The following is a 57,671-nucleotide window of genomic DNA, read 5'->3' as shown; positions in this document are numbered from 1 at the left end:
AAAAAAGGCATCGGAGTTAATCCGATGCCTTAATGTTTAAATAAGTAGTCGTAGGGAGCTTTAAAATAAGATTTTTACATCTCTGGTTTACGCGAATCTGCGTTTGAAGCTACGGCATTCGGGTTGCTCGGATACTTGGTATTTAAATAGCTTACCAATTGAGTTGTATTAGATATCGTAGCATCCGTTACCGTAAAAGTACAAGGTAGAGTTTCGGCATCGTCTGAGCAATCTGGGTTTGATGAAACTCCGCTTTGCCAATAACTTGCGTTATATATCTGACTTTGATCCGTTCCTGTAAAATGCCATGTACTAGCTTTTACTAATGTAGGAGCGCTGGGAGAATTAGTTTTCTCTTTCGCTTTTACCATAAAGAAAACTCCGAACAATAAAATGAATACTGTTACTCCTGTGAAGATTTTAGATTTTAAGGTTTTCATAATAAGATTTTTTAATGTGTAATATTTCCGCTTCCGGCGGATTTTAAATTTATAATAAGCAATTTTAAAATTGGTCAATCGGTTTCCTAGAAATCAAATAACCAGGAATCGTCGGAAGATGTGAAATTTTCGGTCATACCTTTCTTTTTGATCATCGTGATCGAAAAGAAAACTCGTTGAGAGGGATTTGCGATAAGATATATTCCCATGAATATTTTGTCTCTCAATTTGGTGGGTGAGAGTGCTAAAATCCTTACTGAATTTGGGAATTAAACCGTTGTTACATTTTATTATGCTTTTCATTTCTACTCAATTTTAAAAGCCAATATTTTAGAAATGGAGTGGTTAACCATCTTTAGCCAAAACTTATTTCCAATTATTAATATATTTTCATTCATGTTTCGACATCCGATCTCGACCCAGTTTAGCATACCAGCGGAAACAGACAGCTTTTAACTATCTTGTCGAAACTTAACCATCCAGAAATGGCCCGTACCTTGGTATGCAGACTAATCCTTGACTGTTTTAAAGTCTCTCTTTACACTTTAAAAGTCGGCTTAAATTGGTTTTACTAGATAGGAAAAAACATACAAAATATTGCAGTTTTATATTATATTTTAGTGGTTTTGGGTGTGTTTTGTCTTTTAAGGGAAAAATTGACAAAATTTAATTACATAAATTTCGATGGTGGTAAACCGAAATATTTTTTAAATTGTTTACTAAAACTTTGAAAATCTAAGTATCCTACAAGGTTATACACTTGTGTTGGAGTCATTTGTTCCAATGTGATTAAGTCCTTTGCTCGTTCTAATCTCTTTTTAATTAAATAACTGTGTGGTGTGGTCCCGAATTCCTTTTTGAAAGTTTGAATCAGTGTTTTTTCGGTCGTAAAAAAAAGCTCTGCTAGTATTTTGTTATTTATATTGATGTCAGCGAAGTTAATATCAATATAATCTTTTATAATATAGGCCCGACTTGAATGTTTTTTGTCTAATAAAAGCTGATATTGGCTAATTATTGCTTTTACATTTATCAATAGGAGGGTTTCAAGCTCAATAGGATTATCTTGATTTAAGCTAAATAAGTGAAACAAAAGATCATTTAATTTTTTGTCAATTGAACACAAGGAAAGCTGCCCGAATAACTTTTGATCATTTTTCATCGATTTAAGAAATAGTTCTAAACTTGGATAATTTTCGCTATTCCTATGAAGCCAACCCGTTCTTGGTATAATGCAGAAAAATTGATGTTTACCTTTTAAAAGCTTGAAAAGGTATTTGCCTTTACGTTTGTATGTTGCATAACATGTATTTTCTGAAATTTCTGTAATGGGAATTCCCTCGTTGGTATAAAAAGATATATTTCCCTGCAACATCATGAATAGAAAAAGTCTCTTTTTCTCATTGATATAAGTTGTTAATAAATCCTTATGCAGCTCTATGGTTGTCAGTTCTATTAAATAAAGGTAATGGCTAAAATACTGGCTGTACATAGTACCCTCCTGGAAAACCTTTTTTTCGGCTTTTGCATAGGATATTTTTATATTAAATGAATTGGGTATATTTCCTGTTATATCAGAAATAACATCCTTTGTTTTAAATACATGCCTAATCGTTCTTTGCATTATAATTTATGTGTTTATTTCAACTCTCATTAGTCAATTATTTAAGACTGCAAGCTAAATTATAGAAGTTTTCTTAATAGTGTTTTCTTTGGAAAATACTACTATTTTTTATGGATTTGGTCTAAATGACATAGTATTATTTCTGTTGTTCCCACTTTTCTAAAGTCTCGTTTGCCTCATATAAATTGATTACTTTTTTCTGGGCTGCGATTACAGCTGCTTGATGCGCTATGGTTTGCTGTTGTTGTTCGAACTCTTGGGTTTGCAAGGAGATTTTATTATCTAAGATATCTTTATTTATTAGATTAGCCATAACAGATTGCTTAAGGTTAGCGAGATTTTCGCGTTCCTTACCCAGACGGGATAAAATAGGAAACATGGCCAAGATATTCAAGATTTCCATCGATTTATCTTGCGGGGTTTGTGCTGTTACAAATTGATTTTTAGTTATTCCTTCTTCAATGATGGAAGTAAGCCAATCAGCTAGAAAATCATAAAATTTCCCTACTTCCAATTTGATATTAGGATCTATATCGTTCATATCCGAGGAAATAGAAACAATGGGACACATCTGTCCTTTGTCTGCTAAACCCACATAAAAGTCGATCAGTAGAGAAAGTTTTTCCTGTGGTTTATTTTCTGATATTGTTTCAAATAAAGCAGCTTGTATATTTTGAGAATAATGTATTATTTCGATTATAAGGTCTGATTTGGTCGGGAAATAATAATGTATTGAAGATGTTTTAATTCCGATTTCGTTTGCAATGTCATGGAAACTGAAAGCATTAAAACCATTGTTAGATAACATCTTTGCAGCTGTATTGACTATTTTCTCTTTTGTTGTCATAATCTATCTACTAGTAGGTAGATAAAGATAGGCTTTTTTATCGCAAATAGATTAGCTGAATTTAATTTTGTTTAATACAAAAACAGGACATTATATGATATAAGGTCCTGTTGTTAAGGTTATATAGTATGATATATACTTTATCTCCCAATACAGATTTTAATTATTCAAAGGTCTCAAAAATATGGATCGGTCTTTTAAAAATGCTGTTACCCATATCAAGGCCAAAGGAATTCCTGGATTAAGCATTGAACCATCATGGGATAATTCTGTTGCCATTGCTCCGGCAAAATAGCAGTTCAACAAGATAAAGCCGATACGCATTGTTTTTGGAATTAGAAAAGAATAGTAAATGACATTTCCATTAACCCAAGTACTGTAGCAGAATTTGGAAGGTTGAATTTAACCAGACCAGCGACTGACCAGGGTAAATAAATGGCTTTCATTAGACCATTTGCAATAACCACTATTCCTACGAGTACAGTCAGCGAAGTAGCTATGATTTTATGTGTTTTCATTTTAGATACTTGATTTTAACTATCAATTGTTCAGTGTTCTTGTTTCAATAATCAGAAAATGTCCGATACGTTCTTTTATTAGCCATTTACCGTTTTGGAAGATATATACGTCTTCATACTTTACGCTGTAATCCGTAATAATATCTTTCCCTTCCTTTTCCCTGATCATTTTAAGCAGTGAAAAAGAAATTCCTGTAGCATTATTTCCATCTATTTTTACGGTATGCTGTCCATTTAAGGTGAAATAGGTTTTAACCTCAGCTGCATGTATGCTAAATTCCTTTTTCAGTGTTTCTGTTCCGGTTGTACTAGCAACCTCGCTTCCATTCATATAGACTTTATAGAATGGATGAAATAAAAACAATAAGAGTCTAAAAATTAATTGTTTTTTTCTTCATGACTGTGTTGTCTATGATCAGGTCCCTTTTATACGCTTCAAATGCGGCCCTGTCTCTGTGACCGGTAAGTGTCATTACCTGGTTGTCATCAAATCCTGCCGTGATCAATGAAACAACGCGTGTATGTTTCCATGAGTATAAAGTATAATTGTAGTCCAATTCGAGATTTTCTTTGATCTTTTGGTATCTTCTTCTGAAATAATCTTCATAAACCTGATGCGGAGAAATCGTTTTGCCTTTTCCAAAGATGTAGTGGTTAAGATTGGCTTTGTCAATTCCCATTTCAAGGATCAGTTCATGTAGCTCATCACAGATAGGGACAAGTCGGTCTCCGGTTTTTCCATTGGGCCCGGGAACCTTGATCTGACGCGAGAAGAGATCAATGTCCTGCACCCTAAGATGACGGATTTCCTTGGGGCGCATGCATGAATAGAAGATCCATTTGGAGTAATTATAAATCTCTGGATCATTTTTGAGCTCTGATTTCACTTTTTCGGCCACGACAGGCGAATAATATTTATTTTTTTCTGCCCTGTCTTTCTTGATGATCAGGTCGGACAGGTCGATTTCATATTTTATGGACCGGTTCTGTTTTTTTTCAAGTTTGGAAACTCTGGTGAAGAACTGGCTCATGAATTTCGCGTGATTGTTATAAGTCCTGGGAGTCCATTCCTCTTCGAAAAAATAATAGTCCAGAAAATCCTGGATATGTCCATCGGTAAGTGCCGAGCAGGGGATATGGGGATCATCCATGGATTCCACATATTTTTTCAGGTTGTTCAGGAATGAAACATAAGTCCGGGTGGTGTTTTCGCTCAGACCGCATTTTCTGCCGTATTCCAGGAATTTTTCAGCGGCTAGGGGAACGGACCATGGTTTTTGCTTCTTTTGTTCGTTCTGGAGGCTTAATATGCTTTCCTGTTCGGTGATCTGCTGGCAAAGGATCTCCTGGGGCAGGAAAGGGTTGAATCCGAATGCCAGCGCGTAATCTATGTCTTCCCTGAGCTGCTGCGCGGCCAGTTCCTTTTCCTCGGGGTCATGGATATAGTTGATTCCGTCCCTGACATAGAATTTTCTGAATTTTCCCGTCTGGCCGGGGAGCTGGTATTCATAGACAACTCTCCAGTCCCCGTTCGCCGCCCTGACGATCCGCGCGTTCTTGAACATTCTTGTCCTCATGAACCGCTTTCTTCCGGATTTTAAACTTGGTGCTGTTTTTGGTGCTGCCTTCGCGCCAGAAACAAAAAAAGCGCTTTCTGATTCCTCTGAAAGCGCTTTTGTCTGCGGAAGAGGCGGGATTCGAACCCGCGGTACCGTTTCCAGTACGACAGTTTAGCAAACTGTTCCTTTCGGCCACTCAGGCACCCTTCCGTGTTTTGACATTGCAAACATAAGGCAATTATTTGAATCTGCAAAGCCTAAATATCAAAAAAAATGCAAAAAAAACGTAACGTCACAATAAGCATTTGAATTTCAATTTGTTGTTTGGCAATTAAAATTACAATGTTTTTTTGCTTAAATCGTAATCCACCCGAACATGGTAGATGCTTTTAAGCATCGCCTTGAAAATAACGGCGGATTCGGTGATATCTTTCAATGTAATATTGCTATTGTTGAATTGTCCGCGCATTAGTTTATGTTCGATTATTTTATCCACAAGATTATTGATGGACTCTTCTGACGGTTCTTTTAAAGCTCTGGACGCCGCTTCTACTGAATCGGCCATCATGAGCACAGCCGTTTCCTTGGAGAAGGGAATAGGACCGGGGTAGGTAAATAAAGATTCGTCAACGAGTTTGTCAGGATTGTTTTTAACAAACACATTGTAAAAGTAGTCTACACGAGTGGTACCATGGTGTGTCCGTATAAAATCGAGGATCACTTCGGGAAGCTGATGTTTTTTAGCAATATCTACACCCTTGATGACATGGGAGATAATGATCTGCGCGCTTTGTTCCGGAGAAAGTTCATCGTGTGGATTTTTTTCCGTTTTTTGGTTCTCAATAAAAAATTGTGGATTGGTCAATTTGCCGATGTCATGGTACAGTGCTCCGGCGCGGACCAGCAGCGGGTTGCCACCAATTTTATAAATTGCTGCTTCAGCTAGATTGGCTACCTGTAAGGAGTGCTGAAAAGTACCTGGCGCTTTAAACGAGAGTTCTCGCAATAGCTTGGAGTTACTGTTTGTGAGCTCCATCAGCGTCAGGTCAGATACTATTCCAAAGAGTTTTTCGAAAGCATAGATCATCGGATAGGCCAGCAACGTGATCATGACACTGACCAGGAATGGAAGGAGGTCTGCCCAGTAGATGGTGTCAATAGAGCCATTTCTTGTGACCACTAGTCCGATGTAAGCGATCCAGTATGTCCCTAGGATGATTGCTGAAGAAACAAATAGTTGTTCACGTTTTACCAATGTCTTGATACTGTAGATTGCAACGATGCCTGCCATAAATTGTAAAAAGACAAACTCAAAACTGTTGGGAACAAATAGTCCCGCCAGGAGCACCATCAACAGATGGATGTTTAGAGCAACGCGGGTGTCAAATAGGATGCGGATAATAATGGGGACGGCACAAAACGGAATATAATACAAATTTGGTATTTTGATCTTGATGGCCCAAGAGAGTACAGCAAGCATCCCGATGATGACAATCATGATAATCATCAATAACCTATTGTTGAAATAAATGTCCTTTCGGAAAAGGAAAAGAAATACCATGAGTATCGAAAGAGCGAGGGATATAATCAGAAATTGCCCTAGTGTGACATAGTTTTGATTCCCGCTTATTTTGCCTTCATCTTCATACACTTTACGTAGCGATTCGAGCTTCTGGTAAGTCTCATTGGATATAATTTTTTCTTTTTCCGCAATCAGTTCACCTTTCTGAACAACACCTCGCGTAGCGGATATATTTGTGATCGCATTTTGTTCAAGTGCTTCGGTTTGCTGGTCGTTATAGATGTAATTAATCGTGATATAATTTTTTAATGTCTCCTCGAGCCAACCTTTCTGTTTGATTTTGGTCAGCTTGGGCATTAAATTGTCCATATACTCATACGAGCTTTCGATCGTGTAACAGTCTGCCGTATTTTTTTGCGAAGCAACCTTATCTTGTATTAAGGTAAAATTATAATGTTTCGAAGCCGGGGATTTATCATTGTTGCGGTTTTGAAACCGATTATTCAGCGAGAGGATACCTTTCCCATAGAGGTGGTTTAATATCGCATTCCCGGCACTGCGATAATCGTTGATATTTTCATGTGTGGTATCCAGTTTACTGCTTTGCCATTTTTCGGACAAATCGGTATTGAATTGGTCGATCTGCTCTTTGCTTGTTGTCGAATTGGCATTATAAATCGGCTGGATCGTATTTAAAATACTTTTTTTGTCTGCATTGAGTTCTTCCTGTGTCTTTAGGATCGCAAAATTGTAAGGTGATATCAGATTTTCATGGTTCCAGACTTTTCCTTTTTGGAACTCATATCGGAATCGTGGTTGTTTGGGAAGAAAAATACAAATCAGGACGATGGTGATTAATATTAATCCAATTTTCCGGATGAGATTTTCGGTTGTATTGAGTTCTCTTTTGTATTTTATTTTTAATCTTCCCACTGTGAACGATGTTTTTATATAAAGTTAATATACAAATGTAGTTATAATTTATTTTTTGTGAATTCTATTGGCTACAGTTTGATTCACGTTAAATGTGTACAATGCTGTGTCGAACGAAAAATACTTGTTATCTTTGCGAAAAAAAATACAACATGTCAACAAAATCACATCTTATTGCACCATCCGTTCTTGCTGCAGACTTCGCAAAATTATACGATGATATTATCATGGTAAACAATAGTGAGGCTGATTGGTTTCATATCGATATTATGGACGGTGTTTTTGTGCCGAATATCTCGTTTGGATTTCCAGTAATGCAAGCTATTGCGAAACATGCCACAAAACCGTTGGATGTACATTTGATGATTGTTGATCCTGATCGTTATTTACAAGTGTGTAAGGATTCTGGCGCCGAGATAATTACCGTGCATTATGAGGCATGCACGCACTTGCACCGTACATTGGCAGCTATTAAAGAATTGGGCTGCAAAGCAGGGGTCGCATTAAACCCACATACGCCGGTGGCTCTTTTGAAAGATGTTTTGGCGGACCTGGATCTGGTCTGTCTGATGTCTGTCAACCCTGGATTTGGTGGGCAAAAGTTCATTTCAAATACTTATACGAAAGTACAGGAGCTTCGTGCAATGGCTGCCGGAATAAACGATGGTTTGCTTATTGAAATTGATGGCGGAGTGACGACTGCAAATGCAGCGCAGCTGTTGAAAGCGGGTTCTGATGTACTCGTTGCTGGTTCTTTTGTATTTAATGCATCGGATCCATTGGAGACCATCAAAACATTGAAAGATATAGATATCAATATAGAAAGCATATAGCGGTATTTAGAGGTGATTTAATAAAATAAATCACCTCTTTTTTTAGATTGATAAGGCTGGAAAAATAGATTCTAAAAAAAAATGGCCGGATTGCATAAGTGCTGTTTAGAACAATTCCAAATTGATTTAAATAAATGGAATGCATGCGTTTAAAGTTGGATTTTCACTATTTTTGTATTTAGTCATAAGAGTTGATTTACGGTAAATGAATCCACTTAAAAACATGAGTTGAAGGGGCTGATTGATAATGTAATGTAGTGGTCTACAGGAATTATCATATTTGCTTAATTATATTACAGACACGGTAGTGCAGAAAGGTGAGAATATATCTTCTGAACTACCCTTAAAATAGAAAGATTGATATCTATGAGTATTTACAACGATTACGTACAAGAGGTTGTAGAACGAGAAGGCCAAGGGTTACATCCTAAGCCTATTGACGGAGCAGAATTACTAAGTGAGGTAATTGCTCAAATTAAAGATTTAAACAATGAAAATAGAGCGGAATCTTTAAGATTGTTTATTTATAATACCTTGCCGGGTACAACACCAGCTGCTGGTGTTAAAGCACAGTTCTTAAAGGAGATTATTCTAGAGGAATCAGTTGTTGCTGAAATTACACCCGATTTTGCTTTTGAGCTATTGTCTCACATGAAGGGTGGACCTTCTATTAACGTATTATTGGACCTAGCGCTAGGTACTGATCTCGCGATTGCAAGTCAGGCCGCAGAGGTTCTTAAAACACAGGTTTTCTTATATGATGCTGATACCGCTCGTTTGAAAGAGGCCTTTGAACAAGGGAATGCTGTTGCAAAAGATATTTTGGAGAGCTACGCAAAAGCTGAATTCTTTACGAAACTTCCTGAAGTAGCAGAAGAAATTCAGGTGGTTACTTTTATCGCGGGTGAAGGTGATATTTCTACAGACTTATTGTCTCCCGGTAATCAAGCACACTCCCGTTCTGACCGTGAATTACATGGTAAATGTATGATCACAGCAGAAGCACAACAACAAATTCAGGAGTTACAGGCACAACATCCCGGTAAAAGTGTCATGTTGATCGCTGAAAGAGGTACAATGGGTGTAGGATCCTCACGGATGTCAGGTGTGAACAATGTGGCATTATGGACCGGTAAACAAGCTAGCCCTTATGTTCCTTTTGTAAACATCGCGCCGATTGTTGGTGGTACCAATGGTATTTCTCCAATTTTCTTGACCACAGTAGACGTTACGGGCGGTATTGGTATCGACCTTAAAAACTGGGTGAAGAAAGTTGATGAAAACGGAAACGTAGTTCGCAATGAAAAGGATGAGCCTATTTTAGAGGAGGTTTATTCGGTTGCCACAGGTACTGTGTTAACCATCAATACAAAAACAAAGAAATTATACAATGGTGAACAAGAGCTAATTGATATTTCAAAGGCATTGACACCACAAAAAATGGAATTTATCAAAGCCGGCGGTTCTTATGCCATCGTGTTTGGTAAAAAAATCCAAACTTTTGCTGCACAAACGTTAGGTATTCAAGCACCGACAGTATTTGCTCCTTCGAAAGAAATTACCATTGAAGGTCAAGGCTTAACTGCAGTAGAAAAAATCTTCAACAAAAATGCGGTTGGGGTAACTCCAGGAAAAGTATTGCATGCTGGTTCTGACGTACGTGTGAAAGTGAACATTGTCGGTTCTCAAGATACGACAGGTTTAATGACTGCACAGGAGTTGGAGGCAATGGCTGCTACAGTAATTGCACCTACAGTTGACGGTGCTTATCAATCAGGTTGTCACACTGCATCTGTATGGGATAAGAAAGCGCAAGCGAACATTCCAAAATTGATGAAATTTATGAACGATTTTGGTTTGATCACGGCACGAGATCCAAAAGGCGTTTATCACTCCATGACCGATGTGATCCACAAAGTGTTAAATGATATTACGATTGACGAATGGGCCATCATCATTGGTGGTGACTCGCATACACGGATGTCTAAAGGAGTTGCTTTTGGTGCTGACTCGGGTACTGTTGCATTAGCATTGGCTACAGGTGAGGCTTCTATGCCGATTCCTGAATCTGTTAAAGTGACTTTCAAGGGTAGCATGAAAGAACACATGGATTTCCGTGATGTTGTACATGCAACACAAGCACAGATGTTGCAGCAATTCGCTGGAGAAAACGTTTTTCAAGGTAGAATTATCGAGGTGCATATCGGTACATTGCTTGCTGATCAAGCCTTTACTTTCACGGACTGGACAGCGGAGATGAAAGCAAAAGCATCCATCTGTATTTCTCAGGACGATACGTTAATTGAATCGTTGGAAATCGCTAAAAACCGTATCCAAATCATGATCGATAAGGGTATGGAAAATAAAAACAATGTTTTACAGGGTTTGATCGATAAAGCGAACAGACGTATTGAGGAAATCAGATCTGGCGCTAAACCAGCGTTGACGCCAGATACCAATGCCAAATACTATGCTGAGGTTGTGGTTGATTTGGATCTAATTGAAGAACCAATGATTGCAGATCCAGATGTAAATAACGCCGACGTTTCTAAACGTTATACACACGATACGATTCGTGACCTTTCTTACTATGGCGGAAACAAAAAGGTAGATTTAGGTTTCGTTGGTTCGTGTATGGTGCATAAGGATGATTTAAAGATCGTTTCGAAAATGTTGCGAAATATCGAGCAGCAAAAAGGTGTGGTTACTTTTGAAGCGCCATTAGTTGTTGCAGCGCCTACATATAATATTATCGATGAGTTGAAAGCAGAAGGCGACTGGGAATTCTTGCAGAAATACTCAGGATTTGAATTTAGTGATGCATTACCAAAAAGCACTGCGCGTACAGAATATGAAAATATCATGTACCTAGAGCGTCCCGGTTGTAACCTCTGCATGGGTAATCAAGAGAAAGCTGCAAAAGGTGATACGGTTATGGCGACGTCAACGCGTTTGTTCCAAGGCCGTGTTGTTGAGGATAGAGATGGCAAAAAAGGTGAATCCTTATTGGCGTCTACACCTGTTGTTGTACTTTCAGCGATTTTAGGTCGTATCCCTAATATTGAAGAATACAAAGCTGCTGTCGAAGGCATTAACTTGACTAAATTTGCGCCTATTCCGACAAAATAAAAGCTATCAGGGTTTCAGTAACTTAATTAAATAACATAAATAAGAGAGATATGGCTTTTGATGTAGATATGATTAAAAAGGTATATAGCCGTTATGACGAACGCATTGCTGCGGCTCGTCAGGTGGTAAACAAACCTTTGACTTTATCTGAGAAAATTTTATATGCCCACCTTTGGGACGGCAATGCGACAGAAGATTACAAACGCGGCGTTTCTTACGTTGATTTTGCTCCTGATCGTGTCGCGATGCAAGATGCAACTGCGCAGATGGCTTTATTGCAATTTATGCAGGCCGGACGTCCAAAGGTTGCAGTTCCTTCTACGGTTCATTGTGATCACTTGATCCAGGCCAAAGAAGGGGCAGATAAAGATTTAGCACGTGCTAAAAACGAAAGTTCAGAAGTATTTAACTTCTTGAGCTCTGTTTCAAATAAATATGGTATCGGTTTCTGGAAACCCGGTGCTGGTATTATCCACCAGGTGGTGTTGGAGAATTATGCATTCCCCGGTGGTATGATGATCGGTACGGATTCGCATACAGTAAATGCTGGCGGCTTGGGTATGGTGGCCATCGGTGTCGGTGGCGCTGATGCCTGTGATGTCATGGCAGGCTTACCTTGGGAACTAAAATTTCCGAAACTAATCGGTGTTAAGTTAACTGGTAAACTGAGCGGTTGGGCAGCAGCAAAAGATGTTATCCTAAAGGTTGCTGGTATCCTGACTGTGAAGGGGGGAACCGGCGCTATCGTGGAGTATTTCGGCGAAGGAGCAGAATCCCTATCTTGTACAGGTAAGGGAACAATCTGTAATATGGGTGCTGAAATTGGTGCTACTACCTCAACATTCGGTTACGATGAGTCCATGGAGCGGTATCTTCGTGCGACAGGTCGTGCTGAAGTTGCGGATGCTGCAAATACCATTAAACAACACTTGACAGCTGATGCTGAAGTTTATGCTAATCCTGAGCAATATTTTGATCAATTAATCGAAATCAATCTTTCGGAACTGGAGCCTTCATTGAATGGTCCATTCACACCAGATTTATATACGCCAGTTTCACGTATGCGTGAAGAGGCGGACAAGAATGGCTGGCCTTTGAAAGTGGAGTGGGGATTGATCGGATCTTGTACAAACTCTTCGTACGAGGATTTATCGCGTGCGGCTTCCATTGCGAAACAAGCGGTGGATAAAGGATTGATCACCAAAGCTGAATTCGGTATTAACCCCGGTTCTGAGCAGGTTCGTTTTACTGCAGATCGTGATGGTTTGTTAAAGACATTTGAAGATCTTAACGCAACAATATTCACTAATGCTTGTGGTCCATGTATCGGTATGTGGGATCGTGTGGGTGCGGATAAGCAAGAAAAAAATACAATTGTTCACTCATTCAACCGTAACTTTGCAAAACGTGCGGATGGTAATCCAAATACGTATGCGTTTGTTGCCTCGCCAGAACTGGTTGCTGCAATTGCAATTTCCGGTGATTTGGGATTTAATCCGGTTACAGATACCCTAACAAATAATAAAGGGGAGCAAGTGAAATTGGATCCACCTGTGGGTGATGAATTACCAACAAGGGGATTTGCTGTCGATGATCCAGGCTATCAGGCTCCGGCGGCGGACGGTAGTACGGTAGTCGTTGATGTTGCGCCAACATCAGACCGCCTTCAATTGTTGGAGCCCTTTGCTGCTTGGGAAGGTACAGACTTGAAAGGTTTGAAATTATTGATCAAGGCAAAAGGTAAATGTACGACAGATCATATTTCTATGGCTGGCCCTTGGTTGAAATACCGTGGTCACTTGGATAATATCTCAAATAATATGCTGATTGGTGCGGTAAACTTCTTCAATGAAAAAACCGATAATGTGAAGAACCAGTTGACAGGTGAGTATGGTCCCGTTCCGGCAACACAACGTGACTATAAAGCACACGGGATTGGATCAATTGTGGTAGGAGATGAGAACTATGGTGAAGGGTCTTCCCGTGAACATGCTGCCATGGAACCTCGTCATTTAGGTGTCCGTGCGGTATTGGTTAAATCTTTCGCTCGTATCCATGAGACAAACCTGAAAAAACAAGGTATGTTGGGTTTAACCTTTGCTGATAAGGATGACTATAACAAAATTCAAGAAAATGATACGATTGATATCCTTGGCTTGACTGAATTTGCTCCCGGAAAACCATTAACACTTGTTTTACACCATGCAGATGGAACACAAGAAGAGATTTTGGCAAACCATACCTACAATGCACAGCAGATCGAATGGTTTAAAGCCGGTGGTGCTTTGAATATTATTCGTAAGAATCAAGCGAAATAAATTGATTCCGTATAAATTTAGTTTAAAAGCTGCTTTCGTTAGAAAGCAGCTTTTTTTATGCAAGCGCTAACCTAGAAACATTTCTGTGATCTTCGTCATATTTTCCTAATTTCCATCTAATTTATTTGGTTATAAAATAGAATGGGGGTACTTTTGCCCAACGTTTTTAGCGCCGATATGAGAAAAATATTTTTGACGATTGGAGCACTTGCATTAAGTGTTTCGAGTTTATTTGCACAGGAAAATCCCGAGATAGGAAAAAGCATTTTTAAGCCGAGGAATTTAAGGACAGAAAGTAATAAAGGGAAGTTCTTCTTCTTTTGGGGATATAACTTTTCTTCGTATGCAAAATCTGATATACATTTTACAGGTCCAAACTATGACTTCATTCTCCATGATGTAAAAGCGGGTGATCGCCCAACCAAATTTGGGTCAACTTATTTTGATCCCAGTCGTTTGACCATTCCACAATTTAATCTGCATTTTGGTTATTATATCAAAGATAATTACTCCATTTCCTTAGGCTGGGATCATATGAAATATGTTGTGGATATTCCACAGCAGGTTAAGATCACTGGTTATATTGGCGATGAAATTTCTAATCCAGGCATACCGACCGGAAATCGAGCGGGACAATATAATGGCGAAAAGATCACAGTGGATTCTGCGATGTTAACTTTTGAACATACAGACGGTTACAATTTTGCTTCGGTAGGGTTGGAGCGATACGATGATATCATTAACAATCGTAAAGGTCAACAAGTTCTTACAATGGAGTCGGGTGTAGATGTAGGCTTATTGATCCCGCGTTCGGATGTGCACCTTTTTGGTGAAGGCGGTAACCACTTCTGGAATATCGCAGGATATGGTGCCTCGGCAAAAGTCGGTTTACATTATCGTTTCTATAAGGGACTCTATTTGCAAGGGAACTTTAAGACCGGTTGGACTGATCTGTACAATATCCGTACAACAGGCAGGAGAGGTGTCGACAAAGCAACACAGCAGATTTGGTTTTTTGAAAACTATTGGGCTCTAGGCTTTAGATTCTAAAGATTTCAATCTATAATAACATAAAAATGGGGCTGTCAATAACAGCCCCATTTTTATGTTATGTCCTTCGGGAAAAAGATTATTTCATATCCAATCTATGCATTCTTAAATATCGCTTAATTTAAACACATCCCTCACGCGGATTCCTTTCTCTGTATGCTGTAAGGTACAGCATTCGTTAATCGGGTCATGTTCAAAGAAAAGAATGTATTCATTATCGACGATTTCATTCCAGTATGTATTGCGTTCTTCCATGGTGACTAATGGTCTCACATCGTAGCCCATGACATAGGGGAGAGGGATATGACCAATGGAAGGCAATAGATCCGCCATATAGAGTACCGTTTTGCCCTTATATTGGATCTGTGGCAACATCATCGCTTCGGTATGGCCATTGGCATACCGAATGCTGATCTCCTTGCCAAAAGGCTTCTCAAAATCTTCAACAAATTTTAACTGCCCGCTTTCTTGAATAGGAAAAATGTTTTCTTTCAGAAAGGATGCTTTCTCTCTCGGATTTGGAGCTGTTGCCCAGGCCCAATGATCAGCATTGCTCCAAAAATCAGCATTTTTAAACGCAGGTGATAGTCTTTCGCCTTCACGAACTATTGCACCGCCGCAATGGTCAAAATGTAAATGGGTCAGTATGACGTCCGTGATGTCACTTCTTTCAAAGCCTAAGTTTTTGAGCGATTTGTCCAGTGTAGCATCGCCATGTAAATAGTAATAACTGAAAAATTTTTCAGTTTGTTTGTCGCCAAGGCCTGTGTCTACTAACATTAATCTTTTGCCTTCTTCGATCAAGAGTAAACGGTTGCCCCAGGTGCACATATTGTTGGAATCGGCTGGATTTGTTTTGTTCCAGATACTTTTCGGAACCACTCCAAACATCGCCCCGCCATCCAATTTAAAGAAACCTGTTTCTATTGCGTGTAATTTCATCTTATTAATATTTGTAAAGCTTGGAACAATTTACGAAAAATCTAAATGATAAGAACGGTAGAGGAAGATATTATGCTAAAAAAATATGCTAAAAAGTTTAATTTTTTTTACCTATATAAGTGTTTGGTAATGAATTGTTTGCTTTTGTGTTTTTTATACAATAAGCCTGATTTTAAGATAATTAAGTTTTGTTTTTAGCGAAATTTGCCTTTAACTTTGGGCACATTTTAAAACAAACAAAAAATATGAAAAAGGGTAACATTGGAAACGCGCCTGATTTGAAATATTTGAAAATTGATTATACAGGAAATGTATTTTATCAATTGCCTGTTTCAGAGTTGGTCGAGCATGCGCTAGCGAATCAAGAAGGTAGACTATCTGATACTGGAGCATTGGCTGCTGATACGGGAAAATTTACTGGAAGATCCCCCAAAGATCGTTTTTTGGTGGAAGATTCTTTGACCAAGGATGCTGTATGGTGGGGGGAAATCAATCAGCCCATGACTCCGGCTAATTTTGATGCATTATTTTCGATGGTTGCAGCACACTTGAGTAACAAGACAATTTATGTGCGGGACTGTGCCGCTGGGGCAGACCCAACCTATCAGTTATCCATTCGTGTTATTACCGAAACAGCTTACCAAAGTATTTTTGCCAATAACCTATTTTTGAGACCGGAGGCTCATCTCGATAATCAACCGCAATGGTCTATATTAGCGGCACCGACATTGCTTATTGCTAATCCAAAGGATTACGGTATTCGCAACGAAAATTTTGTAGCAATCGATTTTACAAAAAAAATGGTGCTGATTGCGGGTACGGGTTATACCGGTGAAATCAAGAAAAGTATCTTTTCCATTCTGAACTTTATTTTACCATTTGAACATAATGTATTATCCATGCACTGTTCGGCAAATACTTCCAGAGATGGCAAAACGGCATTATTTTTCGGACTCTCCGGAACCGGAAAGACAACACTATCAGCAGATAAAAATAGGAAATTGATCGGTGATGATGAACATGGATGGAGTGAGAAGGGTATTTTTAACTTTGAAGGTGGTTGCTATGCCAAATGTGTTGGACTCACAGCCGAAAAGGAACCGGAGATTTATCATGCGATCCGTTTTGGTTCATTGCTTGAAAACGTGGTCCTCGATGAGTTCGATAGACCGGATTATGATGATATTAGTAAAACGGAGAATACACGGGTTTCCTATCCGATAGACTTCATGGAAAACGCTGAAATGTCGGGTGTGGGGAATGCGCCCGAAAATATTTTCTTCCTGACAGCGGATGCCTTTGGCGTTTTGCCACCGATTTCGTTGTTAACAGTGGATCAGGCTGTCTATCATTTTGTGAGTGGTTATACAGCTAAAGTAGCCGGTACTGAAGTAGGGGTAAAGGAACCTACCGCTGCCTTCTCTACTTGCTTCGGCCAGGCATTCCTACCTTTACATCCAGCTAGGTATGCCACTTTACTGCGCGCTAAACTGGAACAAAACCCCAACATTAAAGTATGGTTGGTCAATACAGGGTGGATTGCCGGACCATACGGTATCGGACGTCGAATTAAACTGAACTATACCCGGGCGTTGATCCGTGCCGCAATGGATGGATCGCTATTGGAGTCCCGATTTAACAAACACGAGATCTTTGGATTGGAGTATCCAACAAGTTGCGGCGAATATGTTCCTGAACAGATGCTGGACGCTAGGGGATTATGGAATAATAATGAAGCGTATGATATGCAAGCCCGACGTTTAGCAAAACTATTTATTCAAAACTTCGAAAAATTTGACGACGAAATGCCAGCTTCGGTACAGTTGGCTGGACCTAAAATTCCTGCGACAGTGCCTGTCTAATGGTAGAGCGAATTGCGCAATAAAATACTTCCGGAAAGAGGGTTCTTTCCGGAAGTATTTTTCACAAAGGTTTGCTAATCATGTTTTTTGACAAAAGAATCGAGCTTCTCCTGTTCATTGCCAACAATAGCGTTGATAATTATCCGAAAGGAAGCCAGACGGGCTTTCTTTTTATTGTCTTTGTCGATTTCAAACCAGGGTGATTTTTTTGTTCCTGTTGTTTTAAATAGTTTTTCAATATAACCGCTGTAAACATCCCATTTTTCTTGAGCCTGTTGATCCAGGACCCCAACCTTCCAGCGTTTTAGAATATCTTCTTGCCGTTCTTTTAGTCGTTCAGCCTGCTCTTCTTTACTGATGCTCAAAAACAGTTTAATCAGGATAATTCCATCGTCAATCAATTGATTTTCAAATTCCGGGGCCTGTTTCATAAATAATTCGTGCTGTGCTTTGGTACAGAACTCAAATACAGGTTCCACCACCGCGCGGTTATAGTAACTACGATCGAAAATTACCATTTCTCCCGCATTGGGCAGATGTTTGATATACCGTTGAAAATACCACTGTCCATTCTCTTCGGGGGTTGGTTTTGGTAATGCCACAACACGTACTTTTTTGGGATTTAAATGTTCGGTCACCCGACCAATTGTGCCACCCTTTCCAGCAGCATCTCTTCCTTCAAATATAATGACAACACGTTTCCCTTTTTCAATAATATCATATTGTAATTTGAGCAGGATTACCTGTAGATCATAGAGCTCTTTTTCATAGTCGTAAACATCGTTAAATTTTTTGATTTCCAAAATTCCATGCTGCTCTAAATAGTCAAGAACATCTTTGTTTTGACGGATTTTTTGAAGCTCTTTTAAATCGTATTCTGCCATAATATATTGGTTTTATCAAGTTTATTCACCTAAAGTTAGCTATTGAATTGTTAAAAAATGTCAAAATTCAAATAAATCCAACCGGCGTATGTAATATTGACGGAAAGGCGAACGTTATAAAGTAAAGTAATGCAAAAGGATGCTTTTAGTAAAAATTGGACTTTTCATAAATTTAGGTTAATAATTGGTTAGGTAAGCTCGGAGTTCTCAACTTCGGGCTTTTTTTATACATTCAAAATTGTTTACAATTCATATGCGGAATACTTTCCTATAGCTCTGGTTTGAACCTATAGCTGAAACATACTAATGACCGCGCTTGATATTGTTTAAATGTTAAAAAATGTTAAAGGAATAGTAATTATATAATTAATTGAAACAAGTGTCGTTTTAATTGCAAATACTTTTCATAAAATAGGTTAATATATGGCTAACGAAAGCTCAGAGTTCCCCACTCTGGGCTTTTTATTTTCACGTATAGCCAAGGAATAAGTGTTGTTTTTTTTATAATGATTTCATTGGCTTTGGTCGCGCAACACAATGTTGTTGTCCGATTTATTTGCTGCGTCGATAGAAAATGTACTTGCGTTTATGAATAGGACGAAGTCATTCAAGGAGTGAAATTCTATAAGCATAAAAAAGCCCTACTTATTAAGTTGTAGGGCTTTGCTATTTTAAGTCTATATTTTAAGCCACTTCCCTTAAATCTACAGCAACAACACGTGAGACCCCTTGTTCTACCATGGTCACACCATAGATAATATCGGTGCTTGCGATCGTTTTCTTATTGTGTGATACAACGATAAACTGCGAGTTTTTGGAGAAATCACGAATGATGTTATTAAATTTGTCGATATTGGTATCATCCAAAGGCGCATCTACCTCATCGAAAATACAGAAAGGTGCTGGTTTTGAAAGATACAGTGAAAATAATAATGCCGTTGAAGTCAAGGTTTTCTCACCTCCTGAAAGCTGATTGATTGACAACGGACGTTTTCCTTTTGGCTGAGCAATGATATCAATATCCGAATCTAATGGATTGCTTGGATCAGTCAGTACCAGATCACAGCTGTCCTCTTCATTAAATAATGAACGGAACACTTTGATGAAATTGTCCCTTACTGCATTGAAGGTGAACATAAATTGTACTTTGGCGGTATCGTCGATTTCTTTAATTGTGGCCATTAAAGAACGTTTTGCTTCGATCAAATCCGCTTTTTCTTTATTGATAAAATCATAGCGCTCATTCATTTCATCAAAGGCTTCTTTGGCCATTAAATTAATCGTTCCAAATTCATCGAGCTGCTTTTTGAGTTTGCTGCATTTTGTCGCTAAGGTGGACTGATCTTCCGCAATTTCTAGTACATCTTCGCGCTCAATCAGATCTTTCAGTTCGATATTAAATTCTACGGACAGACGTTCTTTAAGTGCATTGAGATCTATTTGTAAGGCAGTTTTCTTGTCCTTGATTTCATTGACAAGAAAATCACTCTGTTCTTTTGAACGACGTTGTTGTGTGAGTGAATCCTCCAGATTATTAATCTGTTGTTTGTCTGCATAGTACTTTTCTTCCAGCTCCTTTAGACCATCTTCCAATGAAATTTTTTGCTCATACATCGCAATAAGGTCCGCATCTTCTTCGTCCTCAAAGGGGATGGTCGTTCGCAACGCTTCCTGTACTTCAGCAAGTTCAACACTATTTCGCTCGATACGGAGTTCATAATCATCTTTTTGGGTCTCCCTGAATTCAAGATCCTTGCTGATGTTAGAGACTTTATTTAGTTGTTGATGATAACTAATATTTTCCTGATTATAGGCGATGGATTTTTCATTCAAAATCTCCGAAATTTCATGGAATTGATCCTGTAATTCCGATAGCTCGGCTACACTCTGATCTTTTTGTATACGCAATTCCTGCAGTTGAGGTTCGGCGAGAGTAAGATCGGTTTCGATACCTGCAATTTTTTCCTGGATATCTTTTTTACGTAGCTGCGAATTGCTAATGAAAGACTGATATTGCTCCTGTTTCGTTTTTACCGTGATCAGCTCATTGTTAAGTCTATTGAGTAGAAAACGTAGTTCATCAATACGCTCTTTTTGTGAGTTACTACGTAAAGCCTCTACGCGGGCTGTTTCGGCTGTTATTTTGTCTTCAAGCTTTGCAATCTCTTGATTGAGCGTTTTAATTTCCCGAGCGAGAACCTCCAGGTTTTTCGCTCTACCGATGCGTTTTCCCTCAAATAATCCGACCGATCCACCCGAGAGTCCCAAATGATGTTTGGCATAGCGACCATTCTTTTGTAGAACCACTCGACCTGTTTCAGGTAACTCCTGTTCCAGTTCCTTTTCACCTTCCTGCTTTAATATATAGACATGCTGAAGGAGTAGGGTACAAAGGGCTTTATATTTTTCATCCACTGTGATCACATCCAAAGCAGACATGAGATTGTGATTTGGAGGGGCGGGGGAGGTAACCGCGGTAGCAATTGCTTCCAATACGAAGAAATGAGCTCGACCTTTTGCGGCATCACTCAGTAGCTGGATTGCTTGAACAGCATCTTGTTGTGTTTCGACAACATAATGGTTCATGATCGGTTCCAGGTAATTTTCAATTGCAACGCGATAATCTTCCTGACAGAACAGTACATCCGAGAACAGCGGTGGTTGCTTTTTCCAGCCTGCATTTTTCTTTAAAAATCGGATGGAATCCGGGAACCCCTCCAAATTGTCAATAAGGGATTTTGTCAGGTTATATTCATTCTGTTTGGCATCAACTAACCTGAGGTCTTTCGCAAGCTGCGCTTTAAATTCCTCCAGATTTGTCTGGCATTGAAGAATTTGCGCCTGTAGTTCTTCTTCAAGCTCATTGGCCGATTCATACTGTGCTTGTTGGGCCTCCACACGACCTTCCAATTCAGCTACAGCATTGTCAAATTGCACTAGCTCAGTTTCCTTTGCTTCGGTATCCGCGCTATTGCGTACAGCTTCCTGAAGAAGAGCTTCTTTTTGAATATTAAAAACAGCGAGATCTTTCTCCAGTTTATAGATTTTGGCTTGGAGTTCAGCATTACTTTTGTTGAAAATATCCAATTTGCCTTTAGCAGACTGTTGCTGACCGCGTAAGGCATCCACTTCAGATTTATTGGACTCCAGGTTGTCTTTTAATGAATCAAGTTTATTCTGCTCATCAAACAATTCCTCGTTTAACCTTTTTATCGTATAGAGAACGTGATTAAGTTGTTGTTTGTCGCTATTAATGTCCAGATTTAATCTGTTCTCTTTGTCCTGAAGATTTTTTACTTTCTCATTTTTGATCTTTTTTTCCGATTCATAACCACGGATTTTATTCACAAATTCTTGTGTAGCCTTTTGCTGTACGGAAAGGTTTTTCTCCTGCTCCAAATTTACCTGACGCAATGACTGCAATTGTGTTTCTGCGTTCAGGATCAATTCCTGAGAATTTGCGGCGTCTTTCTGAACTTTAGACTCCTGTGTTTGAAGCCGGTCAAGCTCTGTTGAGAAATCAGCAATTCTATAATAGGCGAGATCAATGCTACTTTGACGGTATTCTTGCTTGAGCAAGGTATATTTCTCTGCTTTTTTCGCTTGATTTTCTAACGATTTGAGGTTTTTTGTGATCTCATAGAGTAAATCGTCTACGCGGCTGAGATCTGCTTCGGTATCTCTTAATTTTGTTAGTGTCTGTTTTTTACGAACCTTATATTTTGAGATTCCGGAGGCTTCCTCAAAAAGATTTCTACGCGAATTATCTTTGTTGTTGATGATCTCATCAATCATTTTCAATTCGATGATGGAATAGCTATCTGCACCAACTCCCGTATCCAAAAATAAATCTGTGATATCTTTTAAACGGCATTTTACGTCATTCAGACGGTATTCGCTATCTCCATTGCGGAATAGTTTACGGGTGACCGTGACGGTCGAGAATTCCGTTGGGAGGATATTGTTATTGTTGTTGAAGGTTAAGGAAACTTCGGCAAGATTGGCTGGTTTTCTATTTTTCGTTCCGTTAAAAATAATATTCTCCATTTTATCAGAACGTAGCATCTTTGTACTTTGCTCACCAAGTACCCAACGTATTGCGTCCACTACATTGGACTTCCCACATCCATTTGGTCCAACAATAGCGGTGACACCGTCATTAAAGTTGATCGTGATTTTGTCTCCGAAACTTTTAAATCCTTTTATTTCTAGTTTGGTTAACTGCATTTATACCAAATTTGTTTGTCGTTATAAGCTTGCGAAAATAGTAAATTAAACTAAAACTTTTTCTTTCTTTACTCACATTTTCCGGTTTCAGGATCACAGGAAGACCCATCTTCACCTCTTTGTTGCAGCGGGGCGACCTGACTCGCCAAACATTCTTTGATTGTGTTGTGAAAAACCTCCATGGGTTGTGCACCGGGAATGGCATATTTACGGTCAAAGACAAAGAAAGGCACCCCGCGGAGACCAAGGTTGACTCCTTCTTGGATGTCCTGACTGACATCGTAAGCATAATTGTCAGAGGCCAGAAGTTCGTGGATATCCTGCTCGGGAAGGCCTGCAAGTTTGGCCAGCTCAATGAGGGTGGAATTATCGTTGACATCCAGACCATCCGTAAAATGTGCTTTGAATAATGATTTTTTCAATGCTGTTCCTTTGCCTTGTGCCTGTGCAAAATGAATAAGGCGGTGTGCCTTTTTAGTATTTACAATGATCGCTTTATCGAAATTTAACGCAATACCCAATTCTTTCCCCTGCGCACTGAGCTGTCCTGTCATTGCCACTATATCATCCATGCTCATTCCCTTTGTCCGGACTAGATAATCGTACGTTGGTATTCCTGCAGCGTCATCCGGAAACTCGGGGTTAAGCTGATAGGATTTCCAGGTGATCTCTGCTTGAACCTCAGGCCCAGCTTCCTGTAGCGCCAGCTCCAGCTTTGTCAAACCAATATAACAAAATGGACAAATGATGTCCGACCAAATTTCTATTTTCATAATTCTTAATTTACTCCGTATATTGTAATCAAAAATACATATAATAACGATGATTATCGGATTACATTGTTGGGGCAATGTCAACATCATTAGAATGCAGGTTTAAGCATATGTCAGAGAAAGATTTTTTGAACCGTAAGGTAACACTCGTCCTGGGCGGCGGCGGGGCAAGAGGATTGGTGCATATAGGCGTTATCCGTAAATTGGAGGAAATGGGCTTTGAGATAGATGAAATTGTGGGTTGTTCTATCGGTGCGCTGGTCGGGGGGATCTATGCACAGGGAAAGATGGATGTACTGGAAGACTGGATGCATAATCTCACGAAGAAATCGGTTTTCAATATGATGGACTTTAGTTGGAAGGGGTTGGGAATGATGAAAGGAATCAAAGTTTTCAATGCGTTGAAATCGGTGATTCCGGATGCAAATATTGAAACTTTTCCCATTTTATTCAAGGCTGTCGCGACCGACCTGAACTATGAGAAAGAAGTTGTCCTGGATTTTGGAAGTATGTATGACGCGATCCGCGCCTCCATTGCCATACCAGCCGTATTTACTGCGGTAGAGGAGGATACCCATGTCTATGTGGATGGCGGAGTGCTCAATCCTTTGCCGATCAACCATGTCACAAAAAAAGAAAATTTAATTATTGCGGTCAATCTGGAGTCGAAGCCAGATAAACAATATTCTGTTATCAAAAAGCTGGACACCAAGACTTCAAATTCCCTGGATATCCTTCAGGCATCCTATTATGTCATGCGCCGAAAAATGAGTCGTATGATCATTGATCTCTACCATCCGGATGTTGTTGTGGATATTCCTTATAATATCTGTAATTTATGGGATTACCACCGTGCAGAATTTCTTGTTCAAAAGGGCAGGGAGTATATCGATAAGGCCCTTAAAAATAAGACCAAAATAAAGTAGCCATTGGCTGTCTTATTTTGGTCTATATGATCTAATCAACCGTCTATTACATCCGGATTTGTTCTGTTATTAAATAGCAGGATTTTAAAACAGATTCGGATAATCACTGATTATCCCGTCCACCTTCAGTACTTTTAGCTGTTCTATTTCTGCTTTTGTATTTACCGTCCATGGAATAATCTTAACATTAGCTTTGTGGTATTGCTTGACAAAGTCGCGGTTTACCAACTTATAGTGCGGGCTGATGATGAAAGGCGTAAAGCCTAATGCTGCGATTGTCTCCGCTGCATTTTTTGTATAATTGGCATCAATCAGATACGATACTTTTATTTGGGGGTAAGCTTTGTTTAGGTACTTGACCGCCCGAATATCAAAGGACTGAATAACAGTGCGAGCTGCAATCTTTTTCTCAGTAATCACCTGTATCATTAAATCAACAAATTCTTCCACTCTAGGGTGATAAATGCCGTCCTTGTCCGCGCTGCTTTTTACTTCGATGTTATAAAATAGGGGTGCCTTTCTCTTTTGAAGCGCATAAGCTTCTGTACTATCGATCAGGTCAGCGAGTTTTGCAATGCGAGTCACCTGTTTTTTTTGTTCAGGAAATTCTTTGTAAAACTTCGAACCAATATCATACTTAAGCAGATCTTTATAATTTATTGCAAAAATTTTCAAGGATTTGTCCTTCTCCGCAAGCTCACTGCCATCCGGCTTCAATACAAATTTTGGATTGAGATAGTCGTCGTGAAAAACAACAACTTTACGGTCTTTTGTGATATGGCAGTCCATTTCCAGCGTCGTCACTTGGGGTAGGTCGATGGCATTTATCATTGCAGCAATGGACTCCTCTGGGTACAGGCCTCGTCCCCCACGGTGTGCTTCCAAACTAAGTTTAGGAAAGCTGTTTTCTGTTTTTGCAGAATCTTTCATAACTGAACAAGATGCAAATGGTAATAATAGACCCAAAAAGGCTATTCTAAGAAAAAATCTTTTCATTTATTATTATATTTAAAACAAAATAAGGGTAGATTATCCCGTTTTGAATAGGCGAATATACATAACCTATTTTATTTTTGACGATTTTGAATGATTGATTTCCTCTCTCTCGAAAGTGTTTTCGAAAGCGTACAAACTAATATGAATCGTCAAAATTGTTGAAATGAAGATAAACGAAGTTTTAAGGCGCTATTAATATCATTCTTTGTAGGAAGAAAGACGCTTAGCGGACAATTGTAGCGTGATTGAAAATAGAGCAAGACATTTAATATATAATAAGGAAATCTATTTTTTTTGTCTTTTTTGCAAGAAATTATTGTCATTCCTTTTAGAATTCCCTTTATTTGCACAAATCTCAAATTAGATGGCGAAAAATTTATTGATAGTTGAGTCTCCCGCGAAAGCAAAAACGATAGAAGGATATTTAGGAAGCGACTTTTTGGTAAAGTCGAGTTATGGACATATCCGTGACTTGGTGAAAACCGATGATGCGATTAATACAGAGAAGAATTTTGAACAAAAGTATGAAGTTCCCTCTGATAAAAAAGCAGTCGTGAGTGAGCTGAAGAAATTAGCTAAGTCAGCGGAAACTGTTTGGCTTGCATCCGATGAGGACCGCGAAGGGGAAGCTATTTCCTGGCATTTATTTGAGACATTGGGATTGAAGGACGAAAGTACAAAACGTATTGTGTTTCATGAGATCACCAAACCTGCTATACTGAAAGCCATCGACAACCCCCGTAAAATAGATTATAATCTTGTCAATGCACAACAGGCGAGACGAGTTTTAGATAGATTGGTGGGTTTTGAACTATCTCCAGTTTTATGGAAAAAGGTGAAGCCTTCTTTATCAGCAGGCCGTGTACAATCTGTCGCAGTTCGATTAATTGTAGACCGCGAACGTGAGATTAACAAGTTTGAACCGGAGGCGGCTTTTAAGATTGTTGCATTTTTCCATACGGGCAAGATTAAAGATAGTTTTAAAGCCGAACTTCCGCAACGATTTGCAACAGAAGCAGAGGCGACACGATTTTTGGAAGACTGTAAAGCAGCTTTGTTTGCGGTTAAAAATCTGGAAACAAAACCATCAAAACGCTCACCAGCTGCGCCATTTACCACATCAACCTTACAACAGGAAGCAAGTAGAAAACTTGGCTTCTCTGTCGCTCGGACGATGCAAGTTGCTCAACGTTTATATGAGTCGGGACGTATTACCTATATGCGTACAGATTCCGTCAATTTGAGTGATACGGCTATTGAAGCGGCAGAAAAAGAAATTAAATCGGCTTATGGTAATCAATACCATAAAGTAAGAAAATATAAAACAAAAACTTCGGGTGCGCAAGAGGCGCACGAGGCTATACGTCCTACCTATTTTTCAGAACATACCATTGAAGGTGATTCGGCTGAGAGGAGACTATATGAGCTGATCTGGAAGAGAGCAATTGCATCTCAGATGAGTGAAGCAGAATTTGAACGTACGCTGGCAAAGATTTCCATTTCTACGCGTCCGGAAGATCTGAATGCTTCAGGAGAGGTGATGAAGTTTGACGGTTTTCTGAAAGTCTATATGGAATCCGTAGATGATGATCAGGAGACGACACTGGACGAAGATAGCGATAACGCCATCCTTCCACCATTGACCGTTGGATTACAACTGACGTTGAAAAACATGTCAGCGACGGAGCGCTTTACAAGACCTCCGGCACGTTATACGGAAGCGGCATTAGTAAAAAAATTAGAGGAACTAGGTATCGGCAGACCTTCTACCTATGCGCCGACTATTTCCACAATTCAAAATCGTGGTTATGTTGTCAAGGAGGAACGGGAAGGAAGGTCTCGCGACTATCGGGTATTGACGCTTGAAAATGCCGAATTGAAAGCTGTCACCAAAACAGAAATTACAGGCGCCGAAAAAGGAAAAATGTTCCCCACTGATATCGGTATTGTCGTGAATGATTTCTTGGTAGAACATTTTAATGGCATTGTAGACTTTCACTTTACGGCGAATGTCGAGAAAGAGTTTGACGATATTGCGCATGGATTGACCGAGTGGACAAAAATGTTGCACGATTTCTATGGCCCTTTTCACTCCGAAGTGGAAGATACGCTTGAAAATGCTGATCGTGCCAATAACGAACGTGAACTAGGTATAGATCCAGTTTCCGGAAAACCGGTTTCTGTGCGTATCGGAAAATTTGGGCCCCTGGTTCAAATCGGTTCGCCAGATGATGAGGAAAAACCTCGATTCGCATCTTTACGCAAAGGGCAGATGATTGAAACGATTACCTTTGAAGATGCCATGGAGTTGTTTAAACTTCCAAAAAAAGTAGGCATATTTGAAGATAAGGAAATGACAGTTGCCATCGGTCGATTTGGACCTTATATCCGTCATAACTCCGCTTTCTATTCCTTGCCAAAAGGAGTAGATCCGTTGGATGTGACCGAAGAGGAATGCATTCAGATTATTCAGGAGAAACGTCAGAAAGATATTGAAAAAGTGATTCGTGTATTTGATGAAAATCCGGATGCACAGATCGAACAGGGCCGTTGGGGACCATTCATACGTTTTGGAAAGCAGAACTTGAAAATTCCGAAAGGAACCGAAATTGAAAAAATCAGTTATGAAGATGTGCTTAAGTGGGCGGAAGCGGATGCACCGAAAGGTAAAACTGTGAAAGCAAAAACTGCCGAAAAGAAAACAGTTACAAAAAAAGCGACAGCAAAGAAGGCCCCAGCAAAGAAAACGACAAAGTCTAAATAAGGATGAAAGCAGATTTGCCAGAAAATATAGTAAAAGATATTATGATTGCCGTGGTTTTGGAAGGCGAGACCGTGGAGACAAAAAACTGGACGGTGTACGTTATTAACGATAAAAATATAGCGATACAGAATGTGCTGATCAGCTCAAAAGGTTACGGTGAAAAAGATGGTCGCCAGGTAACCACCACCACTTTGCGGCATTTCATCGGAAATATCGAAGCAAAATCCTTTGATCGGGTGGAGGCAATCGACGAGCAGGTATTTGGCCTGACCAATGAATATTGGTTGAGCTTCTATATTGACAATATTATTTACGATAAAAAATATATCTTTTTACCCGAAAGCATCGTCGATGGCAACCTGACGAAGGTTCCCTTGGTAAATAAACCCGGTGTCATCATAGGAGGAAATGAATAATGAGTACAAGACACAATTTTATCATTGCCATAGATGGTTTTTCTTCCTGTGGAAAGAGTACGTTGGCCAAGGCTCTGGCTAAAAAATTAAAATTTGCCTTTATTGACAGCGGCGCGATGTACCGAGCAGTGACGCTCTATTTTATCCGTCATCATATTGCTTTGGACGATCAACAAGCGATTGATAATGCCTTAAACGATATCCATATTGACTTTATTCCAAACGCCGTCAAAACAGAGATTCACCTGAATGATGAAGATATCTCGGAAGAAATCCGTCAGATGTATATTTCCGATAAGGTTAGCGAGGTCAGCGCGATTAAAGCGGTGCGTACCGCCATGGTTGCGCAACAACAAAAGTTGGGCAGCCGTCGAAATATCATTATGGATGGCCGTGACATTGGTACCACGGTGTTTCCGGATGCCGATCTCAAGATCTTTATGACAGCTGAGCCTAAAGTTAGGGCCGCTAGAAGATACTTGGAACTAACGGAAAAAGGGGAGGACGTCACACTTGAAGAGGTGGTGGAGAATCTTGCCAATCGGGACCGAATTGATAGTACCCGTGCCGAGAGTCCATTGCGGCAAGCCGAAGATGCCATTGTACTGGATAACTCAAATTTGACTCCAGAACAACAGTTGCATTTTGTCGAAGAAGAATATCTGAAAGTTAAAGCAGCTAGAATAAAAGCATAACTATGTACATAACAAAAGATGCCGATTTTTCAATCGGCATCTTTTGTATTCTGGCTCCAGCTATTTGATACTATTGATTTGCTGTTGCTCAAGTAATTTGTCAACGTTGTTTTTTTCTCCAAACTCTGCAGTCTGTTCTTGAAAAGATTCCAGTAGCGCTTTGATAGCGTCTGAATTATCCGCTGTACGTTGATAAATCTCAGGAATTGTCTTTTCAATATTCTTATCTCCGAGCTCGATGTTATCAACTTCGATTTTGCCTATTTTTTCTAAAACAGCTTGTTGACTGTTTCTGACATCTTCTAACTCTCTTGCTATTTTTTCCATCAATTGGAATTTCTTCAATTTATCCATATGCAATATCTTTAGTTATACTGTAATAAGAACAATGTCGCTCGAAACTTTGTTTTGTTTTTTTTAAAAAACTGAAAAAAAAGAGGCTTTATCACTTGTTGTGGTGCAAAAAAAAGCCAGTCCTTATTTTGGACTGGCTGCAAGCACGGTTATGCTTTGCTTTTTATTTTGTTCTTCCGGGGTATACCTCCAGCGCTTTTTCCAAACAGGTCAATGCGTTTTTAAGATCATTCTGATTCAGTACATAAGCCAATCGAACTTGATTTGTTCCGGCACCATCTGTACTGTAAAAACCAGTCGCTGGAGCCATCATGACCGTTTCATTATTATGAGAAAACTCTTCCAGCATCCATTGGCAGAATTTATCCGCGTTATCTATGGGCAGCTTGGCAACCACATAGAATGCACCGCCGGGATTAGGGGAGTAAACGCCTTCAATTGCATTTAATCCTTTGACTAGGGTGTCTCTTCTCGCTGTATATTCTTTGGATACTGCTTCAAAGTAGCTATCTGGTGTATCTACAGCAGCTTCTCCCGCAATTTGGCCTTCCATCGACGGGCTTAAGCGCGCCTGCGCAAATTTTAATGCGGTCTGATAAAGCGCTTTGTTTTTAGTAATGATGCAACCAATACGAGCACCACACGCTGAATAACGTTTAGAAACGGTGTCAAAGATGACGACATTATTTTCAAGACCTTCTAGGTGCATAGGGGATATAAACTCCCTGCCATCGTAACAGAATTCACGGTAGGCCTCATCCGAAAATAGATAAAGATCATATTTAAGACAAAGTTCACGCAAAGCTTCCAGCTCCTCTCTCGAATAAAGGTAACCTGTCGGGTTGTTGGGATTACAGATGCAGATTGCTTTTGTTTTTTCCGTAATTACTTTTTCAAATTCAGCAATGGAAGGCAATGCAAATCCACTTTCGATATAGGACATGATCGGTTTGATCACAATATCAGATGAGCAGGCAAAACCATTGTAATTCGCATAGAAAGGTTCTGGGATAATCACTTCTTCACCTTCATTCAAACATGCTTGCATGATAATCGTGATTGCCTCAGAGCCACCATTGGTCACCAAGATATCTGTAGGTTCAATATTGTAATTTAGCTTATTATAATATTCGGCTAATTTTTTACGGTAGGAGGCCGTACCTTCAGAAGGTGTATAAGCCCAAACTTTGAAATCAATATTTTTCAATGCATTAAGCATAATTTCAGGTGTTTGGATATCAGGTTGCCCGATATTTAAATGGTATATTTTTTTACCATCTTTTTTTGCTTGATCAGCATAAGGCGTCAGTTTTCTGATTGGTGACGCAGGCATATTCAGCCCTTTTTCTGATATTACTGGCATTATAGTTTTTTTAAAATTAGTTGTGCAAAGCTAACCAAAATAAAACGAAAAAAGCCACATCAGGATGTGGCTTTTTTCGTTTTATCTGTCGGATTTTTATTCCACAATCCCTTTAATATAAAGCGTCTTTACAGGTGTTTTCGTATTTGATTGTACCGTAAAACTTTTGGTAAAAGGTGCTTTCGCCGCGGCGTTATAAGTAACCTTGATAGTTCCTGTTTCTCCCGGTTTGATAGGCGTTTTGGTAAATTCAGCCACCGAACAACCACAGGTAGGGACTACGTTTGAAATAATAATAGGCTCGCTGCCTGTATTTGAAAATTTAAAATTATATGATACAGGTGTTCCGGCTGGAATTTTGCCGAAATCATGTGTTTCTTTTTCAAATTTAAATTCCCCTTGGCCAGCCTGCATAGACGATAAACCGATAAAGGAAATGATCACTGCTAAGATTGTTATATACTTTTTCATGCTTCTAAGATATTACTTTGTGATTAAAATAGTACAACTGATATGCCAAATGTAGTATTTATTGCTAATTTATTACTCATCTAACAACTTTATTACAGTTAGATTATGCCTTCTTTGAGCAGGTCTTGTATATGAATGACGCCATCATAGTTTCCATGGTCCGATACCAGCAGCTGGGTGATATTGTTCTCCCGCATAATATGGAGCGCATTGGCTGCAAGTTCGTTTTTATCAATCACCTTTGGCGAGTTGCCCATAATGTCTGCAGCGTTGATTGTCGCCAGGTCGGTGTGTCTCTCCAGCATGCGGCGGATATCACCATCGGTAATAATACCCTGAATCTGTGTGTCCTTCAAAACAGCTACGGCTCCGAGCCTAAAGTGTGTAATGGTGATGATGATATCTCTGATATTGGCATTCAATTGTACGCTCGGTTTGCCGTTTTGATCAGATAGGTCTCCGACTTTTAAGTAAAGTTTCTTACCCAGGGCTCCTCCTGGATGGTATTTTGCAAAGTCCTGGTCCGTAAAATCCCGGCATTCCTGCAGGACAACCGCCAAGGCATCACCCATGGCCAACTGCGCAGTGGTGCTTGAGGTTGGTGCTAAGTTGTTTGGACAGGCTTCTTTCTCCACCGTCGTATTCAGGATATAATCCGCATTTTTAGCCAAGTAGGATTCTGTATTACCAACCAAAGCAACCAGCGTGTTTTTCGTTTGCTTCAGAAAAGGAACCAGCACCTTGATTTCTGGGGTATTGCCGCTTTTAGAGATGGCAATGATCAAATCATGCTGTTGAATAATACCTAAATCCCCATGGATGGCATCGGCTGCATGCATAAAGATGGACGGTGTTCCGGTAGAATTCAAAGTGGCAACAATCTTTTGTGCTATGATTGCACTTTTTCCAATGCCTGTGACGATTACCCGACCTTGGAGATGCAGGATTTTATTTATCACGGTAACAAAATCATCATCAATATATTGAGCCAGAGCAGCTACTGCTTTCGCTTCTTCTTGAATAGCCTGAATAGCTATATTTTTTATTTCGTAGTTGTTTTTCACAAAAAATACTCTTACTTTTATGTATTAGAATAGATTGCAAAAATAGATTATTTTTCAGGATTATTTCTTCATTTATCTATCTTATTTTTGCCCAAGGCGCAATGGAAATAGAAAAATCACTTTTCGACAATTTACAGGATTTTTTTGGTTTTGATACTTTTAAAGGAGATCAAGAGGCTATTATAACCAGTATTCTTCAAAAGAAGGATACGTTTGTTATTATGCCAACCGGGGGAGGGAAATCAATTTGTTATCAACTGCCAGCACTCATGAGTGGGGGAACTGCAATTGTAATTTCCCCGTTGATTGCTTTAATGAAAAACCAAGTTGATCAGCTTCGTGCATTCGGCGGCGAAGACAGTATCGCTCATTTTTTGAACTCCTCACTGAACAAGAGTGAAATCACCCGGGTAAAGGAGGATGTGCTTGCGGGCAAAACCAAGTTGCTGTATGTCGCTCCTGAATCACTTGCTAAGCAAGACAATGTGGAGTTTTTGCATCAGATAACCGTGTCTTTTGTGGCCGTAGATGAAGCGCATTGTATCTCCGAATGGGGGCACGACTTTAGACCGGAATATCGCAAAATACGGCAGGTTATCAATGAGATAGGGGCGAATATTCCTATTATCGCCTTGACAGCAACTGCTACTCCAAAAGTGCAATCCGATATTCGCAAAAACTTACAGATGAATGATGCAGTACTGTTCAAATCATCATTCAACCGAAGCAATTTATACTATGAGGTACGTCCCAAAAAAGATGTCGTCAAAGAAATCGTACGGTTTATCAAGACAAAATCCGGTAAGACAGGTATCGTCTATTGCTTGAGCAGAAAGAAGGTGGAGGAAATAAGCGAGGTATTGAACCTGAATGGGATCAAGGCACTGCCTTATCACGCCGGACTTGATGCGAAAACCAGAGCTGATACACAAGATAAATTTCTGATGGAAGATGTAGAAGTGATTGTCGCTACAATCGCTTTTGGAATGGGGATTGACAAGCCTGATGTCCGCTATGTTATTCACCACGATATTCCGAAATCCATGGAAGGCTATTACCAGGAAACTGGCCGGGCCGGCCGGGATGGAGGAGATGGCTACTGTTTGGCTTTCTACTCAGAAAAAGACGTCGAGAAGCTAACAAAATTCATGAAAGATAAACCTGTGGCCGAACGTGAGATCGGTACACAGATACTCAAAGAAGTCATTGATTATTCCGAATCAGCAGTCTGCCGCCGTAAACAGATTCTTCATTATTTCGGTGAAAATTTTGACGAACAGGGTTGTAGCAACATGTGTGATAATTGTCGTTCGGAAAAAGAATATTTTGAAGCCGAAGAGTCCTTGAAAGATATATTAGGATTTATTAAGGAACAGGGCGAGAAATTTGATGATCATCATGTCATTAATGTCATGATCGGACAGAACAATCAACCTGTATCTTCCTATAAACATGACGAACACCGCTTGTTCGGTTCAGGAAAAGAGAAAGGCGTCATTTATTGGAAGTCTTTGGTAAGACAGGCTGTACTGGATAATTTTATTGAGAAAGATATTGACCATTATGGCTTGCTGAAACTGACCGACATCGGTCGACGTTATCTGGACAATCCATATCAGTTAAAGTTTGTTTTAAACCGCCCTATTGAAGGCGGAGAGAGTACAAGTGGAGAAGATGCCGGTCATGGGACCGGAGCACTCGACACGACTTTATTGGGTATGCTCAAAGACTTGCGTAAAAAGATTGCCAAGAGTAAATCCCTTCCCCCTTTTGTTATCTTTCAAGATCCTTCTTTGGAAGAGATGTGTACACATTATCCTGTCAATATTGACGAATTAAAACAGATTCAAGGTGTAGGGAATGGTAAAGCGATTAAATTTGGCGCTTCCTTTATCGCGCTGATCAAAGACTATGTGGAGGAAAATGAAATCGACCGTCCTGTAGACCTTGTTATCAAAAGTACAGCTAATAAATCTGCGCTGAAAGTGGCGATTATCCAAAATATTGACCGCAAGATCGCACTGGATGATATTGCTGCAGCAAAAGGGATTACCTACGAGGAAATATTAAAGGAAATCGAAACGATCGTTAATGCAGGTACAAAGATAAATATCAATTATTTTATTGATGAGATTATTGATGAGGACCGCCAGGATGAAGTGTACGATTACTTTAAAACAGCTGAAACTGATTCGATCAACGATGCGCTTAAAGAATTGGGAGGAGACGATTATACGTTTGAAGACCTCCAACTGATGCGTATCAAATTTTTATCTGAATTAGGTAATTAAAATTTTTATATAATTTATATGATCAACAAATACATTCCTGAAATAAAGAATGGAACTTCGCAGAATTTCTTTTTAATGGCTGGACCATGTGCGATTGAGGGAGAGGAAATCGCTTTGCGAATTGCTGAAAAAATTGTTACGATTACAGATAAACTTAACATCCCTTATATTTTCAAAGGCTCGTACCGTAAGGCCAACCGATCGCGTTTGGACTCTTTTATGGGTATAGGTGATGAAAAAGCGTTGAAAATTTTGGAGAAAGTTGGGAAGACTTTCGGCGTTCCGACCGTAACGGATATTCATGAAAGCCATGAGGCGGAAATGGCAGCGGCATATGTTGATGTCCTTCAGATCCCGGCATTTTTATGCAGACAAACGGATCTACTGGTCGCTGCGGCAAAAACCAATAAAGTCGTTAATGTGAAAAAAGGACAATTTCTAAGTGCTGGATCCATGAAGTTTGCTGTAGATAAAATTGTGGAGTCTGGCAATGAGAAAGTCTTTTTGACCGATCGTGGCAATACGTTTGGCTACCAGGATCTGATTGTTGATTACAGGGGAATTCCTGAAATGCGTTCCTTTAATGTGCCGACAGTAATGGACTGTACACATTCACTTCAGCAACCGAATCAGACATCTGGAGTAACTGGCGGAAAGCCAGCATTGATCGAAACCATTGCCAAAGCAGCGATTGCTGTGGGTGCTGATGGCCTATTTATCGAAACCCATCCTGATCCTGCAAATGCAAAATCTGATGGCGCAAACATGTTGCACCTTGACCTGCTTGAAGGACTGATGGAAAAATTAGTACGTGTTAGACAAGCTATTTTATAGTATAATAAATAAATCGCGATAGAAAGGAGCCAATAGGCTCCTTTTTTAATCAATTCAAACTTAAATCTAAGTTACCGCATGTTTTCAAAAGTTTCTTTCATGGCATTCATGCTGTTCTCGCTTTCGTTTGTCAAAGCACAGCAAAATTACACCTGGTTTTCACCGCTTGAAGATAAACACGTCGAAGGCCGGCTTGACAACCAAAAGCTGACCGCTTTTAACCGACTTCCAGATGAACTGGAGAAACAAGTCCGTAAACCTGTATGGGAGCTGGGGCAAAATGCTGCTGGGGTCTATATAGATTTTCAAACATCGGCGTCAGAAATAACTGTGCAATATCAAGTCGCTGGTGGATTGAATATGCCCCACATGCCTACTACAGGTGTGAGCGGCCTGGATCTCTACGCCTACGATAAAACCAATAAAGACTGGAAATGGGCCTATGGTAATTATGATTTTTCAGATACCATTTCTTACACATGGAAAAATATTGGTAAGAATGATAACTTTAATTATCGTTTATACCTTCCTTTATATAATACAGTTAAATGGCTAAAGATAGGTGTTCCAAGTCATGCGAAATTAACATACACACATACCGCTACGTTAAAACCCATTGTGGTCTATGGAACCTCTATCGGCCAGGGGGCATGTACCAGCCGTCCGGGACTTGCCTGGACAAGTCAGGTAGGTCGTATTTTCGATAACGAAGTTTTGAATTTATGCTTTTCGGGGAACGGCCGTCTTGAACAACCTATCCTAAATGTCATGAATCATGTGGACGCAGCATGTTATGTTTTGGACTGTATTCCCAATCTGGCGATTACAAAATCACTGACGGAAAAACAGCTGGATTCCTTATTGGTCAACGCAGTTACATGGCTGAGAAAAGACCATCCGACAACGCCGATCATCTTAACACAGCATAGTTCAGGAAATATGCCTACGGTTTTTAATGAAGATAAAAATAAAGAATATCAACAAAGCAGCCGTGTCCTAAAGGCAACATTTGAAAAGTTACAATCTCAGGGTGTTCGCCAGCTTTTTATGTTATCTAGTGGGGAATTGGGGCTGGACTTAAATTCTACAGTAGATTATGCCCACCCCAATGATCAGGGAATGGAACGTATCGCCAATGCTTATATTAAACTACTGAAGAATGTGCTAAAATAAAACTTTCATGCTCTCGTAAGCACATTCCGGCCAACAAATTAGGCATAGCGAGCGCATGGTTACCTGAATGAAAAAGATACGAATCAATAATAAAAAAGGGAAGTGCTTAACTTCCCTTTTTTATTTCTTTTTTAATTTCATCGTCATCTTTGCTTTTTCACCGCCGCCATAATTGAAAGTTTTAGCATTGCTTTCTTTCTTTTGATGAAATGCTCCACCGCGGGAACTGTCTTCCTGTTCGTCCTTGGTTGCTTTTTTCTTTTTATCATTTGCGGGATTGTAGATCTGAAGATCCTCTGGCAGATCCAATATGTCCATTCTCTTGCCAACAGCCTGTTCGATTTTTCTGACCATAGGAAGTTCCAGATCGGTCGAAAATGTCAATACTACGCTATCCTCATTTTGCTCATTCTTGACTAAATGATTTAAAAAGTCCTCCTTTTCATTTGGTAATTCAAATTGAAAAATAAAAGGAATATTGGCGAGATCAACCGCATTCGTATTTTCGCGGGCAATGATTAATACGCGGGAATGTTCATCTTCTATAAAATCTGTTGTTGATTCGTAACCAAAATCATCATAAAACAATGGATTTAAAATAGCGATCTCCGTTTTGTTCTGTTGAAATAAGCTGCTTGCCAATTTTTGCGCCGTAAGCTTTGAATTTACAAAAACAATCACCTTTTGAAATACTTCTTTATCCTGCAAAAGGTAATTTAACAAATTGATCTTGGTGGTGAAGTTGGGTAGCTGATACAATAAAAGATCCAAGGTGTCAATGGTTTCATTTTCCAGTTCATCGACTTCCACCAATGCGTAATCCTCATTTAGATGCGTATCTATCATGTCATATAGTTTCTGATGCGCAACGGTACTAAAGATCAGGTGTTGTACTTTACCACAGCTTTCGGCCAATTCCCTTACAGGATTTTGCATGCCCTGTTTGATGATTTCTTCTGCATCATCAATAATTAATGTTTGGATACGGTTCAGATTGAGCGCTAATTTGAGATAGATTGCCCGGGCTCGGTTAGGTGTAGCTACGACAATATCCTTTCCGGCAACTAATTCTTCTATTTCCTCTTCCATACTTCCACCAGCTCGTAAGCCGATAATGCGAAGATCTCTATTTTTACTGAGTTGATAGAATTTTTCAACGATCTCGTCGATGCGCTCTTCATTGGGAGCAAGGATTAAAAACTTAGGTGCTTCATCATTTGTGAATTTTAATTTCATCAAGGTTGATAATACATAAGTTGTAGTCTTGCCAGCTCCTTCAGGAGCAATCGCAATCACATCTTGTCCGCCAAGAATTCTGGAAATACACCTACTCTGAATTTCCTTTGGAGCCAAATAACCGAGCTCGGTCATTGTTGCAGTCAATCTTTTGCTTAGTTTTAGTTTCTCTAACGACACGTATCCTATAGTTTATGTAAGCTGCAAAAATACACATTTAGTTTTGAGATCAGCTAATGTGCGCCCATTTTTGAGAATACATTAATAATAATAACCCCAGCGACAATCAATATCATTCCGATCACTGCAGCTGTATCGGGGATCTGTTTGAATAAAATCATACCGATCAATGTAATGGCAACAATACCAATGCCCGACCAAATGGCATAAGAGATACCTACCGGCAAATATTTCAGTGTTATACTCAGGAAATAAAAAGCGATAATATAACCAATGATGCAGATGAGAGTTGGTTTCCATAAACTAAACCCCTCGGATTTTTTCAAAAAAGTAGTAGCAAAAATTTCAGCTGCGATAGCGAGGAATAAGTATATATATTTCATCTTCAAGAATTTTTTTGTGACCTAGCAATTTTATACAAAGCTACACTTTTTGCTTTTTACTTGCTTCCAACGGCATTGTATTTGCAAAATTTTGGCGATTGAAATGATGCCGATACGGCGGATCTATGTGGATCTGACAGATTTTGACGGCGATTATAATTGTTTATAATGGTAAATTTATCTAAGTTTGACCAATCCACTAATGGGAATTAATAGACTTTATGGGGTATATTCGTGTTTTTTTTAAAACCTTTGTTATATGCTTAGTTTTTCTATTCTCTTGCTGTCAGCTACATGCACAGGAACATTTGCAGGAGTTACAGAAATCATATTATAATCTTCCCTTGGGAAGTAAAGAACGTTTTCTGCTGACCGGAAAATATGCGCAGGCGCTGTATTTTAATAATGAGAAAGCATTGGCGAGCCAACTGCTCAACGATAATATTCAACTGGCCAAAAATTATCCGGATAAACAATACTACGCTTATTTAAATTGCATTGCAGCAATGAATAGCTACAATGATCATCTCTTTGAGAAATCACGCTTTTATCTGGAGCATGCAAAGTCCGTTCTGCCCATTATCAACGACAACAGTACCAAGGGGTACGTTTATTATTGTGATGGCTGGATTATGACAAGACAGAGCAAAGAAGATCAGGCAGTTTCACAATTTCACAAAGCAATTTCCTTTTTGGAAAAGGCTCCTCAAACCGATGCCAACATTGCGCGAAAATTGGCTATTTATAAGGAATTAACAGCTATTTATGCCAATCAACGGAATTACGATTTTCAGGAGAAATACACGAACCTTTTGCTGGAAACAGCCAAATCCGGCCGCAATGTAAGTACTTTATTCGATGCCTATATGCAGGCCGGCTATCTGTTTGAGGAAGAGTATCGGTCAAATCAAACAGACCCAAACATATTGAAAAAAGCCGAAGAACATTACCTCGAAGCTTACAGAATAGCAAAAAATAATCAGAAGAATCTTGTTAACCCAACGGATATGGCTTATGTTTCCGTTAATTTAGCAAATCTATATCATGAGTTCTATCCCGAAAATTCGGCTAAAAAGGCCACTTCATTTGCTCAACAAGCTTTAGAAATTGCGCAGGAGACCGGCCAATATGCCCTTACAGTACCTGCTTATGGCATATTGGCGGATGAGGCGTTCAAAAATGGACATCGGGAGCTCGGAAAAAAGTATTTACAGCAGGCGCTTTATAACTTACAGCGGGAACCACATTACGATTATCAGGTAGGGCTCAGTCTTTACAGTAGACTTGCTGAAGTGAGCGTCGAAGAAGGTAGGTATGAGGACGCATTTCAGTATCAAAAGAGTTATATCAATGTTTTCGAGGAAGCTTTCAATTCAGATAAGCTGGATAAAACCAAACAACTTGAAATCAAATATGAACGCGAACTGCACAACCAAAAATTAATGCGGCTGCGATTGGAGGGGGAGAAAAAAGAACAACAGATCAAGTTGATGAAAGCCCTTAATGACCGGCAAAATCAATTGGTTGAGAACTTAAAGTTAAACGAACTAAATCGGACGCAACAGTTGAAGGTGCTTCAGCTGGAACGAGACAAAAAGGAAAAAGACCTGCAATTAAGCCGCCTGGAAAACGAACAGCGATTGCAGGAGCTTGATGTTTCCAAACAGGAAGTTGCTTTTAAATCACGGATGAACTCGATATATATCTGGTTGTTTATTAGTTGTTTGATTGCTGTTGTCTTGCTTTTTTATGCCTATTGGCAGCGATCCAATACGTTGAAGCAAAAGGAGCATTTACATGGCCTTGAGATCGAGAAAAATAACCAGCAGCATGCGATTAAAAATCTAACCGCCATGTTGGCTGGAGAAGAGAAAGAGCGGACACGTTTAGCCCGCGATTTACATGATGGTCTGGGGGGATTATTGTCGAGCACAAAACTGGGGTTGTCCTCGCTCAACGATAAGGGATCTGATCAGCCCGCAGTTAAGGAAGGTATTACGCGGAGTATAGAACTATTGGATGATGCCGTCGATGAGTTACGTAAACTCGCACATAACCTGATGCCGGATCTGATTGTAAAATACGGTTTACAGGAAGCCCTAAGGGATTATGCGGCGCGTATGAGTCAACCGACTTGCCAGGTAGAGTGCGAATTTCTTCAATTTGAATCACATTTAAGTGTAGAACATCAGATCTCCCTGTACAGAATTATTCAGGAACTTGTGAACAATGCGTTGAAACATGCCGAAGCAAGCAATATCTTCATACAACTTTCTGTACATAATGAGCGTTTACATATAACGATTGAAGATGATGGTAAGGGATTTGATACCGAAAAGGTAGATTTACAACATTCCGCAGGAATGCACAACATACAGTCAAGGCTTTCTTTTCTACATGGTGATATGAAGGTTATGTCTGCGCTAGGTGAGGGCACTACCATAGAAATTGAAATGCCGCTTGTTTAATTATAGTGTAAAATGATAAAGATAGCGATTACAGATGATCACCCTCTTTTGTTGGAGGGACTAAAAAATATTATTAATACCCATGAAGATTTTGAGGTGGTGGGTATGTATGCAAGTGCTGTGGACTTATTTAAAAACATTGCATCAGATGCGCCACTTGTATTGTTACTGGATATCAATCTTCCCGATGCAAATGGAATTGATCTGGTAAAGGGATTGAAAGAGAGCTATAAAGAATTAAAAATTATAGCTTTTAGTGTTCATAACGAACTGGCTGTGATCAATAGTATATTAAATGAGGGAGCGGACGCTTATCTTCAAAAAAATGCCACCGGCACTGAGATCATTGCCGCCATATCCGATGTTCTCGTTGGTAAACGTTACATCTGTGCGAAAACCCAAGTCATACTCAATAAGAAGACAGAGGCAGGACTGAAGCAAGTTCCCAAACTTACCCGTCGCGAAAAGGAGATACTGACCTTTGTGGCCAAAGGAATGACAACCAATCAGATTGCTGAATCCTTATTTATCAGTTCACATACCGTTGAAAGCCACCGTAAAAATTTAATGGAAAAATTTCAGACAAAAAGCGTGACTGCGGCCGTGAAATCCGCCATAGAATATGGTTTGATACGCGAAGCTTAAAGGAAATACACGAATTACCTGAATTCAGGGATGAGAATAGCCTCTTGCATTTGATACTTTTGATGCAATAGATAAGTAGTAGAAAGTATCAAATGTATATGGTTATATCAAATTGTTTATTCCGCTGTCGGGGAAGAAAATTGCTTCGTTATGGTTTTGGTGTAGTATTGTGCTTAGGAGCTGGTTTCGGTACCGTTCGTGCGCAGGCTTTTGTAAGCAAAATACCCGCTGGATCGAATACGGTCGTGGCTATTAATCTCGCCAAGGTCGTCGAAAATGCTGAGGCTTCAACATTGAATAAATTGTTGGATCGTATCGGTTTTTTCAAACATTTTGAAAAGAAAGACATTGATCTGCAAAAAGATTTTCAGCAGACTGGTGTCGATGTAAAAGGGGTAGCTGTATATTACAGAAATGATAGGGATAGTTTGCTATATGGCGAGCTGATTCTCCCGATCGCTGATATGGATCGTTTTGAAAGATTGCTGAAGATGGAAGGAACTTCGCTTCCCGCCATAAGCGGTTATAGTCGTTTTAAAACAGCGGATGGACAATTACTTGCTTGGAATGCTAAGGAGCTTAGGGTGCTGAAGGGAGAGGTTGGGCCAACTTATTTTGCCAACGATTCTATTGCAGGTTTATATGGTATTGAAAATATAGGCTATGCCGCCGCGGCGGTATCGGCGGCTACTGCGGCAGCAGATAAGGCCGAGGCTGCCGCTAATTGTGCTGATTCTGTATTAATGGATTCCACCGCTATGGAGTGGGAAGCATATGACTTTGATACATCGCAAGCTGAGGTACAGCAAGAGGAAGAAGAGCCATTGGAGGTCTATGAGAGTGTGCAGAACGCCGAAACAAGTGTGTATGACAATCAGATCAACTATGATTCACTTGATACCGCTTTTGAGGAAGTGAATAGACGAAATGATTCCATTAAAAATAGATTGTTGGAAAAATGGCTGCTGCATGAACAAGAACAATTATTGAGCGGAAAATATCCAAATATAAGTGCACAGGAGCAGGCTCGATTATTAAAGAATGTAGATCTGGCGCGTGTGTGGCTACCCCAAATTGACGGCTTTTATAAGGGACTTCATTCTGTACGCTCGATTGTGGACGCCTATTATAATACAAGTAATTTCTCTTTGGAAAGTGGATATAAGGACATGTTCTTTGATCTGGCGCAACAACGAAATAAAATTACACTGAAAACCAGTGTAACCTTGGGGAAAGACCTAATAAGCCTAACCAAAAAATTGTACGCCAGAAAGCCCAATCCGAAATTCGCAAAGTATTTAACAACCGAAACATTCGGGTATTTTAATGTCAATGTGAATACCGAAGCATACCTCAATGAAATACCAGTATTTTTTACAAAAAACCTAAAAAAATATTTTGGAAAAGAAAATGAGGTTCTTGAGCTTATGGCCCTCGGACTTGAAATTGCACTGGATGAAAAGGCTATCTCCAAAATTATGCCCGGCGATAATTTGGTCGTTGTCAATGGAATCACTAATTTAAAGATCGACTATGTTGACTACGATTACGACGATAATTACGATTTAAAGGAGGTTCATAAGAGCAAGGAAGAGAAGGTACCTTCTTTTATCTGGATGTTTACATCCAAAGATCAAAGAATCTTCAAAAAAACATTGGATGTCGCTGTATCAAAGGCCGATGCAAGCTTTGCGGGAGGTATTTATAAAATCAAACAAGGCAATGGCAAAGATTTTCCATTGTATCTTATGTTCAACGAAGACCTGGTAATGATCAGCAACGATAGCCTGCAACTAAATAAAATTTTGCACAAAGATAACTTTCCCACCAAACTCAATACATCGTTTGTTAAGCTTATGAAAGGAAGTAAATTTTCTGCGGCTTTCCAAACAAAGGAGATACCGGGGCTGACAAAAGATTTGAATCTCGTATTGGGTAATAGTTGGCGCGCTACGTTAGATGAATTGAATAATTATGGTAATTTTACGTTGAGTTCCAAAGGAATTGTTGGTGATAGATTGGAAACAGATTTGCGACTTGAGTTACCGACAAAGGCAAACAATGCGCTACAGTTTGTTATCAACCAATTGCTAGATGGAATTGTGCCGGATGAACAAGCCGAACTGGATAAACCAATTGATGTGACTGACAATGATTAAAAAAGGAATAATTTGGACTTTAGGTATTATCGTAGGATTAGCGATAATAGGCTGGGGCATTTATATCGTTAGACAGCAGCAGTCGTATAAATCTGTCGTTCATAAGAGGACGAAGGCATTGTTAACAATCTCTTTGGATGATATCTTGTTGAACCAACTCTTTGATAAATGGCAGACAGCACCGAAAGGAGGGCAGGACTTCGCTAAAAAATTGACTAAGCTAAAAGATAATGGAATCGATATCAAGGCCAATGTATTTCTTTTTTCCCTTGAAGATAGTGCGAAAAACTTCTATGCATTTTTTGATCTGAAAGATGAAAAGCAATTTTTGACCTTTTTAAAAGAGGGTCTTTCCGTTGATTCCATTGAAAATAATGTTGCTCCGGGAGTGAATTATGCTTACCAGGAGACGAATAAAATTGCATTTGTCTGGAAAGGTGACGCTCTATTGGTGGGATTAGGCTTTCATCTCGACAAAAAGAAGGAAGAAATGCTCCGGTTGATTCAATCGGACACTGAGCGCGTTTCTATTGACAGTTTCATCAATCATCCAAGCGAATTAACACGTAAATCGTTGCGTTATAGTGATATTTCTACAAAAAATTTTATTGAATTTGACTTGAAAGGCAACCGCGTTGAGATTGTGGGGGAACTGCAGTCAAATACATGGAATTTTCCGCAAGAATATCTTGTCCGCGAGCTGGTCGATGCGGATTACATCAGCAAAGGCTGGATCAATTTTCCGGACAAACGTTTGAAAACCGTGATAAAGGATATTCTCGTTGATCTTCCGTTAGCAGCGGACTCGATTATGGCGCATGCAAACGGGAATTATGTTGATATAGAAGTTTTGAATAGTCAAGTTGTACAAACGGATACCATCATTAATTATGCTGTCAACGACAATTTTGAAACTGTGGAGGAGAAAACTCCCTATGAAAGTAAAGTACCTAATGTTAGGTTGAGCATAAGAGGTGATGCGGGCTTACCAAAGTTTTTGCCCAATAAATTATTTTACCAATGGTTTCAGAAAAGAGATGATCAAGTCAGTATCTTATCTACCGCCCCAACGATAGATAGATTACAGTCAAAATATGCAAAAACGAATAGTCTTTCACACGTGGCGATTCATCTTGCTGACTGGCCGAATGGTCTAAAAGTGGCTCCGGTCTTAATGCTAAAAGCCGTTGCTTCAGATATGGATCTGAGTTTGAAAGTTGTCCGCTCCAATCAGCTTATTCTACAGGGTACCATTCGGGATTATTCGCATGAATAAAAAGGGAATTCGCCAATAAACCCGCAGCGTTTCTTCGTAAATTCAAAACATTCTTTGCCAGTAGGTGGTTTATTCATATTAACAAAGACCACCACTATGGATATAAGGACTAAAAGTCGAAGTAAAATAAAGACGTACTGGCGAATTTTGAAGAGTTCAGTTGCGGGGTTTCTCAATGAAGATTCCATGAAATATAGTGCTTCCTTATCTTACTATACCGTTTTTTCCATTGGCCCGATACTCGTGTTGATTATTGCCCTTGCGGGCATATTTTATGGCGAAGATGCCATTGAAGGGAAGGTGTTTATGGAGTTACGGGGACTAGTGGGGAACAGTGCCGCCAAACAGATTCAGGAAGTTATTCAAAACCTCGAACTATCGGGCAAATCTAATATGGCCCTGTTGATCAGTAGTATCACTCTGATTTTAGGAGCAACAAGTGTATTTGGGGATATCCAAAATTCGATCAATAAAATCTGGCATGTACGGGCCAAGCCAAAGAAAGGCTGGTTGAAGTTAATCCAGGATCGTTTGTTGTCTTCTTCCTTAGTCATCGGTCTGGGTTTTTTACTGGTGGTCACCCTGATCATTAATGGTGTAATTTTGGCATTAACGGGGCAATTACAGCGCTATTTTCCCGATATGACAGTCATGTTGCTTGACGGGATTAATTTTGCGATATCGTTTGGGATTATATTCGTACTTTTTAGCATTATCTTTAAAGTGCTTCCCGACGTCAATATTCAGTGGCGTACTGTACGTGCCGGCGCCTTATTTACTTCGATTTTGTTTGTACTGGGCCGCTACCTGATTGGAATATACCTCGAACATTCGGCTACGCAGGATACCTATGGTGCGGCAGGTTCCTTTGTCTTGATTTTACTATGGGTGTATTATACGGCTGCCATTTTATATTTTGGAGCGATCTACACCAGAGAGTACGCAACCGTGATGGGTATTCCGATTGAGCCAGCTCAATTTGCCGTACATGTGGAAACTCAGGAGATCGAACGCGCGGGCGGCGAGATTCCTCCAGCCCCGCTTACGCAGGAGGAGAAACAAGTCGTAGCTGACCAAACAGATGATTTCAAGGTGTAAGACGCAAATAGTTTATAGGCAGAACTCACATCGTCATGATTAAGCGTTTTTCGTATCGGAATTTGTAATATATTCGCACTGTGTAAATTATGATTTGTTAAGTCCAGCGATTTGGCTTATTTATACATCAGCAACCTTTTAAATTCCTATTGAGACACTGTTTCTTCGGTGTCTATTATATTTTGCTCACGATACAATTTTTTGCCAATAATGCCTTTATCCCCCAGTGCCCGTCCCTTAATAAGCCATGAAGTGCCAAACAGAAATAGTGAAAGTGCTTCAAAGACCAATGTAGCATACTCAAAAAGCTTAAATGGGATTAAGGCAATACAAAGGATTATGCCATAACCGCAAAATCTGTAGATGTTATTTTCATTGACCATGCTGATTGGAATTGCTGTGTTGAGCGCTTGCCCAATTGTAAATACGTGAATAGAAAGGATGGCAAAAGTGAGAAAAAGTACGGCGGAAAATCCATAATGCAGTTCCTTTAAGCCAAAGGAAATCAATGTACATTGTGTACAGCTGGTACCGATCGGATCCGTCGGTACCAATGCAACTCCAATAGCCATGAATCCCGCAAGGTTTGTGAGGAGGTTATCATTCTTCCAGAAGACTTTATTGCCATTGCCCTTATAACAAATTAAGAATAAACCTACAGCGCATAATGTTCCTGTAAAAATTTCCCGAAGGTTTGAGAAGTAATAGTGACTTATGGAAGGTTGAATACCGGTCCCGAAAAACTTGAATAACGAAAGTGATACCAAGATGATGGGCAAAAAAATACCCAAATAACCGATAGCCCTGCGTAATCTTCGATAGGCAAAAAGATTTTGGTGCTGAATTTTATTGATATGCATAAATAGGGTACTGAATAGGTTCTCTTTTTTGGAAGTTAATAACCAACAATCATAACTGATCAAGCGAATAGAGGTTTACATTTTTTATTGCTTTCTGACCTCCTTATACAGTCTATCAACATCTTTCTTTTGAAAAAGGGCAGTTCCTTCAGCCATTGTGGTGGCCGAACCACAGGCGATTCCCATGCGAAGTATTTCTTCAGTTGTTCCCTGTGTGACCAAGACGGACACCATGCCGGCCACCATACTATCTCCGGCACCAACAGTACTACGTATTTTTACAAGTGGAGGTACCATCTGAATTTTTTCTCCCGCGGTATACAATACAGCTCCTTGGGCGCCCAAAGAGACGACGACAATGGTAGCTTGTTTCTTGGCAATTATTTGTTGGGCAGCATGATCTAGATCGGCGTTTTCCAGCTCGTTTTTTCCAACAAGTGCTGCTAATTCGCCAGCATTTGGCTTCAGCAAAAATATCCCTTCTTTCAGTGCCACTTTCAGTGCATCGCCTGAAGTATCTACGATTACCTTACTTCCTTTCGCTTTATATTTATTGATAAGAAACCCGATAAAGTCAGCAGGAACATCGCCGGGGAGACTACCACTAATGACGACAAAATCCGGCGCAGAGGATATTTGGTCGATAACAGTCAGAACCTTTTCTTGTTCATTTTTTGAAAATGCCTCACCAGGAAATCCAAATCGGTATTGTTGGTTAGTGGTCTTGTCTACTACGATAAAATTTTCCCTTGTTTCACTGCCTAAATGGATCGGTAGGATATCGAGCTCTTCCTTTTTCAATAAATCCTCGAGCATAGTGCCCGTTTTTCCGCCCGATGTAAAAAGTGCATCTGAAGGTATGTCAAGCCGCTTGAGTGCCCGACTTACGTTAATGCCACCACCGCCAGCTTCGTATTTTGGGCGATCGCAGCGCAATTTCTTTTCGGGAACAATGCTTTGAACGCTGGTGCTCTTATCGACCGAGGGATTTAATGTTATGGTTAAAACAGTTTTTTTCATCCTATTGCTTTTATTAAATTTAGGATTTTCCTAGCATATTTTTACTAGGTACCAGCGATAATAGCCCAATGATACTGCTCACGTTAAATTTCTGTATAGATAGTCTTTTATTTTTCTTTGGGCCAGATACCGTAATAACTCGTTTTCTCGTCTAGTTAATGCCAGGTTTGGGCTGCACATAAGTCTCGATATTTACTTGAGGTGCCATGTTCGGTTGTACTATCGATCGACAATTTCCCTTTGAGAAAATTAACCCGATTCTGGATATTCTTCAAGCCAATCCCCGTCGCATTTGCAAGTTTGGTTGGGTCGAATCCTTTTCCATCGTCATCTACCGTGATTAAAATGCTGTCCTTTTCTTGAATAAGTTGGACAAGAATATTTTTAGCCTCGCCATGCTTGATCGCATTTGTTAATAATTCCTGCACAATACGGTAGATATGAACAGTATTATTCGGGCAAAGATCGGTGAATAAACTATTGGACTGAAACTCTATCTGCACTTCGGAGCTTATACTATCTGCGCATAAGTCATGCACTGCTGTTGCAAGTCCATTTTTGAGCAGGTTTTCGGGCATCATTCCCCTTGCGGTTCTTCTGAGCTCACCAATAGCGATGCCTAATTGCTCATTTGCATTCTGCACCTTAAGTGTTTTATCTCCGCTTGGATCGGAAAGTTTCAGTGTATGCAGATAACCCATAATTTGTCTACCCTTTGCCTGATATAACGGGATCTTCGTTTTTTTGGATAGCGCTAGCGATCTATAGCCATATTGAAAGGCAGAAATACTATCTCCACGGACAAAATATTCTCGGGTAAGCTTATTCGAGAGTGAAAGTTTAGCGGTGTCGGATTTGGCCGCCATAAATTCATTTCTTAAACTATCTATCGCACCAGTACCCTGACTATATACTAGATGTAGCGATAGCATCGCATAGATCAAATGGAAAAGGAGTTTCTTCATTGGTGGCTAGTAATTACGTGCTGATCAGTATTTTAAAATGACAAGCTTTATCCATTGACAAACATATCAAGTTTTGGCAACTATAGCAATACAGATAAACCATTAAAATTATCCTCCCATTTTTAGGAGGGTAAAGTGCTTCTAGCATAGAACACTTTATAAAAAATATTCGGTAAAAATCAATGCTATTCTATTTGGCCAAATCGTACTGGTGTATTTCGTTTTTTACCAGAAATTATTTTTTAGGTCTTTGTTTGATCTGCAGGTAAAGCTCCCCGGTTTTTTAACCATTTGCGAATTGGTTCGTCATACCATTTTAAACTGATGTAGGCTAACAAAATGCTGCTGATAAGAATAAGCAAGGCATAAGGCCAGGCCTGTGCAAAGGTCATCCCTTTATGATTACTGATCCATGCAACGTAAAAATAGACAATTGGATAATGCACTAAATAAAGCGGGTAGGAGATATCGCCGAGAAATTTACAAATCTTATTCTCTCCAGACGTATGTATTTTGCCAGAGGCCCCAAGATAGACGATGAATGGAAAGGCAATGATGATACAAAACGATTCGTAGATACCATTCATCCAAAGGTGGTCGGCACCACCGATGCGGGGCATATACAGGATGATGGCAAGCAAGAGGCTGCACCAAAAAAAAGTGTGCTTAACCCGGGCGGGTTTTGTGATTCTTGAGAGCAATAAGCCCGCAAAGAAAGGATATATTGTTCGGGTAATTCCAATACGTAGCTGTTCCATATTTAGTGTCCAACCGCCGCTGACATCACCATTTGGGCTTGTAATAGCCAGATGTGCAAGCGCTGCTGCCGCAATAAATACCAAAATAGCCAAGGCTGTTTTTGACAGTTTACGGATGCCTACTGCATAGAGGATATTGGCCATGTATTCAAAGAATAACGACCAGCCTACACTATTGAGTGGATGCATTTCTTGCCAGCCCCGAATATCCAATGATAACGGAACGGGTAATATCGTGTAACCGATAAGCATGACAAGCAACATTTTCCATAGTGGAACGGTGTGTATAAGCGGCCAGATGGTCGAATCTGTAAAGTAAAAGCCAATGGCTCCAAGGGTCATCCCTAAAACTACCATGGGCTGAAGGCGTTCGATCCTGCGTTTTAAAAAGGTCCCTACGCTCATCTGATCCCAGCGGTCATCATAAGCATAGCCAATCACAAACCCGGACAGGAGAAAGAAAAAATCAACCGCAAGGTAACCATGGTTGACTAAAATATCCAGATGCCCGGTTCCCAAAGGCTCAGTCAAGTGAAAAGTGACCACGATGATGGCGGCGATACCACGTAATCCATCCAGTATGGGGAAATGTGATTTTGTAAAGAGACTATTTTGATTCATTATTTGTTGGATACGGAATTTAAGCCCGATTATCGTTTATATAAGGTCTTATTTAATTAAATGGATGAAATTAAATAAATAACCGCTCGAAGCTCCTTCAAATTATATCAAATTCCCAACAAATAGTCTCATTTTCCTGCTTTAATTAAGATTGGATGCGATTAAGCGAATTCCTGATTAAATTATCGGAATTCGCCAAGAAAAGATGGTTTGCTTCCAGATAATTCATCAGAAGTAATTTTAGCTCCAAATTCTTTTGATACAATATATATTTTTATATCCGAAGATTTAACCAGAGACAAATAGTGGTTAAAGACCTTGAGAATAACATCGTTAGGGACGTTATCTTCATATTTATAGGATTCAATAAAGATGTTTTCGTCGATCTTATTCTGATACACTTCTTTTGGTGTTTGTATGACGATTTCTACGATGATATTTCCATCAATCCATTTAAGGCCAAAGCTAGATGCGATATTAAATAGACTCCTTTTATCATCTGTAGGTTGATTGGGTAAACCATGTTTTTCGATTTTTGCGTTGATCAATTTTGCATTGATCAACTTGCATAGCGCCTGGATGCTTGTTCCATCAAGTTGTTTTTTGCTGACCATTAGTGCTTCGGCATATGAGTTGTCCGAGCTGGTTACCAGCGCGAGATTATCAAAGTTCAAATTTCCAATTTTTGCAGCAACATGTCCAATAGATGCCGAGTTTTGGATCGCGTAATGGTTGAATTCATATTTTTTCTCCCCTTTTATCGTAAAATCAAACCGGGTAGACTCTGTGCGTAATTTTTCAATATCACAGAGATCCTCCGCCAGTTGGATGGGGTTTAATATATCAAGATTTAGGCTGGGGTTAAAATAGGAGGGGATGGGTAAAGATAAATTAAGGCCTGATAAATCAAGCGGAACCAGGAGCTCAAGTAGTTTTTTTCGCTCATTCCTGAGCTTTTCCACCTCTTTAAAATAAACACCGCTTTCAATCGGTAACAAATTTACTGCAAATCGATTTTCTCCATCTCTCCCGGCATAATGAAACATAATCTTCAATTTTTCCGGTTCACTTTCTACGGCATACACACTGTCCAACAGCTCGCCCGATTGTTTTAGGCGACAATTGGTGATCGATTTAAACTGTGATAATTTGATTTCTTGCTGATCAGGAAAAGAAAATTTAAGCAAATCACCATGCTTCGTCAAATGGATCTGCATATTGGCGAGCATTTCCATATAGGATAAGGTAACACCCCATATTTCTTTATTATCTATTCTGGTAACGTTATCTGTTTTCCAATAACTTTCAACTTCTTGCCCGATAGCGTTTTTTAAAAATAGTATTCCAAGTGATAGCAATAATAATTTCTTCATGCATCTAGTATTTTGCCCTCCAGCTCATCAAAAACTATTCCTTTATTTTCTTTCAATACGATTTTCAACGATTCTTTTTTGTGATGAGCTCTTTTACATCAATTCAATTACTAAAATTAGTGTGTACGCCGTCAGACCTTGATCTTTTTCTTCTTTAATCGTATTCCTTATACTGGAAAATCATGCTAGTCCAACGAATAGTAAGTGATCACCAGCAAATATAAAATTGAACCTGGATGACATAAGAAATGCATTAAATTTATAGTGGAATCAGTACCTATTCTCGGTAATTGCCTACTCAGAATAGGTACTTAAGTAATAAACGCTGTTCACCCGTAGAAAGACCCGTCCGTGCGCTGGCAAATGCACCGGATTTTAAAAGGATTAGGAGTAAAAAATCAAGTATAGAAGTTTAAATTTTGAAGGATGTATAAATTCATTGTCTTGTCCCTGTCTTTGCTCGGTTGTACTGACGGCAGTCATAAAACTCCAAATCAACCTAAAGCTATGGAAGATGTAGAAATAAAATCTGTTGAAATCCTCAGTAGCGGTGGCGAACTTGGGTACCACACGCGTATTTTAATAAACAAGGATTCCACGCACTATAAGCAAACTGTTGCCGCTAATCCGGGCAATAATTCAGAATATCATAAAAAAACATCACCTCAGGATTGGAAGATCCTAATTGCTAAAATCGATCTGGTGGAGTTTAAGGCATCCGAGGAAGGCAAGAGTGTTCAACCCGTGGACGGTATCGATACCAAAATTAGTATTGTAAGTAATAGGGATACGACTTCCAAAGTGAATGCCTATCATAGTACCGTGTGGAAGAAAATTTTCGAATACGTTTATTATACATCAAAACCTGCTTTTCCTCGTCATCCAAGGGAAGATACCAAATAACCAGATCAACTCCATTACCAGGTAAATGATTTAAAAGGAGCGGACATGAGTAGAGATCAATACCTTTCGCTTTAATTGATATTGCTTATCACAAATGAATAAACAAGCAAATTATAGAAAACCGCAATTTTCGGATTTTCCAGCCCATACACTAAACCTAATTTTATACCATTAAAAATCATAATGATGGAAAATATAGAAGCACGGTTAGCTGCTAAGAACTGGCAGGAAATCACAAGGGAATTGCACGATAAGGGTTTTGTTATTGTCCAGGATGTATTGAATGAAAAGGAATGCGATGCACTGATTGCAGCATATAATGCAGATGGCACCTACCGTAAAACAATCCATATGGAACGTTATCGTTTTGGTCAGGGCGAGTACAAATACTTTCAGTACCCTTTACCAGAACTGATTACAACCCTGCGTGAAAAAGTATATGTTGCAATAGCACCCGTTGCCAACCAATGGATGCAGGAGCTGAACATAAATAAGAAATTTCCTGCTACGCATAAAGCAATGAAAAAGCTATGCAAGGAACACGGACAGGAAAAACCTACAGTCCTTATTTTAAAATATGGGAAGGGTGGCTTTAATACGTTGCACCAAGATTTGTACGGTGAGATTTTCTTCCCGATGCAAATGGTTTTGATGCTTGACCAGTTTGATAAGGATTATACAGGTGGTGAATTTGTTTTAACCGAACAAATACCACGCGCTCAATCTAAGGCAAACGTACTAAAACCTAACTGTGGCGACATGGTTATTTTTACTACAAATTTCCGTCCGATGAAGGGATCCAAAGGCTATTATCGGGTAAATATGAAGCATGGTGTAAGTCCGGTCCATACGGGAAGCAGGCATAGTCTTGGCATCATCTTTCATGATGGACTTAGCTAACAGAAAGGGTTAATACTGTAAAAGCCGGAAGTAAGATATATTTTGCTTTGCCAGCCCTCAAATGCCTTAAAGAACTCGACTATCGCTGGTCTATTGTCTTTTGTTCTGATAATGCCATGATTAACTAATGGGTTCAAAAGACTGGCATCGCCGTGAGGTGCTAAACGGACCGGGCATCGTACTTTCTACTTTCTTATTATTCATGGTTCAAAACAATAATCTCCGCCAAAAATAAAAAATCCGAAACTTGCTATAAATTAAAAAAATGTCGCCAAACTGATACCGCAAGAAACGGATTTTCTACAGTGAATGGTCTGACTACTTTTGAACTATCAAACGGGTGAGAAACTTTTAAACAATTTAAAATTTTTATAAAATGGAAAATCAAAAAACAAAAGAGGAATTGAATAAAGAAGTAGTTTTACGTTGGTTTACACACTTCTGGGGCGAAACATTCGACCTTTCAATCGTTGATGAAATTGCACCAGCAGATATGCTGTTAAAATATTCACTTCATGAACCACGCAACGGCCGTGAAGACATCAAATCATTTATGACAGATTTTCGTGCTGCATTCCCTGATTTGAATTTTTGGGGTACAGCGGACCTGATTGCCGAAGGAGACTCACTTCCCGAATCAACAGGGAGAAAAATGCACTTCACCGGAACAACCGTATTGAAAGTAGTAGATGGAAAAATCGTTGAAGAAATTGGTCACTTAAACGCTATCGCTTATAAGTCAGTACAAGTCGGTTTAATGGTAGACTCGCCCATGTCAGTAGGTTTTGATGCTTCATTTGAAAACGTAAGTATTCGCAACAAGGCAGAAAATCAATAAATAAATTCAATTTTTAATTATAGCAGTTATTAGTTATGAATACAATAGAACAGAGATTAAAGATAAAAAAATGGGATATAATCCTTGATGAATTAAGCAGTAAAGGATTTGCCATTGTCCCTGGCCTAATCAACGATAAAGAATGTGCAGAGCTGCTCCATGAGTTCAAGGAAGAATACCGATACAGAAAAACGGTCGTTATGGAACGCTACCGCTTTGGTAAAGGCGTTTACAAATACTTCAATTATCCGTTGCCTAACATTCTGACGGAATTACGAGCGAATTTTTATACTTATCTCGCCCCTGTTGCCAATAAATGGTTTGAGGTATTGAAAATAAATATCCGCTATCCTAAAACGCATAAAGAGTTCATTGACGAGTGTAAGGAAAACGGGCAGGAAAAAGCTACTGCTTTAATTCTTGGATATGGTGCAGGTGGATTTTGTGCAATGCACCAGGATTTATATGGCGAGGTTTATTTTCCGATGCAGATCGTCCTTTTCTTAGATGACATTGACAAGGATTATACCGGAGGCGAATTTATCCTGACCGAAAATATACCGATGGCACAATCCCGTACACACGTAATCAAGCCGAAGAAAGGTGATGTAATTGTATTCGCAACCAATTTCCGCCCGGTAAAAGGTGCAAAAGGTTATTACAGGGTAACCATGAAACACGGTGTTGCTACCATACACAGCGGTGAAAGACATACCTTGGGTATCATCTTCCATGACGCTAAATCTTAACAACTAATTACAGGTATTCATAAAATGAAAAGCAATCCGGCATGGCATGGGCTGGTATTATTGGGGCGCAAAACGAAAAAGGGCGATGATCATTAAAGAAGCTGTGGTTCTCGTCTTTTAGCAATAATATTAAAACGAACGACATGGTAAACCATATAGATTTGGGACAAACCGTTGAGGAAAGAAAAAAAGCAATCGGCACTTTAATACGCAATGGCGATGTTACGCTAGGTGGTTACAAAAAAGCAAAGATATACGGTTTGCTCACCTGCTCATCGGGTAAAAGAATGAAAGTTGAAAACCGGGTTTTCTTTAAGGACGATACCGAAGCGTTATTGAACGGGTACAGACCATGTGGCCATTGCATGAAAGAGAGGTACGAGCAATGGAAGGCGGAAAGCAAAATTATTAAACAATAGATTAAGCGACCTAACAGTCGCAGAATACGCAATACAATTTAGCATGAAGACGAATTATGAAAACCTGTTGCCCATCAAAAACACGATCGGTTCGTAAAAAATGCAATCATTGGTTGAGAAGCAGCCCACAGGGATTCTGCGCGTTTCATATCAAAAAAGTGTTTTTAAGGCACTAAAAGGCCGATTCCTAAAAATGAGTCGACTGAGTCTGTATTGTACAGGAGTGTTTAAGTGTTTATTCTTATATCATCAACAGTAACTGCGCTGTGGCGCTAAGACCGGTTATGTAACTTTGTACCATATTGGCTCATAATGCCCCATATTTTCTGAAAGTCGGAAAGCAGGTTCTTATTAATACCATTTAGACCCTCCAGTTCCGTATTGGCAATGAAAAGCATACCATATCCTTTTTCTGGATTGAAATAAAGAAAGGATGTGACGCCACCATCGCTGCCACTATGACCAATAATGCCGTTCTTTTTTATGGTATAGAGCACGCCGATGTTGGGCTCGTCCGGGTTGATATCGCTGGGTTTGTAGGCTGCTGAAAAGGTCGGCTGCATCAATATAGAAAATGATGCGGGTTCTAACAGCGTGCCCTTCCCTTGATAGCCGGCAATATTCTCTTTCAGAAAAATGCTCAGATCATGGCAGGATGTGATTAGGCCACCATCCGGATAACAAATGGAGGTGTAAGAAGGATAAGGAACTTTTAACCCAGTATACAAAATAGCATTTCTGTCCTTCAATTCTGGCCTGGCAAACCATCCAGAAGCGTTCATGTGCAGGGGACCTAGGATGTATTTCTCCGTATATGCCGCAAATGAAAGTCCAGATTTCACCTCTATCAGGTAGGCAACAAGATCAGAAGCAAGGTTCGAGTATTCGTACCTTTTGCCGGGAGCGGCCTTGTTGAAATTGCTCTTTTTAAAAAGGTGCCCGTCTGTTGTCAGATAGTTCTTTAGAAAACCTCCCAGAGTCGTATCCGATGCTGTAGCACCGTAGCCTTTAGAAACCATAAGCTGATATAGCGCGTTGCCTTCTTTCACAGGAGGGGGGTAGATATAGGTTTTTTTATAGGTATCCGCGTGATCTACTATACCCGATGTATGGGTCACCAGGTGTTTTATGGTGATGGGGATTTCAGGGTTATAGGGGTGCACTACTTTAAACGGTAAAATCCCGTTGATATCCGCGTCAAGTGTGAACAGCCCCTGTTCCACTGCTTTCATTACTGCCATACCAATGAAAAGTTTACTTACGGATGCTATGGGCTGCAGCGTGTTGATATTATACGGAAGCTTTTTATCGATATCAGCAAAGCCGAAGCCTTGTTCATATAAAATACTATCCTTGTTTACGATGGCAACACTAAAACCGGGAAACCCCGATTTACTGTATTGTTCATTCAGCGCCTGTGTAAGAGAATCCTTTGAAGATTGGGCGTCGGCAACAAAAGGCGTAGCATACAGGAGCAGGAAAGAAACGATAAATCCTGAAAAGTACTTTTCAACAGATTGGTAAGCAGCATGCCCCCACTGGGAAACTGCAGCTTTTATATAAGGCCTATTTTTATTGATCATTTTAATTAATGAAGTCAGACTAAAATAATTAAAATGAGCGGGTGAAAAAAGGGCGCTGAACATTATTTTTTCAGGAGTTGAAGTAAAGGATATAAAGCAAATAGGAAATATCAACTGCCTTCCCGTAACTTTCAAAATGCTGTAAGCCTCCAGGGCCTCGGCGATAAAACCGCCGGCGGTTAATTGACATATTGAGCGCAACCCCTCCAGGAAATACAATAATGCCGATAATAAGTAATATAATTTCCATGCTTATAAATCAGTTAGTTACATTATAAAAATAGCGATTTGTAAATTAAATATCTATAATTAACTGTTGAAAATTTTAGGTAGCTATAACCAAAGTATCAAATTTCCGGTTCCAGGATTTCTACTTTTGCTCCTGAAGATACCCACTTAAGCATCCTTGAGCCTCCGAAGGATCGAACC

Annotated in this window: 45 protein-coding genes and 1 tRNA gene; 22 read left to right on the top strand and 24 right to left on the bottom strand. The window is 39.6% G+C overall.

Features of this window, described 5'->3' with window-relative positions:
- Nucleotides 1-74: 74 nt before the first annotated feature.
- The 7 genes from HMAT_RS07770 to HMAT_RS07735 all read right to left on the bottom strand — a co-directional run bounded on the left by HMAT_RS07770 (nt 75) and on the right by HMAT_RS07735 (nt 7,443).
- Nucleotides 75-440 carry a hypothetical protein gene (locus tag HMAT_RS07770; protein WP_158655662.1) on the bottom strand — a complete coding sequence of 122 codons (366 nt, stop codon included), beginning with the start codon at nt 438-440 and terminating at the stop codon, nt 75-77.
- Between the two features lie 670 nt (nt 441-1,110).
- Complete coding sequence (locus tag HMAT_RS07765; protein ID WP_104382173.1) at nt 1,111-2,064, bottom strand: AraC family transcriptional regulator; 954 nt, start codon at nt 2,062-2,064, stop codon at nt 1,111-1,113.
- Nucleotides 2,065-2,200: 136 nt separating this feature from the next.
- The gene (locus HMAT_RS07760; protein ID WP_104382172.1) at nt 2,201-2,911 is read right to left on the bottom strand and encodes a TetR/AcrR family transcriptional regulator; all 711 of its coding nucleotides are present in this window, start codon (nt 2,909-2,911) and stop codon (nt 2,201-2,203) included.
- A gap of 540 nt (nt 2,912-3,451) precedes the next feature.
- Nucleotides 3,452-3,760, bottom strand: coding sequence for a nuclear transport factor 2 family protein (locus tag HMAT_RS07750; protein WP_104382170.1), 309 nt, complete (start codon nt 3,758-3,760; stop codon nt 3,452-3,454).
- A gap of 40 nt (nt 3,761-3,800) precedes the next feature.
- Nucleotides 3,801-5,006, bottom strand: a complete 1,206-nt coding sequence (locus HMAT_RS07745; protein ID WP_104382169.1) for a tyrosine-type recombinase/integrase — start codon at nt 5,004-5,006, stop codon at nt 3,801-3,803.
- A gap of 105 nt (nt 5,007-5,111) precedes the next feature.
- A tRNA-Ser gene (locus HMAT_RS07740) sits at nt 5,112-5,198 on the bottom strand.
- 127 nt (nt 5,199-5,325) lie between these two features.
- Complete coding sequence (locus HMAT_RS07735) at nt 5,326-7,443, bottom strand: HD family phosphohydrolase (RefSeq protein ID WP_104382168.1); 2,118 nt, start codon at nt 7,441-7,443, stop codon at nt 5,326-5,328.
- 152 nt (nt 7,444-7,595) lie between these two features.
- On the opposite strand from HMAT_RS07735, the gene rpe reads away from it, so the two are divergent.
- The 4 genes from rpe (at nt 7,596) to HMAT_RS07715 (ending at nt 14,773) form a co-directional block, all read left to right on the top strand.
- Nucleotides 7,596-8,276 (top strand): ribulose-phosphate 3-epimerase, encoded by a 681-nt coding sequence (rpe, locus tag HMAT_RS07730; protein ID WP_104382167.1) that lies wholly within the window; start codon nt 7,596-7,598, stop codon nt 8,274-8,276.
- Nucleotides 8,277-8,642: 366 nt separating this feature from the next.
- Nucleotides 8,643-11,405: a bifunctional aconitate hydratase 2/2-methylisocitrate dehydratase gene (locus tag HMAT_RS07725; RefSeq protein WP_104382166.1), complete on the top strand. Its 2,763-nt coding sequence runs from the start codon at nt 8,643-8,645 to the stop codon at nt 11,403-11,405.
- Between the two features lie 50 nt (nt 11,406-11,455).
- Nucleotides 11,456-13,723 (top strand): aconitate hydratase, encoded by a 2,268-nt coding sequence (locus HMAT_RS07720; protein ID WP_104382165.1) that lies wholly within the window; start codon nt 11,456-11,458, stop codon nt 13,721-13,723.
- A 177-nt stretch (nt 13,724-13,900) separates the two neighbouring features.
- Nucleotides 13,901-14,773: a hypothetical protein gene (locus HMAT_RS07715; protein WP_104383344.1), complete on the top strand. Its 873-nt coding sequence runs from the start codon at nt 13,901-13,903 to the stop codon at nt 14,771-14,773.
- Nucleotides 14,774-14,878: 105 nt separating this feature from the next.
- Here the strand turns inward: HMAT_RS07715 and HMAT_RS07710 are convergent, their stop codons facing one another.
- Complete coding sequence (locus HMAT_RS07710; RefSeq protein ID WP_104382164.1) at nt 14,879-15,715, bottom strand: MBL fold metallo-hydrolase; 837 nt, start codon at nt 15,713-15,715, stop codon at nt 14,879-14,881.
- 245 nt (nt 15,716-15,960) lie between these two features.
- On the opposite strand from HMAT_RS07710, the gene pckA reads away from it, so the two are divergent.
- A complete protein-coding gene (pckA, locus tag HMAT_RS07705; protein WP_104383343.1) occupies nt 15,961-17,577 on the top strand; it encodes a phosphoenolpyruvate carboxykinase (ATP) in 1,617 nt (538 codons plus the stop codon).
- A gap of 74 nt (nt 17,578-17,651) precedes the next feature.
- On the opposite strand, the gene ppk2 is transcribed toward pckA, so the two are convergent.
- The 3 genes from ppk2 to HMAT_RS07690 form a co-directional block, all read right to left on the bottom strand.
- On the bottom strand, nt 17,652-18,461 hold the full coding sequence (gene ppk2 / locus HMAT_RS07700) for a polyphosphate kinase 2 (RefSeq protein WP_104382163.1): 810 nt from the start codon (nt 18,459-18,461) through the stop codon (nt 17,652-17,654).
- 684 nt (nt 18,462-19,145) lie between these two features.
- A complete protein-coding gene (smc, locus tag HMAT_RS07695) occupies nt 19,146-22,688 on the bottom strand; it encodes a chromosome segregation protein SMC (RefSeq protein WP_104382162.1) in 3,543 nt (1,180 codons plus the stop codon).
- Between the two features lie 68 nt (nt 22,689-22,756).
- Nucleotides 22,757-23,461, bottom strand: a complete 705-nt coding sequence (locus HMAT_RS07690; protein ID WP_104382161.1) for a DsbA family oxidoreductase — start codon at nt 23,459-23,461, stop codon at nt 22,757-22,759.
- 110 nt (nt 23,462-23,571) lie between these two features.
- Here HMAT_RS07690 and HMAT_RS07685 point away from each other — a divergent pair, with 110 nt between their 5' ends.
- A complete protein-coding gene (locus HMAT_RS07685) occupies nt 23,572-24,387 on the top strand; it encodes a patatin-like phospholipase family protein (protein ID WP_158655661.1) in 816 nt (271 codons plus the stop codon).
- Nucleotides 24,388-24,471: 84 nt separating this feature from the next.
- Here the strand turns inward: HMAT_RS07685 and HMAT_RS07680 are convergent, their stop codons facing one another.
- Nucleotides 24,472-25,383, bottom strand: coding sequence for a glycerophosphodiester phosphodiesterase family protein (locus HMAT_RS07680; RefSeq protein WP_104382159.1), 912 nt, complete (start codon nt 25,381-25,383; stop codon nt 24,472-24,474).
- Between the two features lie 364 nt (nt 25,384-25,747).
- Between HMAT_RS07680 and topA the strand changes: the two genes are divergently transcribed.
- Genes topA through cmk form a run of 3 tightly spaced genes read left to right on the top strand, consistent with a single transcriptional unit; the run spans nt 25,748 to nt 29,258 of the window.
- A complete protein-coding gene (gene topA, locus HMAT_RS07675) occupies nt 25,748-28,147 on the top strand; it encodes a type I DNA topoisomerase (RefSeq protein ID WP_104382158.1) in 2,400 nt (799 codons plus the stop codon).
- 2 nt (nt 28,148-28,149) lie between these two features.
- A complete protein-coding gene (locus HMAT_RS07670) occupies nt 28,150-28,563 on the top strand; it encodes a hypothetical protein (RefSeq protein WP_104382157.1) in 414 nt (137 codons plus the stop codon).
- Nucleotides 28,563-29,258 carry a (d)CMP kinase gene (gene cmk, locus HMAT_RS07665; protein WP_104382156.1) on the top strand — a complete coding sequence of 232 codons (696 nt, stop codon included), beginning with the start codon at nt 28,563-28,565 and terminating at the stop codon, nt 29,256-29,258. The genes HMAT_RS07670 and cmk overlap by 1 nt, the downstream gene beginning before the upstream one ends.
- Before the next feature lie 60 nt (nt 29,259-29,318).
- On the opposite strand, the gene HMAT_RS07660 is transcribed toward cmk, so the two are convergent.
- The 4 genes from HMAT_RS07660 to HMAT_RS07645 all read right to left on the bottom strand — a co-directional run bounded on the left by HMAT_RS07660 (nt 29,319) and on the right by HMAT_RS07645 (nt 32,405).
- Complete coding sequence (locus tag HMAT_RS07660) at nt 29,319-29,612, bottom strand: hypothetical protein (RefSeq protein WP_104382155.1); 294 nt, start codon at nt 29,610-29,612, stop codon at nt 29,319-29,321.
- A gap of 163 nt (nt 29,613-29,775) precedes the next feature.
- Nucleotides 29,776-30,975 (bottom strand): pyridoxal phosphate-dependent aminotransferase, encoded by a 1,200-nt coding sequence (locus HMAT_RS07655; protein ID WP_104382154.1) that lies wholly within the window; start codon nt 30,973-30,975, stop codon nt 29,776-29,778.
- Between the two features lie 96 nt (nt 30,976-31,071).
- Nucleotides 31,072-31,446: a DUF1573 domain-containing protein gene (locus HMAT_RS07650; RefSeq protein WP_104382153.1), complete on the bottom strand. Its 375-nt coding sequence runs from the start codon at nt 31,444-31,446 to the stop codon at nt 31,072-31,074.
- Nucleotides 31,447-31,544: 98 nt separating this feature from the next.
- Nucleotides 31,545-32,405 carry an SIS domain-containing protein gene (locus HMAT_RS07645; protein ID WP_371412041.1) on the bottom strand — a complete coding sequence of 287 codons (861 nt, stop codon included), beginning with the start codon at nt 32,403-32,405 and terminating at the stop codon, nt 31,545-31,547.
- 206 nt (nt 32,406-32,611) lie between these two features.
- Here HMAT_RS07645 and recQ point away from each other — a divergent pair, with 206 nt between their 5' ends.
- The 3 genes from recQ to HMAT_RS07630 all read left to right on the top strand — a co-directional run bounded on the left by recQ (nt 32,612) and on the right by HMAT_RS07630 (nt 36,808).
- Nucleotides 32,612-34,801 (top strand): DNA helicase RecQ, encoded by a 2,190-nt coding sequence (gene recQ / locus HMAT_RS07640; protein WP_104382151.1) that lies wholly within the window; start codon nt 32,612-32,614, stop codon nt 34,799-34,801.
- Nucleotides 34,802-34,819: 18 nt separating this feature from the next.
- Nucleotides 34,820-35,635, top strand: a complete 816-nt coding sequence (kdsA, locus tag HMAT_RS07635) for a 3-deoxy-8-phosphooctulonate synthase (protein WP_046672855.1) — start codon at nt 34,820-34,822, stop codon at nt 35,633-35,635.
- A gap of 99 nt (nt 35,636-35,734) precedes the next feature.
- Nucleotides 35,735-36,808, top strand: coding sequence for an SGNH/GDSL hydrolase family protein (locus HMAT_RS07630; protein WP_158655660.1), 1,074 nt, complete (start codon nt 35,735-35,737; stop codon nt 36,806-36,808).
- 120 nt (nt 36,809-36,928) lie between these two features.
- On the opposite strand, the gene HMAT_RS07625 is transcribed toward HMAT_RS07630, so the two are convergent.
- Both HMAT_RS07625 and HMAT_RS07620 read right to left on the bottom strand, forming a co-directional pair.
- Nucleotides 36,929-38,224, bottom strand: a complete 1,296-nt coding sequence (locus tag HMAT_RS07625) for a DEAD/DEAH box helicase (RefSeq protein ID WP_104382149.1) — start codon at nt 38,222-38,224, stop codon at nt 36,929-36,931.
- Nucleotides 38,225-38,277: 53 nt separating this feature from the next.
- Entirely contained in the window at nt 38,278-38,607 is a 330-nt protein-coding gene (locus tag HMAT_RS07620) for a multidrug efflux SMR transporter (RefSeq protein WP_104382148.1), read from the bottom strand.
- Between the two features lie 221 nt (nt 38,608-38,828).
- Here HMAT_RS07620 and HMAT_RS07615 point away from each other — a divergent pair, with 221 nt between their 5' ends.
- The 5 genes from HMAT_RS07615 (at nt 38,829) to HMAT_RS07595 (ending at nt 46,253) form a co-directional block, all read left to right on the top strand.
- Nucleotides 38,829-41,075, top strand: a complete 2,247-nt coding sequence (locus HMAT_RS07615) for a sensor histidine kinase (protein ID WP_104382147.1) — start codon at nt 38,829-38,831, stop codon at nt 41,073-41,075.
- 12 nt (nt 41,076-41,087) lie between these two features.
- A complete protein-coding gene (locus HMAT_RS07610) occupies nt 41,088-41,720 on the top strand; it encodes a response regulator transcription factor (protein WP_104382146.1) in 633 nt (210 codons plus the stop codon).
- A 98-nt stretch (nt 41,721-41,818) separates the two neighbouring features.
- Nucleotides 41,819-43,879 carry a hypothetical protein gene (locus HMAT_RS07605; RefSeq protein WP_158655659.1) on the top strand — a complete coding sequence of 687 codons (2,061 nt, stop codon included), beginning with the start codon at nt 41,819-41,821 and terminating at the stop codon, nt 43,877-43,879.
- Entirely contained in the window at nt 43,872-45,155 is a 1,284-nt protein-coding gene (locus HMAT_RS07600) for a hypothetical protein (RefSeq protein WP_104382144.1), read from the top strand. The genes HMAT_RS07605 and HMAT_RS07600 overlap by 8 nt, the downstream gene beginning before the upstream one ends.
- A 147-nt stretch (nt 45,156-45,302) precedes the next feature.
- Nucleotides 45,303-46,253 carry a YihY/virulence factor BrkB family protein gene (locus tag HMAT_RS07595; protein ID WP_371412030.1) on the top strand — a complete coding sequence of 317 codons (951 nt, stop codon included), beginning with the start codon at nt 45,303-45,305 and terminating at the stop codon, nt 46,251-46,253.
- A gap of 146 nt (nt 46,254-46,399) precedes the next feature.
- Here HMAT_RS07595 and HMAT_RS07590 read toward each other — a convergent pair whose 3' ends face one another.
- The 5 genes from HMAT_RS07590 to HMAT_RS07570 form a co-directional block, all read right to left on the bottom strand.
- Entirely contained in the window at nt 46,400-47,113 is a 714-nt protein-coding gene (locus HMAT_RS07590; protein WP_104382142.1) for a hypothetical protein, read from the bottom strand.
- Nucleotides 47,114-47,197: 84 nt separating this feature from the next.
- Nucleotides 47,198-48,133, bottom strand: coding sequence for a 1-phosphofructokinase family hexose kinase (locus HMAT_RS07585; RefSeq protein ID WP_104382141.1), 936 nt, complete (start codon nt 48,131-48,133; stop codon nt 47,198-47,200).
- Between the two features lie 155 nt (nt 48,134-48,288).
- On the bottom strand, nt 48,289-49,098 hold the full coding sequence (locus tag HMAT_RS07580; RefSeq protein ID WP_104382140.1) for a sensor histidine kinase: 810 nt from the start codon (nt 49,096-49,098) through the stop codon (nt 48,289-48,291).
- Nucleotides 49,099-49,340: 242 nt separating this feature from the next.
- On the bottom strand, nt 49,341-50,477 hold the full coding sequence (locus HMAT_RS07575) for an acyltransferase (protein ID WP_104382139.1): 1,137 nt from the start codon (nt 50,475-50,477) through the stop codon (nt 49,341-49,343).
- 182 nt (nt 50,478-50,659) lie between these two features.
- Nucleotides 50,660-51,850 (bottom strand): hypothetical protein, encoded by a 1,191-nt coding sequence (locus tag HMAT_RS07570; RefSeq protein WP_104382138.1) that lies wholly within the window; start codon nt 51,848-51,850, stop codon nt 50,660-50,662.
- Between the two features lie 426 nt (nt 51,851-52,276).
- Between HMAT_RS07570 and HMAT_RS07565 the strand changes: the two genes are divergently transcribed.
- The 5 genes from HMAT_RS07565 to HMAT_RS07545 all read left to right on the top strand — a co-directional run bounded on the left by HMAT_RS07565 (nt 52,277) and on the right by HMAT_RS07545 (nt 55,659).
- Nucleotides 52,277-52,753, top strand: a complete 477-nt coding sequence (locus HMAT_RS07565; RefSeq protein ID WP_104382137.1) for a hypothetical protein — start codon at nt 52,277-52,279, stop codon at nt 52,751-52,753.
- Between the two features lie 183 nt (nt 52,754-52,936).
- The gene (locus HMAT_RS07560) at nt 52,937-53,653 is read left to right on the top strand and encodes a 2OG-Fe(II) oxygenase (protein WP_233789139.1); all 717 of its coding nucleotides are present in this window, start codon (nt 52,937-52,939) and stop codon (nt 53,651-53,653) included.
- Between the two features lie 376 nt (nt 53,654-54,029).
- On the top strand, nt 54,030-54,491 hold the full coding sequence (locus HMAT_RS07555) for an ester cyclase (RefSeq protein WP_233789138.1): 462 nt from the start codon (nt 54,030-54,032) through the stop codon (nt 54,489-54,491).
- 35 nt (nt 54,492-54,526) lie between these two features.
- The gene (locus tag HMAT_RS07550) at nt 54,527-55,240 is read left to right on the top strand and encodes a 2OG-Fe(II) oxygenase (protein WP_104382135.1); all 714 of its coding nucleotides are present in this window, start codon (nt 54,527-54,529) and stop codon (nt 55,238-55,240) included.
- A 143-nt stretch (nt 55,241-55,383) separates the two neighbouring features.
- A complete protein-coding gene (locus HMAT_RS07545) occupies nt 55,384-55,659 on the top strand; it encodes an Ada metal-binding domain-containing protein (protein ID WP_104382134.1) in 276 nt (91 codons plus the stop codon).
- Nucleotides 55,660-55,931: 272 nt separating this feature from the next.
- Here the strand turns inward: HMAT_RS07545 and HMAT_RS07540 are convergent, their stop codons facing one another.
- Nucleotides 55,932-57,242: a serine hydrolase gene (locus HMAT_RS07540; protein WP_158655658.1), complete on the bottom strand. Its 1,311-nt coding sequence runs from the start codon at nt 57,240-57,242 to the stop codon at nt 55,932-55,934.
- Nucleotides 57,243-57,671: the final 429 nt, after the last annotated feature.

The organism is Sphingobacterium sp. HMA12, from assembly GCF_002933815.1.
GTDB lineage: Bacteria > Bacteroidota > Bacteroidia > Sphingobacteriales > Sphingobacteriaceae > Sphingobacterium.
The sequence above is the reverse complement of the archived record's forward strand: the minus strand, read 5'-3'. Positions and strand labels throughout refer to the sequence as shown.

Excerpts from the sequence above, each read along its gene's own strand:
- HMAT_RS07770 (WP_158655662.1), bottom strand. The coding sequence starts at position 440 with ATGAAAACCTTAAAATCTAAAATCTTCACAGGAGTAACAGTATTCATT.
- HMAT_RS07765 (WP_104382173.1), bottom strand. The coding sequence starts at position 2,064 with ATGCAAAGAACGATTAGGCATGTATTTAAAACAAAGGATGTTATTTCT.
- HMAT_RS07760 (WP_104382172.1), bottom strand. The coding sequence starts at position 2,911 with ATGACAACAAAAGAGAAAATAGTCAATACAGCTGCAAAGATGTTATCT.
- HMAT_RS07750 (WP_104382170.1), bottom strand. The coding sequence starts at position 3,760 with ATGAATGGAAGCGAGGTTGCTAGTACAACCGGAACAGAAACACTGAAA.
- HMAT_RS07745 (WP_104382169.1), bottom strand. The coding sequence starts at position 5,006 with ATGAGGACAAGAATGTTCAAGAACGCGCGGATCGTCAGGGCGGCGAAC.
- rpe (WP_104382167.1), top strand. The coding sequence starts at position 7,596 with ATGTCAACAAAATCACATCTTATTGCACCATCCGTTCTTGCTGCAGAC.
- HMAT_RS07725 (WP_104382166.1), top strand. The coding sequence starts at position 8,643 with ATGAGTATTTACAACGATTACGTACAAGAGGTTGTAGAACGAGAAGGC.
- HMAT_RS07720 (WP_104382165.1), top strand. The coding sequence starts at position 11,456 with ATGGCTTTTGATGTAGATATGATTAAAAAGGTATATAGCCGTTATGAC.
- HMAT_RS07715 (WP_104383344.1), top strand. The coding sequence starts at position 13,901 with ATGAGAAAAATATTTTTGACGATTGGAGCACTTGCATTAAGTGTTTCG.
- HMAT_RS07710 (WP_104382164.1), bottom strand. The coding sequence starts at position 15,715 with ATGAAATTACACGCAATAGAAACAGGTTTCTTTAAATTGGATGGCGGG.
- pckA (WP_104383343.1), top strand. The coding sequence starts at position 15,961 with ATGAAAAAGGGTAACATTGGAAACGCGCCTGATTTGAAATATTTGAAA.
- ppk2 (WP_104382163.1), bottom strand. The coding sequence starts at position 18,461 with ATGGCAGAATACGATTTAAAAGAGCTTCAAAAAATCCGTCAAAACAAA.
- smc (WP_104382162.1), bottom strand. The coding sequence starts at position 22,688 with ATGCAGTTAACCAAACTAGAAATAAAAGGATTTAAAAGTTTCGGAGAC.
- HMAT_RS07690 (WP_104382161.1), bottom strand. The coding sequence starts at position 23,461 with ATGAAAATAGAAATTTGGTCGGACATCATTTGTCCATTTTGTTATATT.
- HMAT_RS07685 (WP_158655661.1), top strand. The coding sequence starts at position 23,572 with ATGTCAGAGAAAGATTTTTTGAACCGTAAGGTAACACTCGTCCTGGGC.
- HMAT_RS07680 (WP_104382159.1), bottom strand. The coding sequence starts at position 25,383 with ATGAAAAGATTTTTTCTTAGAATAGCCTTTTTGGGTCTATTATTACCA.
- topA (WP_104382158.1), top strand. The coding sequence starts at position 25,748 with ATGGCGAAAAATTTATTGATAGTTGAGTCTCCCGCGAAAGCAAAAACG.
- HMAT_RS07670 (WP_104382157.1), top strand. The coding sequence starts at position 28,150 with ATGAAAGCAGATTTGCCAGAAAATATAGTAAAAGATATTATGATTGCC.
- cmk (WP_104382156.1), top strand. The coding sequence starts at position 28,563 with ATGAGTACAAGACACAATTTTATCATTGCCATAGATGGTTTTTCTTCC.
- HMAT_RS07660 (WP_104382155.1), bottom strand. The coding sequence starts at position 29,612 with ATGGATAAATTGAAGAAATTCCAATTGATGGAAAAAATAGCAAGAGAG.
- HMAT_RS07655 (WP_104382154.1), bottom strand. The coding sequence starts at position 30,975 with ATGCCAGTAATATCAGAAAAAGGGCTGAATATGCCTGCGTCACCAATC.
- HMAT_RS07650 (WP_104382153.1), bottom strand. The coding sequence starts at position 31,446 with ATGAAAAAGTATATAACAATCTTAGCAGTGATCATTTCCTTTATCGGT.
- recQ (WP_104382151.1), top strand. The coding sequence starts at position 32,612 with ATGGAAATAGAAAAATCACTTTTCGACAATTTACAGGATTTTTTTGGT.
- kdsA (WP_046672855.1), top strand. The coding sequence starts at position 34,820 with ATGATCAACAAATACATTCCTGAAATAAAGAATGGAACTTCGCAGAAT.
- HMAT_RS07630 (WP_158655660.1), top strand. The coding sequence starts at position 35,735 with ATGGCATTCATGCTGTTCTCGCTTTCGTTTGTCAAAGCACAGCAAAAT.
- HMAT_RS07620 (WP_104382148.1), bottom strand. The coding sequence starts at position 38,607 with ATGAAATATATATACTTATTCCTCGCTATCGCAGCTGAAATTTTTGCT.
- HMAT_RS07615 (WP_104382147.1), top strand. The coding sequence starts at position 38,829 with ATGGGGTATATTCGTGTTTTTTTTAAAACCTTTGTTATATGCTTAGTT.
- HMAT_RS07610 (WP_104382146.1), top strand. The coding sequence starts at position 41,088 with ATGATAAAGATAGCGATTACAGATGATCACCCTCTTTTGTTGGAGGGA.
- HMAT_RS07605 (WP_158655659.1), top strand. The coding sequence starts at position 41,819 with ATGGTTATATCAAATTGTTTATTCCGCTGTCGGGGAAGAAAATTGCTT.
- HMAT_RS07600 (WP_104382144.1), top strand. The coding sequence starts at position 43,872 with ATGATTAAAAAAGGAATAATTTGGACTTTAGGTATTATCGTAGGATTA.
- HMAT_RS07590 (WP_104382142.1), bottom strand. The coding sequence starts at position 47,113 with ATGCATATCAATAAAATTCAGCACCAAAATCTTTTTGCCTATCGAAGA.
- HMAT_RS07585 (WP_104382141.1), bottom strand. The coding sequence starts at position 48,133 with ATGAAAAAAACTGTTTTAACCATAACATTAAATCCCTCGGTCGATAAG.
- HMAT_RS07580 (WP_104382140.1), bottom strand. The coding sequence starts at position 49,098 with ATGAAGAAACTCCTTTTCCATTTGATCTATGCGATGCTATCGCTACAT.
- HMAT_RS07575 (WP_104382139.1), bottom strand. The coding sequence starts at position 50,477 with ATGAATCAAAATAGTCTCTTTACAAAATCACATTTCCCCATACTGGAT.
- HMAT_RS07570 (WP_104382138.1), bottom strand. The coding sequence starts at position 51,850 with ATGAAGAAATTATTATTGCTATCACTTGGAATACTATTTTTAAAAAAC.
- HMAT_RS07565 (WP_104382137.1), top strand. The coding sequence starts at position 52,277 with ATGTATAAATTCATTGTCTTGTCCCTGTCTTTGCTCGGTTGTACTGAC.
- HMAT_RS07560 (WP_233789139.1), top strand. The coding sequence starts at position 52,937 with ATGATGGAAAATATAGAAGCACGGTTAGCTGCTAAGAACTGGCAGGAA.
- HMAT_RS07555 (WP_233789138.1), top strand. The coding sequence starts at position 54,030 with ATGGAAAATCAAAAAACAAAAGAGGAATTGAATAAAGAAGTAGTTTTA.
- HMAT_RS07550 (WP_104382135.1), top strand. The coding sequence starts at position 54,527 with ATGAATACAATAGAACAGAGATTAAAGATAAAAAAATGGGATATAATC.
- HMAT_RS07545 (WP_104382134.1), top strand. The coding sequence starts at position 55,384 with ATGGTAAACCATATAGATTTGGGACAAACCGTTGAGGAAAGAAAAAAA.
- HMAT_RS07540 (WP_158655658.1), bottom strand. The coding sequence starts at position 57,242 with ATGATCAATAAAAATAGGCCTTATATAAAAGCTGCAGTTTCCCAGTGG.